This window comes from Pontibacter sp. HSC-36F09, from assembly GCF_024171605.1.
In the GTDB taxonomy this organism is placed as follows: domain Bacteria; phylum Bacteroidota; class Bacteroidia; order Cytophagales; family Hymenobacteraceae; genus Pontibacter.
The window spans coordinates 1,151,742-1,209,412 of sequence record NZ_JALKAA010000001.1 but is presented as its reverse complement, the minus strand read 5'-3'; the positions used below and the strand labels follow the sequence as shown (position 1 = coordinate 1,209,412).

Here is a 57,671-nt window from a genome sequence, read left to right as displayed (position 1 = left end):
GGTAACGGCTGTGGACAAAGCAAGTGGTAAGTTCAGAACCCGTGAGGCCCTGAGCGCCCCGATGGGGATGGGCTGGGAGTATATGGTGCCAAAAGCAAGCGAAAAGATCAATGGGCCGCAAGGTACAGGCCTGGTAGGCTACCGCTACGCTTACGATATGCTCGAAGACGCCGCCCTGGCCGCTAAACAAGCTAAAGAAAAACTAACCGCCAAGTCAGTCGCCGCCGGTAAGTACGACCTTATCCTGGACCCGAACCACCTCGGCCTGACCATACACGAATCAGTGGGTCACCCGCTGGAGCTCGACCGTGTACTAGGCTACGAAGCCAACTACGCTGGCACTTCTTTCGCCACTCTCGACAAGTGGAAATCCAAGAACTTCAAATACGGTTCTGACAAGGTGCACATCTTCGCTGACAAGACCCAGAAGGGCTCGCTTGGCCTGGTAGGTTGGGATGATGAAGGCGTGAAAACCAAGCAGTGGGACCTGATCAAAGACGGTGTGCTGGTGAACTACCAGGCCATCCGCGACCAGGCGCACATCATCAACGAGCCGGAATCGCATGGCTGCTGCTATGCTGACAACTGGAGCTCGGTGCAGTTCCAGCGCATGCCGAACGTATCACTGTCGCCGGGCAAGCAAAAGATGAACGTGGACCAACTCATTTCAGGCGTCGACAAGGGCATCTACATCGCCGGACGTGGTTCTTATTCCATAGACCAGCAGCGCTACAACTTCCAGTTTGGCGGCACGGTGTTCTACGAGATCAGCAAAGGCAAGATTGTAGGTATGCTGGAAGATGTGGCCTACCAGAGCAACACGCAAGAGTTCTGGAACTCCTGCGCAGGCTCATGCGACGAAAGCGACTACCGCCTGTTTGGTTCGTTCTTCGACGGCAAAGGCCAGCCAAGCCAGGTAAGCGCAGTATCGCACGGCTCTGCCCACACACGCTTTAATGGCGTGAACGTGATCAATACGGCTCGTAAAATCTAAATTAGTTAAGCGTTAAAAGTTGTGAGTTAAGCGGCCATACATGTGCCCTTACTCAGCGATAAGCCTTGCTGACAGGTATAGCTGACCTATATCTTCCGCCGCTTATCAACTTTTAACTCTGAACTCATAACTCTTAACTAAAAAACACATGGCAATATATACAAGAGAACAAGCAGAAGCCTTACTCAAAAAGGCGCTGGCTTACTCAAAAGCCGATGAGTGTGAGGTCACGCTGAGCGGCAACAATGGTGGCAATATCCGCTATGCTCGTAACGAGGTGTCCACCAGTGGGGCAGACGAAAACGTGGCCTTGTCGGTAGAGTCGCGCTTCGGGAAAAAATCCGGCGTAGCTACCATCAACGAGTTTGACGATGCCTCTTTGGAGAAAGTGGTGCGCCGCGCCGAGGAGATCGCGCGCATTGCACCGGAAAGCCCCGAGTATGTGCCCATGCTGGGACCGCAGAAGTACATCACCACGAAAGCGCACTTTGACTCCACTGCCAAAATAGACGCCGCCTACCGTGCCGACGCTGCTGCCAAAAGTATAAAAGCAGCAGCCGACAAAGGTCTGACTGCCGCGGGCTTTCTGGAGCACTCGACCAGCTTTATGGCGCGACTCAACTCCAAAGGCCTTTTTGCCTATCACCCGTCCACGGTAGTCGATTTCTCGGTGACCATGCGTACTGAGGATGGCACCGGCTCTGGCTATGTGACACAGGACTTCAGCGACGTAAGCAAGCTCGACACAGGCGCTGCTTCCCAGATCGCAGCCAGCAAAGCGGTAAACTCCCGCAACGCCAAAGCCCTGGAGCCGGGCAAGTATACCGTCATCCTGGAACCGGCTGCTTCTATTGACCTGCTTCAGAACATGTTCCGCAACATGGACCAGCGCAATGCCGAAGAAGGTCGTAGCTTCCTGAGCAAGCCAGGCGGCAAGACCAAACTGGGCGAGAAGCTGGTTGACGAGCGCATCACGGTTTACTCTGACCCGACACACCCTGAAATTCCGTCTGCTCCGTTTGCCGGCGATGGCCGTCCGCGCGAGAAGACCACTTGGGTTGAGAAAGGCGTGATCAAGAACCTGTACAACTCTCGTTTCTGGGCTGAGAAAACTGGTGCCAAATCCATACCGAGCCCAGGCGGCATGGTGATGGAAGGCGGCAACCAGACACTGGAAGACATGATCAAGAGCACCAAACGCGGCATCTTGGTAACACGCCTGTGGTACATCCGTTCCGTAGACCCGCAAACGCTGCTCTACACCGGACTTACCCGCGACGGTACCTTCTACATCGAGAACGGCAAAATCCAGTATCCGGTGAAGAACTTCCGTTTCAACGAGAGTCCGATCATCATGCTCAACAACCTGGAGGCTTTAGGTCGTCCGCAGCGCATCAACGGTAACCTCGTACCGCCGATGAAGATCCGCGACTTCACCTTCACCAGCTTGTCTGACGCGGTGTAGTCACTAAAGCTTATACCTTGAATGCCGTATGCAGCGCTTTGTGTACGGCATTCATTTTAACAGCAATAATTTATGCCAACTATACTTCGGATATTTGGATACAGATTTTTCTTCTTCAGCAATGAAGGGAATGAGCCACCACACATACATGTCGAGAAGGCAGAAGCTTATGCTAAGTATTGGTTGGAACCAGTTGAGCTATCAGGTTCTTATGCTTTCAATGCGAAAGAGCTCAACGAGCTCCGTAAATTAGTGATTAGTAATAAAGCGCTCTTTGAGCACAAATGGCATGAGTATTTTAGCTAAGAAATCTACACCGCAGGCACAGAAAATTTGGTTTACAGACGCCAAAATGTATGTACTATTGACCGACGGTCGTGAATTAGGTATACCATTAGAATGGTTTCCCAGACTGCGTGATGCATCTGAAAGTGAACGTATGAACTGGCGCTTAATTGGCGGAGGGATAGGTATACACTGGGAAGACATAGACGAGGACCTATCCGTAGCAGGGCTGCTGTAAGCAACTTATAACTCTTAACCCTTACTCTTCAAGTGCAACCTTTCACCTTCGTCCGACTGCAGTATCGTTCCGGCAACTGGGATACCGACCCACGTATGCCGAGCAATCTGTTGCATTCGCTCATCGAGTATACCACGGTGAAGGTGAACGAGCAGGAGAAAATTATACCTTTAGACAGTGCCGAGCTGTTCAACTACCCCTTTAGCTACATGAGTGGCCACCGGCTGGTGCAGTTCAACCAAAAGGAGCGACAGAATTTTGAGACGTATGTGCGCAACGGCGGCTTCGTATTTGTAGACGATTGCAACCACGACATCGACGGGCTTTTTGCCAGATCGTTTGAGGAGCAGATGAAGCAGATTTTCGGGCAGGCTGCGCTGAAGAAGATACCCAACAACCACAAGCTCTACCGCAGTTTCTTCACTTTCGACGATGGTCCGCCTACTACGTCATTCGAGCTCAACGGCTGGGGCGACGACCTGGTACACGACTACCTGAAAGCGATTGAAATCAATGGTAGAATTGCAGTACTCTACAGTAACAAAGACTACGGATGCGAGTGGGATTACGACTTTCGGAACAAGCGGTGGTTAGCGGAAGACAATACCAAGTTTGGCGTCAACATCATCATGTATGCGCTGACGAGTTAAGTTGTCTGAATTAGGATTAACAGGACTGTTTTGCACGATTTAACATACCCCTGCCCCTCTCAAGAGGGGAGTTTCTGCTACTGCCAGTTTGTAGGTATAGCTTCATAGCAAATACCACTGGCAGGTATAGCAAGACTAACTTGCACCCAGACTACGAAGGTATAGCCTCAGCCAGGTGCACTCTTGACGATTTTGTGTTTGAGCGGTCAGCGAGTTTAAAAGCGTCTTGATTTTTTTGCTTACTTTTTTCATCAAGGAAAAAAGTAAGGCCCGCCCGGCCAGGGCAAGCGATAGAACAAAGCAAGTTGCTATACCAGCTACAGCCATTGCTATAACAACACAAGTCATTAACCCATTAAACAGTGACTGAACAAGACATCAACCAACTCCTCGGCAAGCTGCCACAGCTCAAGCAGGAGATACAGAAAGTAATTGTTGGGCAGGAGGAAGTGCTCGACGAGGTGCTCATTACGCTGCTGGCGGGCGGTCATGGCTTGCTCGAAGGAGTACCAGGTTTGGCGAAAACCTTGCTGGTTCGCACTTTATCCAATGCCATGGACCTGAGTTTCCGCCGCATCCAGTTCACGCCTGACTTAATGCCAACCGACATTCTCGGCACCGAGGTGCTGGAAGAGGACCACGCCACGGGCAAGCGCTTCTTCAAGTTCAACGAAGGACCAATCTTCGCTAATATTGTGTTGGCCGACGAGATCAACAGGACGCCGCCCAAAACGCAGGCAGCACTGCTGGAAGCCATGCAGGAGTACGAAGTGACTTACGCGGGCACTACCTATACCTTGCCGAAGCCTTTCTTCCTGCTGGCAACCCAAAACCCGATCGAGCAAGCCGGCACCTACCCGCTTCCTGAGGCCCAACTCGACCGTTTTCTGCTCTACATCAAAATAAAATACCCGACCGAACTGGAGGAGTTGAACATCCTCACCAGCACCACCGGCACCCGGCAGTCACAGGTATATCCGGCCATTTCGGGCGAGGAAATACTGCAACTGCGGCAACTTGTGCGGGAAGTGAGCATCAGTGATGATCTGCTAACCTACGTGAACCAACTGGTGCGTGCCACCCGTCCCGACACAACTTCGAGCGAACACATTAAAAGCTATGTGCGCTGGGGAGCGGGTCCGAGAGCGGGGCAGGCGCTTATCCTGACATCCAAAGCAAGGGCTTTGCTGCAGGGCCGCTTTGCCGTAACCGCTGCCGATGTGCAAACCATGGCCTATCCGGTGTTGCGCCACCGCATACTGGTCAACTTTACAGCCGAGGCCGAGCGCATCTCTCCAGACAAAGTGGTAGAAGAGTTGCTCCGCCACATTGAACTGCCTAAAGCGGTGCTGGTATAGGTATAGCAGTATTGAGCCTCCTGCTGCCGAAGTAGCATGAGCACTGGTTACGACAGCTCCACATGGCAAAAACTGAAAACAAATGGAAGAAATAGAAAACGTGAAACTAACAGAGTCAGGCACACAACTCCTGAAAAGGATTGTAGGAGAGCGAATCTGTTATTTCTTCACTGACAATATAAAAATACAGGCTACCGGGGGAAAGGTTACCTACTGGGCGTCTGAATTTGCCATCGGCTTAACCAAAAACAAACAGGACCACCGCTTTATCAACATCAGTGCTGACTACAAACTGACGCCCCGTTCGTCTACAACGTTTTACGAGTTTGCAATAGAGGAAAGCCGGATGCCACTCCGCTGCGAAAAACTGCTCCAATCAGGTCAGCACTCCGAGATACGCGTGTTATCAACCCCGGTATTGTTGATCGAGGTATACCAGGACTGGAACCAGGAAATGGACGAGGCCATTCACTACGACGCAGCCATTGTGCTGTATACCGACTCGCAGAAGTACATGCTGAAAGTGCGTAAAGAATTGATCGGCGGCGTGGATATTATATTGGATGAAGCCACGATAGAAGCAGAATTAGTCGATCTGAAACTACGCCAGAGTTTGGTTTAACAGCAGCATTTCATGTCACAAACAGGGCATAAGTTTATCGACCCCAAGATTTTGGCCACGATCAAGGACCTGCCACTGCTGGCTAAAACGGTAGTGGAAGGATTTCTGAGCGGCCAGAACCAGAGCATCCGGCGGGGAGCCGGACTGGAGTTCAGCCAGTACCGCAGCTACCAGCCCGGCGACGACCTGCGCCAGCTCGACTGGAAAATGTTTGCCCGCTCCGACCGCTACTACATCCGGGAAGCCGAAGTAGACACCAACATCACCGTGCGCTTTATTGTGGACGGCAGTGCTTCGATGGCGCATGAGGACGAGAACGGGCTCACCAAAATGGACTATGCCCGTTTTCTGGTGGCCTCACTCGCATACCTGGCCACTACCCAGGGCGATGCGGTGGGTTTGTATGTGTTGCATGAGCAGCAGCTGATCAACCTGACACCCCGCTCCGACAATATGCACCTGCAACGCTTCTGGCACCAGCTGGCCGAGATCAAACCCAGCGGGCGCTTCCCAAATGCTGAGACAGCCGCCAATATGTTCTCGGGTCGCCGGCAGAAGGAGCTGACTGTATTTGTGACCGACCTGTATGAGCACGAGCATGAGATAACAGACCTGCTTTACAAACTTGGTGCACAGCGGCACGAGTTATTATTATGTCACTTGATGAGCCGCAATGAGCTGGATTTTAAGTTTGAAGGCACGCTGACGTTCGAGGATCTGGAAACGGGCCAGACCATGCAGGTAGGGACTGCCGAGCAGCGCAAGACATACCTGACCAAGCTGCAGGACTGGCTCCAGCAAACCGAAAAAACCATGCGCAACCGCCAGATTACCTACGACCGCTTCGTGACCGATGAGCCGCTGGACAAGGCACTGCGGGCTTTTTTGAAGAACAGACTGATTATGAGTTAGTGATTTGGTGAATGAGTGATTGAGTGAATGTAGAAAACGATGAAAGATAACTTTTCCGGACATGCGGCAGACTACGCCAGGTATAGGCCCACATACCCGCAGGAGCTGATTGCGCATCTGGCAGGTATAGCGCCGGCCCGGCAGCTGGCTTGGGATTGTGCGACAGGCAATGGGCAGGTAGCCGGTATGTTGGCCCCGCTCTTTAACCAGGTGGTGGCTACTGATATCAGCGAGAATCAGCTGAAGAATGCTATGCAGTTGCCCAACGTTAGCTACAGAGTAGAGCAGGCCGAGCAATCCTCGCTGACTGACCAGTCTGTAGACCTGATCGTGGTGGCGCAGGCGGTGCACTGGTTCGATTTCGATCAATTTTATCAGGAAGTGAAGCGGGTACTTAAGCCCGAGGGGGTGATCGCTGTGATCGGGTATGGCCTTCTTAAAACGCATCCTGCTCTGGATAAGGTAATAGAACATTTTTACAGCGATGTACTCGACGGTTACTGGGATCCGGAGCGTAATTACCTTGACGAGGGCTACCGCACTATTCCGTTTCCTTTTGAGGAGATTGTGTTGCCAAAATTCAGCAGTAGCTATACCTGGACACCCGACGACCTGATCGGTTACCTGAACACCTGGTCGGCGGTGAAACATTACGAGAAGCAGCAAGGCCACAACCCTGTCCAGCAGGTAGAGCAGCAACTCCGTGAGGCTTTTGAAGGCGAGTCTGCCACTGTTACATTCGAGATTCTAACCAGAGTAGGCAAAATACACCATTCCTAAACTCTCAAATTCTTAAACTCCCTTGACTTTCCTCTCCCCATATTGGCTTTTGGCAGCGTCGGCGATACTGGTCCCGATCGCAATCCACCTGTGGAACAGGCGACAGGGGAAGACTGTGAAGGTGGGAAGCCTGCGCTGGTTGGAGCCATCGGCGAGCAAACGCTGGAGCAGTATTAAGTTGAACGACGTATGGCTTCTGCTGCTGCGATGCTGCATCCTTTTACTCTTGGCAGGAGCTTTGGCAAAACCGGTATGGGAAGGAAGCCCGACAACACAGCAGACCAAGAAAGCTGTGTTCATCAGCCAGGAATTGCTGTATAGCGCTGCCCTCCGCGACATTAAACCGACGGTGGATGCCCTGTTACAACGCGGCTATACCTTGCACCGCTATACCCCGAACTTTGAGGCTATACCTGCAGAAGCCTGGCCGGCGCTTAGTAGCAACCCGATAGACTCTGTTGTGAGTAGTGGCAATCACTGGGGCTTACTGCCCGCTCTGGCACAACGGTATGACCAGCAGCAGGATAGCGTCTGGCTTTTCACCTCCGACCAACAGCGGCACTTTCAGGGTTCGCCAACCACACTGCAGGAGAATATCCGCTGGGTACCGGTGGCACTGGTAAGCACCACCAACTGGGTACAGGCCGCTTATACCTTGCGCTCTGATAGTCTCTTATTGATCTCGGGCCAAAGCAATCGCGAAGGCACTAAATTTAATGCTACCAAAGTGGCTGCTATTGCTAGGGAGACGAATATCAACGGCAGTCTGGTTAGTTTGGGTATGCAGGGAGATTCTCTTACAGCACAATGGGGCAACAGCGCCTCGCAAACGGTAGCTATTCGGAATAAACCACTCCGCATAGGTATAGCCCACGACGAAGCGCAACAAAAAGAGGTGCAGTATCTTCAGGCAGCCGTGCAGGCGATCAGTCGCTATACAGGTATACCCATTGAAACGCACCTGATCACTTCCGCCGACCAACCCGACACTTCTGCCAACTGGTTATTCTGGCTGAGTAGTGGAGAAGCACCAGACTCTTGGCTAGAGCAGGTGCAGGAAAAAGGCAGCAAACTGTGGGTGCAGCCAGCTTCGGAGCCTGAGCCTATTACTGCGCAGTTGGCTTCGGCAGGTATAGAGAAGATCAGGATAAAGCAGCTCTCTGCAGGTATAGCGAACAGCAAGGCAGGTGTAAATCTAAGCGAAGCGAGTATCGTGTGGCAGACTTCCGTTGGAGAACCCCTGCTTTTTATGGAGCAGTTTGGTTTGGGAAAGGTTTATCATTTCAGAAGCGCATTTGGTCCGGCCTGGAGCCAACTGGGGCAGAGTGCGCAGCTGCCGGAACTTTTGCTGCCTTTGCTTTTGCCACAGCCAGCCGCCAGCCGGTACGATGCCCGGGCTTTGGATGAAACACAACTGAAGTCAACCGTAACCCAGCCGGTCAGCATAAAAGACAAGTCGGAAAAACAACAGTTTAGCCTGATACCTTGGCTGATATTGCTGGCTTTTCTGTTATTTATAGCAGAGCGATTGATCACCAGTAAACGAAAAACCACCTGATGCAGAACAGCCTCCATACCTTGCAGCGTATCCGCCGGGAGTACATCCGGGCGAAGGGTTGGCTGTATACCTTGCAGGCGCTGGCTGTGGCCTTGGTGGGTGCTGCCATCCTGTATAAATGGCGACTGGAGGTGCCTTTGCTGGCTGGTTTGGCTATCCTGACAATTGTAGCCGCTTTGGTATACCTGATTTGGGCATGGCGCAGCGTCCAAAAGACTACCCTGCAGCAGGTGGCCCGCCACCTTAATCGCACCTATCCGCAGCTCGAGGATAGCGCTGGACTTTTGCTTCGTCCTACTCCTGAACTCAACTTACTAGAGCGCCTGCAGCAGCAACGAGTGGCTAGCCAGATGCAGACCGCTATACCTGAAAAGCAGTCGGTTTTTCACCTGCACAAGAGGCCAACTTATGTTGCCTTAGGTATAGCCGTGCTCGTAGCAGCAGGTATAGCCGCACTGCCGGCCACCTCGGTGGCCGACGCCACAACAACCGCTCCTCTGCAACTCGACTTCCCCGACGCACCCGCAGCAGTGGCCGATACCGCTGTTACGATTGAGGAAATAAAGATCACTGTCACGCCGCCTGCCTACACCCGCCGCAAAGCCTATCAGGCCGAGCAGCCTAACCTGCGGGTGGAGCAGGGTGCCCGAGTGACGTGGCGCATCAAGACAAACCGCCCAGCCCGAAGTCTAACACTGGTGCTCAGCGAGGGAAAACCCATGGCGCTCTCCTCGCAAAATAGCGGCTATACCTTGTCGCGTACTTTTACAGAACCGGCGCTCTATCACATTGCTGTTAACGGACAAAAATCTGCTTACTATACCCTGGAGATTATACCTGACGAAGCCCCGACCATCCAGATCACGAAGCCGGAGCAGTACACGGAGATTCTGTTCGGCGACCCGCAACGTGTAACCATCCGGGCAGAATTATCAGACGACTACGGCCTGCGCGATGCGAATATGATTGCTACCGTGGCCAAAGGCTCGGGCGAGGCCGTGAAATTCAGGGAAGAGAAAATGAGCATTGGCTTTAGCGGGCAGCGTCGCAATTTCAGTGTGAACAAAACGATTGACCTGCAAAAGCTGGGCATGACCTACGGCGACGAGCTTTATTTTTATGTGCAGGCCTGGGACAATCACCGCGGATACACCCGCTCCGAGACCTATTTTGTGCAGATCGAGGACACGACCATTGTGGAGAGTATGGATGACCTGACCATGGGTGTGAATCCCGTACCAGAGTATTTCCGCAGTCAGCGCCAGATCATCATCGACACCGAAAAGCTGATCAAAGAACAAAAGACACTGAGCCGGGCTGTATTTGAAGAGCGCGGCAACAACCTGGGTGTGGACCAGAAGCTTTTGCGGCTGCGTTATGGTAAATTTCTGGGTGAGGAGTTCGAGTCAGGTATAGGTCCGGGCGGCGGTATACCCGAGAGCGAAGAAGGTCACGGAGAAGAAGAGCATTTTGCAGGCGACGGGCACGATCATCCGGAGTTTGAGGACGAGACCAGTGTAGAGGCCTTGCTCGACCCTTACCTGCACAAGCACGATCAGGAGGAGGCTGCCACTTTCTTTGAGCCTGCCGTGAAAGCGAAACTGAAAGGAGCACTGGCCCAAATGTGGGAAGCCGAGCTGCGGCTCCGCACCCATCGTCCGAAGGAAGCCTTGCCTTACGAGTACAAGGCCCTGCGCATGCTCAAGGAGGTACAGCAAAGCACCCGCGCCTACGCCGCTAAAACCGGTTTCGACGCGCCGCCGCTCAAAGAACCCGAAAAACGCCTGACAGGCGACCTGAGCAAAATAAAAGCCCCGACGGAGCGCCGAACGATAGAAGCCGAAACCAAACTTCCTGACACGCGACAGGCGCTGCAGTGGCTGGAGGAGCAAAAGCAGGGCAACAGGTATAGCCAGCAGGATGTGGCGCTACTGGAGCGGGCCGGGCAGGAACTGGCACAGGAGGCACTGACCAAACCTGGTCGCTACCTCCGCGCCATGCAAGACCTGCGCACTTTGATCGCCGACATCAACGCCAACCGTCCGCTTTGTTCTAATTGTTTGATAACGGTAGAACGGGCGTGGTACGAGCTTTTGCCACCAGCCAAGCCAGCGCCGCAGAAGCAGGGCACGACGAGGAGCAGGCTGGCAAAAAGTTATCTGGAGGAGTTGGAAGATTAATTAACCGGCAAAACTCACACTTAGCAGTAGAACCTGAAACTATAAAATGAGAAAATCTCTAATCACCATTTGCAGTGCGTTTTTCTTTATTTCTGGCTGCAATGATAACAAGCAACTCACCACAGAAAGCGTGGAACAAGCTCCTATTGTTGAAGAGAAGCAGTTATCCATATTAAATTACAAGACTGACTTTAAGTTTTCGGATTTAGACAGCTTCGCCATCGACTCTTTTAACTGGGAAAACCGAATAGGACAGTACAAGGAGCTCGACAGCACCAACTTTAAGCTAGTCTGGCAAAAGAGTGATAGGGTCTTCAATGGTACAGATTACGACCGCGACTATTTCTATTCGTGGCAGAACAGAAACCCAAATCTTATGGAGTTTACAGTTTTAACTCAGGATGAGAGCAGCTACTGTGACCTGCTACACTATCTGATTTATGATAAAAACGGAAAGGCCATTGATAGCTTTGTAGCGGCTGCCGGTTGCGGCGACGGTGGCTGGGGCCTGTACTCTTATGGTAAGTTTATTTCCGAAGACACCTACGAAGAAATAATGGTTGAAACCGAAATGGTAGAGATCGATTCAGTTACTAATACAGAAGTTGTGGAGGGCGACTCCACAGTTACACATTATCTAATCGCAACTGATGGACGAGTAACTAAAAAAGAGATTTCGAAAACTCCTATACGACGAATCTATAACTAGAGCCGCTATCCGTTCGATAGGTCACAGCCAACAATTAACCCCAACATTATCAATCCTGAAATTTTTTTAATCCTGATTCAGACAAATGACACCATACCTCCCATACCTCCTTGCAATTCCAGCTGTGTTTCTGCTCGGTTGGCTTGCGGGGCGACGGCCTGACCGCAGGCGGCTGGTATGGCGACTGTTGGCCAGCGCGGTGGCAGGCATAAGTCTGGTGCTGTTGCTTTTCCCACCAACTTACCAGCGGGCACTCGATCCGGGCACCGCTATTTTGCTGACTAATGGATATGAGGCTGATACATTGGATGCTTTGCTTGCCAGCATGGAGCCCAAGCCGCTGGTCTATACCTACAAAACCGAAGCTTCAAAATCAACCACCATACCTGACTTGTATACCTTCCGGCAAGAGCAGCCACAGGTACAAACTGTGCATGTGCTGGGTCATGGTGTCACGAAGCAGGAACTACAGGCAATGCAAAACATTACTGTGGTTCCGCATCTATCCGACATTCCCACAGGTATAACGACTGTCACATGGCCGGAAATAATTACGCTGGGAGAGCAGGTTACAGTAGCGGGCAGATATAGCCAGGCAGGCAACCAACCGACTACGCTATACCTGCAGGCAGCAGGGCAAGCGCAGGATTCTGTTACTTTAAAGGAAGCCGGTCAGCAAACTCTCCAGCTGCGCTATACCCCGAAGCAGGAAGGCCGCTATACCTATACCTTGGTTGCGAAATCAGGAGACAAAGTAGATACGCTGGGCATGATACCCGTGAAAGTAGACACTGCCGCCAAACTCGCCGTGTTGCTGGTGTCGTCATTCCCGCTGTTCGAATTTAAGTTTCTGAAAAACCACCTCGGTCAGTTACAGCACAAAGTGGCCTTGCGCAGTACGGTTAGCAAAGGGATGTACCAGAGCGAATGGTTGAACATGTCGCAAACCGACCTAAGCCGTATCACGCCCAAATTATTGCAGCAATTTGATGTGGTGATCATAGAACCGCAGGCTTTGCAGGAGATTAGTAGCGCTGAGCGGGCTACCCTGCAGCGGGCTGTTACCGAGGACGGATTGGGTGTTCTGACCGTTGCCGGTGAACAACTGGGCAACCGTACCACAGCCTTCTTTACCAATTTCCAAAGCAAACGCCTCTCGCAGCAGGACACCCGCAGTGCCCGCGCCAACTGGACAAACGGCACCACAGCCACGGCTATACCTGTGTCGCCTTATACCCTGGTGAGCAGCGAGGCCGTAACGGGGCTGATAGAAGAACAAAGTAACAACCTTTTGGCAGCGGGCAGAAAAGCAGGCTGGGGCACGGTGGCGCTGTCGGTGGTGCCGCAAACGTTCAGCTGGCAACTCGAAGGCAAGCAAAACACCTACGCCAGCTACTGGGCACATTTGCTTTCGTCGGTAGCCAGGCGCGAGGTACAGGATAAATTCTGGCAGATTACCAACCCGCAAGTGCCGCAGGTTCTCCAGCCGGTCACACTCAAACTCACTGACTATACCCTGATCGAAGCCTCTGCTATACCTGTGGCAACCGTCCGTAGTACAGCCGACACAACACAAACAGGTATAGCGCTACAACAAAGCGTTCATCAGCCAGAGGTATACGAAGGCACTTTCTGGCCGCGCCGTTTGGGCTGGCATGTGGTGGAGTCAGCAGGTATAGAGCCGTTTTATTTTCTGGTGCAGGATACTTCGGCTTGGCGACATCAGGCTGTTCAGGAAAAACGGGAAGCGACTATGCGGTTTGCCTCGCAGCAACGAGACGCGGAAGTAACAAGCGCGAAGGCCTATGCACAAGAGCAGATCCAGGCGATCTGGTTTTTCTTGCTCTTCGTGCTCAGCAGCGGGTTTTTGTGGCTGGAGGAAAAGCTGTAAACGCTCTTCTGATCTTGGGTCTTGTGTAAACTGTATTGCTGCAGGCCATATTGACTATTTATCTTTCGACAGGTAGCGCCTTCGCGGCAAAGGTATCTAGCAGCTGAATCAGGTCAGGTATACATTCCAGGTTCAAGGTATGGCCTACGTGGAGCAGAATCTCCAGCTCACCGTGGGGCAGCGACTGGTACATAGCCCGACCCATTTCCGGGGTACAAAGCATGTCTTCTTCGCCGTGCACCACCAGCACCGGCACCTGCACTTTCTTCAATTCTTCGAGGTAATTGCCGCTTTCTTCGGTGGCGCGCACCAGTTTGAGCAGTCGTTCCGGGGTAGGACTCTGGCTCGTTTTGCTGTTTTTGAGGTTCTCTATCGTGATGATCGGGTTCAGGAAATAGCTGCGGCCCAGCACAAAAGGCAGCATCACCTCGAGCATCAGCGGGTAGCCACCTGCCAGCAAAGCCTGTTTCCAGCTGGCCCCAATGGCGTCGAAGTAAGCGTCTTTGTATGGGAAAGTAGACAGCAGCACCCCCCGCTGCACCAGCTCCGGATGATTGACCAGAAAACGCTGCGCCACCGCTCCCCCGTAAGATATACCGACCAGTATCGTGTCGGCAGGCAATTGCAAGTTCCTGAGCAGATCGGCCAGGTCAGCAGAGTGTTCTTCGAAGCTGCGGTGCTCCGGCGCTTCATCCGACTGCCCCTGAAACAGCAAATCTACCAGTACCAGTCTGTATTTTTTGCCCAGCGCATGCACCAGCCCCGCCCAGGCCGCCGTCGACTGCGACAATCCGTTCAGGAAAACCATGGCCTGCGTGGCGTCAGCGTTTCCGTGCAGTTCGTAGTGTAGTTCCAGTCCGTCTGGTAGGCGATGTCGCATAGGTTATTTTGATTTTAAGGTATAGCGGGGATGGGTAAATCTAATCGAAAATTATGAAAGGCGCCGTTTGAGGTATAGCCAAATCGTATCTCTATCAGGTGCAGGCACAAATTTTCGTGGTCAACTTCTTATGAAAACCCGTTATCTATGCCCAGACTACTCGCCCTGCAGGTATAACTTGTGGGCTTTCTCTAAGCCAGTTGGCAACCGACCTATACCTCATGCTCCTTGGCCATCGCTCTTTTGAATTTCCTAATCCCCGTGCCATATAATGCGGATCATAAATCCTCGACAGTTAGATTTCGGATTGATAAATCCGAAATAGCATTTGGTGCGGCGCCAGAGCACAAATGCTAGCAGCCAAAGTCCGCCAGACAGCGCACTTTCGAGGTACACGAGAAAGGACTTAACAGATCTCGCCTTCCAACTGCAAAGACTTATCGGTTGTCTGTTCAGGTATAGCCAGCGGCACTGTAAAGTAAAAGCGACTACCCTGTCCCAATGCTGTCTCGACCTGTATTTTGCCTCCGTGCCGCTCCACAAAATCGCGGCAAAGCAACAGCCCCAGGCCTGTACCTTTTTCGTTCACGGTGCCTTTGGTCGCCATGGCGGGCGTTTCCAGCTTAAACAGCGTTGCCAGTACGTCCGGACTAACACCGGTTCCCTGGTCTGTCACGGCAATGGTCGCCATGTTGTCGGGACCTTTTTCAGCGTCTATTTTTATAAGTCCGCCCGGGTACGAGAATTTAATGGCGTTGTGCAACAGGTTGCGCACCACGAAGTCGAGCATGTGGGCATCGGCACGAACCTGCAACGTAGGCACTACCTGCACCTGCCAGGTAATCTGTTTTGTATCGGCTGTGTCATTCAGCAAAGCCACGTTGCGGTTCACCAGTTCCTCCAATGTCAGCACTTCCGGTTCAAAGCGCACATGATGCCCCGAGGCCGTTTGAGCCGTCGACCACTGCAGCAGGTTTTCGAGCAGGGCCTGCAAATTGCGCACCGATACCTGCGTATGCGTGGCCAGTTTCTGCATCTGGTCCGGCTTCATCTTGTCCGAGAAGTTGACAAGTATGTTCAAAAAAGACTCCAGGGTGGCCAGTGGCGTGCGGATGTCGTGCGAGATGATGGAGAAGAAACGGTCCTTGAAGTAGTTGAGCCGGCGCAGCTTGTGCTCCGAAGCCTTGAGTTTGCGCACCGTATCCTTGAGTTCCTGCGTACGATGTCGGAGAGCTGCCGTGCGGTTAGCCACCATCACCTCCAACTCGTTCTTCTGTTGCTCTATCAGCAGTTTTCGCTCCGTTTCTTTTTCGCGCTCGAGTCGCTCCTTTTCGAGCACCCTGGCGTTGAGCTCGCTTGTTACGGTATTCAGCCTGTAGGCCAGACCGAGCGAGAAGAGCACCACCTGCGCGACCATACCTACCTGCGCTGCATACACCGTAACGAGATTGTCCGGTACTAAATGGTTCTCTTTCAGGATGAACAGCAAGGCTCCTACCACAAAAAACACATTGGCGATCAGGAAATAAAGGGCCGGCCTATACCCTTGTCGCAGCGATTGGATACTGGTCAACACCATGGCCACCAGCACCAACCCACCAATTATCCCGATCAGACTCACGCAGGCCTGCAACAGGTCGAGCGGTGTGAGGTACGACAACAGGCCCATTCCTACCGGCAGCATGTACAGCAGCGCCAGCAACGTAAGCGCCTTGTCCCAGACAGGCATGGTGCGTTGGGTATTGAGGTAGTGGCGCGTGAACAGTACCCGGAACAAGCCGTTGAACGTGACGATAAACGGAAAACTGTGCGCATTCCAGAGCGGAGAGTTAGGCCAGAGCAGCTCAATGGCAAAACCGTGGTAGAACATAAAGTACAGTCCCGTGCCCAGCAGCGCCAGCACGTAGTACAAATAACTGCGGTCGCGCACCGAGGCAAAGAGCACGAGGTTGTAGAGCGTCATCACGAGGATAATGCCGATAAATATACCCTGCCCAAAAAGCCTGTCGCTGTTAGTGGCGCTCACCTGTTCAGGCGGCAGCAATTGCAACTGCAGCGCCTGCGGCTTATAAAGGTCAATGTCGCCTTGCAGACGCAGGTATAGTGTGGTGGTGCTCTTGGACAGCAACTCCAGCCGGATATAAGGTTTGTGAGAAGGTACGTCGCGCTCCCCGATGGGCAAAAGCTGGCCTGTGCGCTTTAAGGTATAGCCTGTTTCGTTTTGCTGATAGAGCTCCAGGTGACTCCAGTCGCCGGCATAGAGCAGGCGCGTCTGTTCGCGGTTGCCGGGGTTGCGCAATACAAGCCGCACCCAATGCACCGTTTTGCCCGACTGCAGCACAGCATCGGTCTTGTTAGGTATAAATTGGTGCGTTTGAACCTGGTCAACGGTCAGTGTCGCGCCTGGGTCGTGGTATACCTGCAGTGCATCAGCTATGTGCTGTTCCGAAGCCGACACATCTACTGTATCGGGTGCCTGCGCACGGGTTTGCAGCGCCACTAACAGGAAAGGCAGCAAGGCGAACAGCCTGAAAAGGCGACGCGAAAACCAGGTATAGCAAGGCGCAAGCATACGTCAATTTACAAAATAATCTCAGTTCAGCTATACTTCGGCATGTAAGAGATTTCGCCAATGGAAACCTTTTGCTATATTGAGCTGCTATACCTCACCGATTCTACTCATACCTATACCTATGGCCCGGCTTAAATTACTGATTGCAGAAGATGATGTGGTAATCGCCCAGAACCTGTCGCTTTCGCTGGAATCGATGGGCTATGAGGTATGCCAGGCGGTAAGTTCGGGTGAGGAATTGCTCCTGCAGGTACACCAGCACCAACCGGATCTGATCATACTCGACATTACCTTGGATGGCAAGCTCGACGGCATAGAGACCGCTGCCATGTTAGCGAAGGCGACCAAAGTCCCTTTCATTTTTATGACGGCTTTCTCGGATAAGGAGACCATTGACCGCGCCAAGCAAACCAATCCGCATGCTTACCTGGTGAAGCCTTTTGACGCCCGCACCCTGCAAAGCAGCATCGAACTGGCCATACACAATGCTGGCACACGGCAGCTGCAGGCGGCACAGGTCACGGCTATACCTGCCCAGCCCACCGATATTGTAGAGGCTGACAATTTTCTGCTGCACGACGCCCTGTTCGTGAAAGTGCGCAACCGCCTCGAAAAAGTGATGCTCGAAGATATCGTCTGGGCCGAGGCGCAGGACATCTACTGTAACATCAAGACCCGCTCGCACCTGCACCTGGTCAGCCAAAGCCTGAAAAACCTGGAGCAGCGCCTCCCCGCCGGCCAGTTCATGCGCGTGCACCGCTCCTACATCGTGCAGCTCACCGCCATCGAGGCCATCGAAGATAACAACATCCTCATCGGCGGCAAACAAATCCCGATTGGCAACACCCACCGCGATGCTTTGCTGAAGCGACTGCAGATACTGTAGCGTTTAGTTAGCAGCAATTTTTAATTAATGAATAAGCTTGCTAAGCAAAAAAGGGAAAGCATCACTAGAAGAACTTCTTGGGTCGTTCTGTTTAGCTATTTGATTGGGGGCATATCAGCTTTATATGCGGGTATTCAATACAACAAGACACTAATTGACTACAAGTTACCCATGCTTATTGCGGCCATGGCGGGCACTATTTTCAGCTTGCTTACAAGCAAATACTTGAGAGAGTATAGCGGTAAAAAGTTTAGGTACTACGGGCATCTATTCTGGTCAATCCTGACTTTCGGCGGTTTTATTACCGGACTTCTATTTTTGATTAACTCCGTCTTTGGAAGGGAACAGACAGAGACATTGAAAAAGCCAATCGTGGGCGTTAGTCATGCAAGGAGGAGCGGATCTGTATATGCTGAAATTAACTTGGTTGACTATTCAAAGGACATTAGGTTTGACAGTGGTGAAAGACAACAAGTTGAAGCTGCGAACTACGTAGTTCTTACCACTCGGAAAGGGTTCTTCGGGTACAGCATCATTAAGGAAATTAGATTAACAAAAGAATAAAAGCTCCTAACAAGGTTCAATCTTAACTCTTGCTATGCGTTGAGCTTCGGCTGCACGAGCACGTTGAGGAGTTTAAGAGTCCCGGGTTCTGAGCCCAGGATGGAGGTCATGCAGGAACAGGGCGCGGGTCGTGCACCGAATAAACAATTCAACAATCAACCATTTAACCATCCCGGTGATTCACCACTCACTCATTCGAAATTTACCTCACCTCCTCCCTTACCGATTTCACCTCTAAATATTCCTGTTTGGCAAGTATAGGCTTCTGTCAATGTTTATTATTAGCTAAATTAATTCAATATTTCCTTAGTAATAATACCATCAAGCATGAATAGTATGGCATCATCGGAGCTTGTTACGGCTGGTTGGGTACTCGTACTCGCCTACGCAGGCATTATCCTGTTTTTTGTGATCCGGGGCGCTCTGCGCATCCGCTCCATCTCTGACTATGCCCTCGGCAGTGTGACTTTCTCTCCGGTTGCTGTAGGTCTGGCACTGGCTGCCTCCATGACGAGTGCCGCCACGTTCATCATCAATCCGGGTTTTGTGGCACTGTATGGCATCAGCGGCGTTATTTCCATGGCTATTGCCCTGCCTGTAGCGGCCCTGGTGTCGCTGGTGGTGCTGACCAAGGGTTTCCGCAAAATGGGTACCGCCGTGAAAGCCCAAACTATGGCCCAGTGGATGGGGCTGACCTACAAGAGTCGCGGCTATGCCATGTTCTTTGCGTTCCTGTCGCTGCTACTCATCACATTCATCGTGCTTATTTGCGTAGGACTCACCAAAGTGTTGGCCAGTGTGCTCAACCTCAACGAACTGCACGTGTGCGTCGGCATCGTGGTGTTTGTGTTCGGCTACATGATGTTCGGGGGCGCCAACTCCATGGTGTATACCAACATGATTCAGGCGGTGCTGATGCTGATTGTGGCGTTCATCCTGCTGGGCTCCGGCTACCAGCATTTCAGCGATGGCGTGCACGGCTTCCTGGACAAGCTGGCGGCTATCGACCCTTTGCTGGTATCTGCCACCAACCCGGAAAGCTTTCTCTTCCGCGATAATTTTGAGATCATCTTCTGCCAGTTCATCATCGGGGTAGCCATCGTTTGCCAGCCGCACATCATCACCAAATCGCTTTTGCTCAAGAATGAAAAGGATGTGAACCTATACCTGCTGACGGGCTTGCTGGCGCAGGGCCTTTTCTTCCTGGTGGTGTTCGCAGGCCTCTACGCCCGCCTTTCTTTCCCTGATCTGACCGTGAACGGACAACCGCTGCCAGTGGACGGCATCATGTCGGCTTATGTAGTGAAGGAGTTTCCGGTATACATGGGCTTGCTGGTTGTTATTGGACTAATCTCGGCGGGACTCTCTACTTTAGAAGGTCTCATCCAATCAATGTCCATCACCATTACCTCCGACATCCTGGCCCCGATCGTAGGCGAAAACATCACCAAAAGAGGCGTACTAGTGAATCGACTCGTGATTGTGGCGCTGGCGGCTGTCACCATCTGGCTGACATTTGACCAGTTGCAGAACCCGAACCTGAGCGTGGGCATTTTTGCGCAGAACGGGGTATACGCTTACTTCTCGGCCGCTTTCGTGCCGGTGCTCTTTGGCATGTTCCTGCGCCGTGTACCGCTGATTGCACCGGTGGCGGCGTCCATCACTTCGGTGATCGTGCATTTTGGCGTGTACTACGGTGGCCTGACTACTTACATGCAGGCACCGGTGCGCAACCCAGGTATAGCCGCCGCCCTGGCCATACTGGCCTCCGTGGCAGTAGGACTTATCTTTTACTATGCCTTCCGAAAGCCAGCTACTGAGTGGGCAACAGAAGATCCTTCACTTTTAACAGAACCGACTTATGAAAGTGAGCTCAAAAACTAAACTTATACTAGCCTCACTTGGCTTGCTATACCTGCAGACAGCCTGCCAGTCGGCTCAGCCTGCCGCCACCTCTACAGGTATAGACAAGACGACCAATACGGCAACAGCCAGCACCGAAGCGACAGCCGCTACGCCAGCTGCCGACCCCGTGTTCGAAGGGCTGAGCTACAGGTATGCAGTCAAAAAAGCGACGCTACCCAACGGCACCAAGGTAGCTTATACTGACGAAGGCAAGGGATCTGAAACGCTGATCTTCATCCACGGACTAGGCAGCTACCTACCCGCCTGGGATAAGAATGTGGCCGAACTAAGCCAGCACTACCGCTGCATCGCCATCGACCTGCCCGGCTACGGCAAGTCCGACAAAACAGGTATAACGGCAGGTATGGCTACTTATGCAGATGATGTGCTGGCCCTGATGGATACGCTGAAAATTAAACAAGCTACCTTAGTTGGACACTCCATGGGCGGGCAGATCGCCATCACGGCCGCACTGAAACAACCCCAGCGCATCAAGCATCTGATTTTGGCCGCTCCAGCAGGTATAGAAACCTTCACCGAGCAGCAAAAACAGCTCTTCAAAATGACAGTGACGCCGGAAAGTGTGCAGAAAACCACCCCGGAGCAAGTAGTAGCCAACTTTAAAGTGAACTTCCACCAGATGCCTGCCGATGCGCAATACATGATTGATGATCGGCTCAAAATGTCGCAGTCGGCTGAGTTCGGGGCATACAGCAAAGCCGTTGCTGGTAGTGTGGCCGCTATGGTCGACGAGCCGGTGTATGAGCAACTGCAGCAGGTACAGGTACCGACGTTAATCATTTTCGGCGCGCAGGATGCCCTTATACCTAACCGTTACCTCAACCCAAACCTGACCACCCAGGCCGTAGCCGAAACCGCACGCGACCGCATACCTAACAGCCAACTGGTTGTGCTGCCTGAGGCAGGGCATTTTTTGCAGTACGAACAGGCCGGGGCCTTTAACAAAGCGATCCGGGACTTTCTGAAATAGCATCTAAAACTTAACCTTACATATCTAACCTACATTGTCATGAAAAAAATTTACTCTCTCCTGTTCGCACTCCTTGCAGTGACACAGGTGGCACTGGCCCAAAGCGGCAGTGTGCGAGGCCGCGTGCTCGGGGCCGATACCAGGGAGCCCCTGACGGGCGCCACGGTTTTACTCGAAGGAACTACCAAAGGCGCCTCTACCGATGCAGCCGGCGAGTTCAGTATTATGGATGTGCCAGCCGGCACCTACAACATGCGTATTTCTTATGTAGGCTATACCTTCCCAAGACAATCCATTACGGTTACCTCTGGTGGCACAACCGACATCGGCACCGTGTCCATGAATACCACCAATGTGGTTGGCGAAGAGATTGTGGTAACAGCTTCCCGTCGTCCTGAAAAGCTGACCGAGGCACCTGCCGCCATCAGCGTAATCTCCACGCGCGACCTGGCTGAGCTGCCTTCTTTCAACGTGGGCGAGTTGCTTAACAAGGTGCAGGGCGTGGAAGTGGTGCGCTCCGGGGTGGCCGGTATCGGTATAAACGCCCGTGGCTTCAACAACGCCTTCAACGTGAAGATGTTCCAGCTCACCGACGGCCGTAACTCCATGCTGCCGGGCGGTACCGGCCTTCCGGCCGGTGTTTACAATACCGTGATCAAAGAAGACATTGAGCGTGTGGAAGTGATTCTGGGTCCGTCTTCGGCACTTTATGGTCCGAATGCGCACAACGGTATCATCAACACGATCACCAAAGATCCACGTCGCCATCCAGGTACTACTGTGACGATAGGTGCCGGAAACCAAAGCGTTCTCTCGGCCCGTGCCCGCCACGCCGGGGTGATCAACAGCAAGTTTGCCTACAAAGTGAATGCAGAATACACGCAGGGCAAAGACTTCGAATTCATCGACACCGTTTACAATGCCACACTGGGTGCTCTGCCTGAGTATGATGTGGATTTCAACTTCAATTTTAAGCGTGCCAGCGCTGCCGTGTACTACAGCCCAACCCAAAACATGGATGTGATCCTGGACTATGGTATCGGACAGGGCTCGAACATCGGCGTAACCAACAACGGCCGCAACCAGATCGACGGCTGGACCTTTCAGTACTTGCACGGCCGCATCGTAACACCACGCATCTTCGCGCAGGTATACAACACCTGGAACGATGCCGGCGACACCTACCAGATCAACGCCCGCACCAACAACTACTATACCTTGCGTGCCCTGGGTCAGTCGCAGGAAGTGGCGCACGAAAAGTCCAAAACAGGTGCCGCTAAAGGTGAGCTATACACCAATTCCCCGGCCATCGCTTTCCCGGGCTTCATCGACAAGAGCCACCGCCTGAACGGCGAAGTGCAGTATAACAACAGCTACGGTGGTTTTGACGTGATCACAGGTCTGAGCTTCCAGCGCGATGTGGCTTACAGCCGCCTGACCTACCTCGACGACCGCAACGGCAACATCATCCTGAACCAGTACGGTGCTGTTGCCCAGATCGAGCGTGGCCTGGGTGACCGTGTTCGCGCTGTGGTTGGTGGCCGTATCGACCGCCACGACAACTACGGCACGCAGTTCAGCCCGAAAGCTGCCCTGACGCTGAACGCGCTGGCCGGTACTTTCAGAGCCACCTACGGACGTGCCTATGCTGCTCCTTCTATTCAGTTCCAGGAGTTTTACCTCAACAACGGCTCGCTGGCCATCCTAGGTAGCGGCGCCGGCCTGACCATACAGAACACCGAGACAGGCGCCACCCGCGAGATAGCGAAACTGGAGCCAGAGCGTGTGCAGACCTTCGAGCTGGGTTACAAAGGCACCCCGACCGATAAGTTTTATGTGGACCTGAGCACCTGGTATTCGATGTCTGAGGACTTTATCTCCCCACTTACTGGTATCACCCCGATTATGGGCAAAGAGAAAGTAATTCGCAAAGGCACTGAAGATGTGACAGAAGCTGCTTCTAACGCACTGAATTACTACCTCACCTACCTGAACTATGGCAACGTGAACTCGTGGGGTACCGACCTTGGCCTGAACTATTACCTGAACAACAACTTCAGCATCGGCGCCAAGTACTCCTACTTCAACTCCGATATTACAGAGCGCGACAACCTGGACAACGACGCGAACGGCGACGGCAAAGTGGTTCCTGCCGAAAGCAGCCTGAATGCACCGAAGCACCGCTACAATTTCAACTTCACAGCCCGCGACCTGTTTAGCAACAAGTTTTTTGGCTCTGTGAATGTGCGCATCCTGCCTGAGTATGATTTCTACTCTGGTTCGCAAGTAGCAGCTAAAGAAAACGCAAACAAGCGCGTGGCACCGCTGCTTTACAACTACGGACCGCTGGGTGGCTTTACTTCGGTGGATGTTAGCGCCGGCTACCGTTTCACGCAGATGATCACACTGGGTGCCAGCGTATCCAACCTGTTCGATACCGAGCAGCGTGAGTTTGTGGGTTCACCGGTTATTGGCCGCCTGTACTCCGCTGAACTGCGCTTCGACTTCGGTGGCAAAAAGGACAAAAACGACGTTAGGTAGATTAGATTAAGGTGAAGGCAGGGCGCCCCGCAAGGGCGCTCTGTTTTTTTGGGTTAAATATTCAAATCATAGGTTTTCACACATGAAGAATGCAATCATTACGGGTGGCACAAGTGGTATAGGCTTAGGTATAGCCCGCCTTTTTGCCGCGCAAGGATATAATTTGCTCTTAAACGGGCTGGAGAAAAACGGCCAGCAGATTACCGATGAACTGGCGCGGGAGCATAACGTAAAGGTCACGTTCTCGTCGGCCAACATGCTGCAGCCGGAGCAGATCCGGGAGATGGTGCAGCAGGCAGAACGAGAGCTTGGGCAAGTGGATGTGCTCATCAACAATGCAGGTATACAGTATGTAGCGCCGGTCGATGAGTTTCCGGAGGATCGCTGGGATGCCATCATCGCCATCAACATGTCGGCCACTTTCCATGCTTCCAAAGCGGTTTGGCCAGGTATGAAAGCCCGCGGGTTCGGACGCATTATCAATATTGCGTCGGCCCATGCGTTGCGGGCTTCCGAGTACAAAGTAGCCTATGTAGCCGCTAAACACGGGGTGGCAGGTATAACGAAGGTGCTGGCTTTGGAGGGAGCCCCGAACGGCATTACGTGCAACGCCATTTGCCCGGGCTATGTACGAACCCCGCTGGTTGAGGCCCAGATCGCTGACCAGGCGCGCGCCCACCAGATGTCGGAAACAGAAGTGATTGAGAAGGTCATGCTCAAAAAGCAACCCATTAAGCAGTTTGTGGAAGTCGAGGCGCTCGGCAACCTGGCGCTATACCTAGCCTCCGAGTCAGCAAGCCAACTGACAGGCGCCATGCTTCCGGTAGATGGTGGCTGGTCTGCGCAGTAACTTCCTCAGAGAACACTTTACCTGCTATTGCAGTCAGGTATAGCGCATCTTAACAGTATGGCTATACCTAACTACAACGGGCAGGTATCCCGATAATAGGTGCCTTTGATAGGCGAAGCAGCTGGAATCAGCAAACTCTCTGCATCAGCATGATTTTGTTTACTTCACTTAATTCTGTCTGGCTGCCATCCGGCATTCCTATACCTTGTCCGAGGGTTTTATACCTGAGCAAACTTCAGTTGACTGCAAAGCAAAAGCCCCGGCTCTCTCAGGAGGGCCGGGGCTTTTAGTTTAACCTTGATTTATTACTTGCTGATGATCTTGAACTCAGTACGGCGGTTCACCTGGTGATCTTCCTCCGAACATTCTACGAAGTCAGCGCACTTGTTACGCAGCCTGGTTTCGCCGTAGCCTTTCGCTACTAGTCGACTGCGTTCTATACCTCTCGATACAATGTAGTCCACAGCAGCCCGGGCTCTGCGCTCCGACAGATCCTGGTTATACTTGCGGGTCTGGCGGCTGTCGGTATGCGAGCTCAACTCGATGCGGATAGTCGGGTTGGCTTTCAGGATACGCACCAGTTTGTCGAGTTCGATGGCCGCATCCGGACGGATATCATGCTTGTCGAGGTCGTAGAAGATGTTTTCCAACACGATTGGCACGTTCGGTGTATCGCGGTACATGATCATTTCCACCAGCAGCGAGTCTATACTAAACCGGCAATCTGGTGTAAATAGGATCGTTTGTGTCAGATAACCTTTTTTGCTACCACGGATAGTGTACTGCATGCCCGCCTCCACTTTGTAGTTAAAGTTACCGGTAGAGTCGGAGTGCGTTTCCACCATTGAGCCTACGTTTTCTTCAAACAGCTGCAGCAACACGTTGTCCACCATCACGCGTTTTTTGATGTGCGTTCCCGGCTGGTCCACCATTTCGTATGTCTGGCCCACCAGCGTACACTCCACGTTCACCTCTCTGAATTTATAGATGTTATCGTAGCCCGATTCGCTCGTTCTGCCGGATGACAACCATCCTTTGGTACCTGAGCTGTCTACTACTATACCTAAGTCGTCGCGTGAGGTGTTGAGCGGGTACATCAGGTTCTGTACGCGTGTCCAGCTGCCGAGCTCTCCTTCCGCTCTGAAAATGTCGAGGCCGCCCAGGCCCACGTGCCCGTCAGATGAGAAATAAAGTTTGCCATCGCCTCCGATGCTCGGGAAGCTTTCGCGGCCACTTGTGTTGATCACTTCGCCTGCGTTCACGGGCTCACCCCAGTTGCCGTCCGGCTGTCGCTCGCTGTAGTAGATGTCTGTTTCTCCTTGCCCTCCCGGCATATCCGAGGCGAAGTAGAGGCGCTTGCCATCTGGCGTAATGGCCGGGTGACCAACCGAGTACTCCTGTGGCTTGTTATACTTGAAGGGCTTTATATCGACCCACTCTTCGCCATTGCGACGCGCTGTAAAGATCTCATGGCGGTTAATGTTACCACCTCCTTTGCCATCGCCTCTATTTACCCAACTGGTAGGGTCTGTGTTCACTTTGCTTTGGCTACGCTTCACACTGTTGGTTCTGGTAAAGTAGAGCGTATTTTCTTTTGGTAGGAAGGCTGCCGGTCCATTGTGAAAGTCTGTGTTGATCTCTTTACTCAGTGGGCTCGGCTCAGTCCAGGTAGAGTCTTCTTTCATGCTGGCATAGTAGAGCTGCACAAAACCATTGCCTGTCCAGTTAAAACGCTCTTTTTTCTTGCTCTCGTCTGTCGGGAGTCTGTCTGAAGAGAAAACCATGTCGCCGTTCGGTAGCTGGATAGGGCTAAAGTCAACACCGGAAGAGTTCAGTTTTTCCTCAACAGCAATTTCGTAAGAGAGCGGCCTGTTCGTCCAGAAGTTGGCTGTGTCGCAGGATGCGGCCTTCTCCATGGCCATGGTGGCCTGCTCCGGTACACGGCGGGCATAACTGGCATACATTTCTTTCGCCTTCTCGTAGTTACCGTTGCGCTTGGCTGCTTCGGCATAGTAATAGATGCTCGCTGGCGTTACATTCTCAAAACCAGCCGCCTGGGCATACCAGAACTCAGCCTCCTTGCTGTTGTTCATCAGGCGGTAGCTGTCCGCAATGCGCTCTAGCAGGTATGCGTCCGGCTCTTTGCGCTCCATTAACTTTTTGTAGGCATCAAGTGCCAGGGCGTACTCAAAGCTGTTGAAGTACTTATCAGCCTCCTTCATCTCTTTTTTCTGCGCCGCAAGGGGCTGCGCGCATAGTGTTGCCAGAAGAATCAGTAGGTATAGGAATCGTAATCTCATGTCTGCTTTCTGGGTGAAATTAGAAGTATCGTGGGGTCAGCATTCGGTTGTCCTGCTTTTTGAAGAAGGAGTAGCCCAATGAAATTTCGTGGCTGGCGTGCTGGCGCAGGGCGTTCAGACTCACATCGTAAGAGTAGCCCAGTCGCAGCTTCGGCGTTACATACAGCTGCGCGATGGCAGCCCATGCGTTGCGTCGGTCCAGCTCGTATTCATCAGAGTAATTGCTGTGCACCTTTACAGCCGTGCGGTACGAGCCACCTAGCCAAATGCGCTCCCCCAGCAGGAAAAAGGCATTCAGGTCCAGGCTAGTCGGGCTGTTGAAATCCTCTTTCACCAGAAAACTCGGTTTGAAAATAAGCGTTGATGAAAGGTCCAACACATAGCCCGCCGAAAGAAAGTAATGTCGGTTCGGCATAGTGACCTCCAGGTCGTCCCCTCCCGTGTTGATCAGGTTGGCTACTGAAAGTCCCGTATAAAAACGTTCTGTGTTAAAGAAGGCGCCAATACGAAAGTCAGGCATCAGCTCCGAAACTTTACCTTGGTTAAGCGCCTGGTCTGGTCTGGTGTTGCCTGTGTTGAGCTTGGTACCGTCGAGGGTATACTGTGCCACACCTGCTGCAAAGCCAAGAGCCAGTTTCGCGGTTTCGCTCATCCGCAGGCGCACAGCCAGGTTGCCGTGCAGCCCCATCTGGCGCTGAGCCCCGAGTTCGTCGTTCATGGCATTGAGACCGAAGCCTAGTAGCCCGCTGCGCGAGGAACCGTCCACACTGAAAGTCTGTGTGGTAGGCGCCCCCTCTATACCTACCCACTGGCTGCGGTGGGTGAGGTTAGCGTTGATAATCTCTTTGCTCCCCGCGTACGCCGGGTTGATGATCAGCTCGTTGAAGATGTACTGTGTATATTGTGGTGCCTGCTGCGCATAGCCCTTCCAGGACAGCAGCAATAACACCAGAAGTACCCCTAATTTTCGCATGGTAATCACTTAATTCGTTTGTTTTCTTATCGGACTATCATCACATAACCCTTGTAGGTCTTCTCAGAGCCATCGCACAGCGTGAGGCGAATCAGGTAATAGTAAGTACCCTCCGCTAATTTATCTCCGTTCCAGTTGTTCTGATAAGCTTTGCTCTTGTACACTTCATTGCCCCAGCGGTTCACTACCACTACCTCGTTGTCCGGGTAGTTTGCCAGGTTTCCGATTGTCCAGGTATCGTTTTCACCGTCGTTGTTCGGCGTGAACACGTTTGGCACAATCAGGTTGGCTTCACGCATACTCGGGTCTGAGATCATCGTTACCGGGTCGCTCTTACACTCGCCGTTGTCTGCTATTACTGTAATCTCTCCTCTGTTATTACCCTGCATCACTGTGATGACGCTGGTACCCTGACCTGAAAGGATCTCCCATCCGGTTGGTACTTCCCAGGTAAACAGGGCGCCTGGGCTGTCCGATTCAAGCTCGAAAGTGGCTATATCAGAACAAGCCAGCGTGCGGTCTACTATGCGGCTGATCACAGGAAGTGGCCTTGCTGAGACAGCTAGTTTTGTTGCAGCACTCTTGTCGCAGTCGTTTACGGCTTCTACACTTACCTCTCCTGAGCCAGTGCCTATCTGTACTGTGATTTGCGTAGTGCCATGACCAGCAGTAATGGTCCAGCCGGCCGGCACTTTCCAGGAATAAGAAGCTGCATTTGCCACCGCGTCAATGGAGTAGGTCGTGATGCGGGATGCGCAAGTCAGTGTTTCTCCCCTGATGACAGTAGGTGCCAGAGGCGGCGATGTAACAACTTCAACGGTCAATGTCGCTTCGGCCGTGGTGCCACAGGCGTTCTCGGCTTTTACTTTCACATCACCTCTGCCTGCTACTTTTACTTTTATGCTGTTGGTACCTTTTCCCTCTAGTATCTCCCAGCCAGTCGGCAGTGTCCAAATGTATGTTTCGGCACCGCTGATGGCAGGTATAGAGTAAACCGCATCGGTTCTGCCCACACATGCCAGCTCCGGCCCCTTGATAGCTTCCGGATTCGTAAGCGCACGCTGAGGCTCAGTCAACAGTTTAACGCTCTGGCTCTTTCCGCATGAGTTCACAGCGACTACTGTTACTTCGCCGCCAGCCGTTCCGGCTGTTGCTTTTATCTGTGTAGTGCCTTGTCCTGATGTGATCGTCCAGCCTTGCGGCACTACCCACTCATAGCTAACCGCAGTTGGAACAGCAGCGATGCGGAAAGTAAGACCAGTTGCATTGCCGCAGTAGGTCTTGTTGTCGCTTACGATGGCGGATGGTGTGGGAGGTACTGTACCTACTGACTGCACGGTCAAACCGGTGGCGGTGCTTCTGGTTCCGCAATTGTTAACAGTAGCCACGCTCACTTTACCCTGTGTTGTTCCGGCTTTCACGGTAACGCTTGTCGTGCCCTGGCCTTCCACGATCACCCAGTCTGCGCCCGGGAAGGTCCAGAAGTAAGATTTTGCACCCTGCACAGGGGCTATCGAGTAGGTTTGGTTAAGACCGGCGCAGTACTGCGCATTTCCGGTTATTGGTCCTGCCTGTGGGGCTGGTACGTCAGCCACAGGTGCCACGCGCAGTTTAGCAGGTATACTATTGCCGCATGGGTTGGAAGCCGTTACAGTAATATCGCCAGCCAATGTGCCTACTTTCACCACGACTTCTGTGGTGCCCTGGCCGGACAGGATGGTCCAGCCGGATGGCACTGCCCAGATATACTCCAGGGTGTGATCTACTGGCGCCAGGGTATACACCACCTGGCTCTGTCCTATACATACCTCGTCCGGACCATTGATGGCGAATGGCGTGGCTGGCACTGTTGGGAATGGCCTTACAGCCTTTGTTGCCGGGCTGCTCTCACCGCACGAGTTTGTCGCAATCACGCTTACATTGCCCGATTGGCTTCCAATCGTAACTGTGATGCGGGTTGTGCCCTGTCCACTGTTGATAACCCAGGTTGGAGGCAGTGTCCATGTATAGCCCTGCGCACCTGCGATCGGATCTATTTCATAAACCGTTGTTTTGGCAGAACAGCCAAACTCTTCTCCTTTTATCGCGACAGGAGCAGTAGGGGCTCCAGTTGTGGTCGTCACGTCTTTGCGTGTGATGCCACTTGCACCACAATTGTTCACCGCCTGCACACGTAACTGACCTCCGCTGGCATTCTCGCTAAGCGACACGGTGATTTCATTCGTGCCCTGGCCTGCGGTAATGGTCCAGCCGTCTGGCACATACCAGGTATAGCTCGTAGCTCCCGGCACTGGCGCTACAGAGTATTTTGTACCTATACTGCCTTGACAAACCGGAAACGCTCCCGAGATATCACCCGGGTTAACAGGTGGGCCTGGGATAGGCACGACATTGAAAGTTCGTGATGGGCTGGTTCCACAGGCATTTAAGCCTTTCACTGTTACGGTACCACCCACGCCGTTCGGGTTGAACGTAACGGTGTTTGTTCCCTGCCCTTCGATTAATGTCCACTCAGCCGGGTACTCCCATACATATTCTGTCACATCGCCGATGGCTGTCACGCTGAATGTCACACGCTCGGTAGATACGCAGAAAGGCAATGTGCCTGATCCGGAAATATTGGAGGGCTGGCTAGGTGCCTGCAGGAATGGCTTCACCTCGAGTTCAGCTGCATTCGGGCTCTCACCGCAGACGTTCTTCGCTTTTACTGTTACTTTGCCAGCTGTCGTTCCTACGCTCACAGAGATTTGCGTGGTACCTTGTCCGGACAAGATCTTCCAGCCCGCAGGTACCGCCCATACATAGGAGGTAGCATCCTGAACAGGCGCAATTGAGTAGGTGGCGCCTTCACCGGCGCACACGCCTTCATTTGCCGTAATAGGCCCAGGTGTGGCAGGTGGGTCGGGGTAGTTGTTTACTTTCAGACGGCTGGGAGGGCTGGCGCCGCAGCTGTTGTTCACCGAAACCTGTATAAAGGCCTCGTCGTTACGGCCGGTTGCCTCCACCGTGATTTTTGTAGTTCCCTGACCACTCGTGATTTTCCAACCGCTTGGCACGTTCCAGGTATAGCCGGTGGCTCCTACTACCGGCTCGATGCTGTACTCCCCGACAGTGCCCACGCAGAGCTCAACAGCCCCTGTGATAACACCGGCATCCGGAAGCACGGCACAAAAATTAATGTCAACGGTGTTGTTCTGCTGAATTTCGTCTTCGGCCGCTCCTGAAATTGTACCGCGCACAAAACCGGGGCCTGTTTCATTGATGGTGGCCGTAAGCGTAAGCGTGTAGGTTTGTCCTACTTTCAGGCTCCCGATGTTCCATACCCAGTTGCCGTTCACAAACGAAAAGGTAGAGTTAGGGGCGTCTGTTGCAAAGGTATGGTTGACGCCAGAAAAGAGAACAGGGGTTACGCGTACGTTTTCGTCATCTACCGGACCTTTGTTGGTGACTGTGAAGGTATAGGTGATCGTCTGGCCTACAATGTAGCGGTCAACACCGGCGTCGCCTTCTGTCTTTTGTATTTTGATCTCCAGGTCAGTTGGCAGGAAGAAGTTGTTGTTGTTCAGCCTAACCTCGCTTAGCAAGGAAGCCACGCGTCCGCGAACAATCGAGCCGTCTCCTATTGTAACAGCTTGCTTTGCCAGGTATTGGCCCTTAATCTCTGCACCATTACCTACCGTTATCGCATCTTCTGCTACCCAGAATACGTTGCCGATTTTAGCATCACGGATGAGCTCAATGTCTACACCGGCTCCTATGTTGAGGCTGCCTTTGACGATAAAGATAAAAACCGCATTGGGATTGTTGTTTCCATCCAGTGTAATATCGTTGGAGACAGTAGCATTGCCATTAAACAGGTATACACCTGCAGTATAGGTACGGCCGCCAAGTTCTGGATTGGTTAATGTTGAAGTGGGAGTTGCAGCAGCGGCTGTATTATATACTGATGTGGCTGCGGCAAGGGCATCGTTAGCGGCGGCATTCATGTTCTCGATGCCGCGCCAGACTGCGCCTGTGTTAAAGTTCTGAGCTAGTTTGCTGACCGAGGCTACTTTTGCGCGAACAATTGTGTTCGTGTTAGGTTGATTGACAACCCTATCGCCGCCTACAACGTTATAGTCGTAAAAGGCCCCCAGTGTGGGCGCTTGTTGCGCATGTACGCCAAATGCAACCAGCCATAAGCCTAGCACTAAGAGCAGGGCTCTACTTAAGAAGCTTGTCATGAAGTCAATGAGTATAAGTTTGTTATAGAACCTGGCGTTTAATATTCAACAATTTGCAGCTACGGAAAGCCATTCCCGAAGCTCTTTTCTTTTCATCCCACTTAGCCAATTAACCTGCAAGTATATACTTTAAAAAGTACATTCAGAAGCTTCGAAAGTATATTGCATATATTTAGGGCTATATTAAGCTCTAAAATTTAACAAAATTTGTTAAGTACCAAATTTTAAGTTAAAGTTTAAACTTAATTGCGGCAAAGTCCTATCCGACACACTTCTCTTCTGCACATTCGTCACCCAACCCTGATCATAAGCCTGTCTCGCTTATTCAGGCAATCCTGAAATAGTATTTTTCAGACTTGCCTGCAAAAGTAGACACAATCGGGCACACTCTGTATCAGTAACATAAAAAAAATATTCCTGTACCAGCTCTCTCTAAATTGTACTAAATTAAAAAATGCGTTTTTAGCTTACCATACCCATTGCGGACAGATAATACGGCGGTCGTTGAGCAGTTTAAAACCTACTACTACCTCGTGGGTTCCGGCGCTTACCCGGTTGAGGCCTGATGTGGTGGCATCGTAAGAGTATGAGATGTCAATAAGCGGGCTGACGTAAACGCCTACCATACCTACAATGGCATCGTTGTGGCGGTAAGAGGCACCTACCCAGAAGCGCTCATCGTAAAGTGCACGCAGGTTCACATCCACCGAGAGCGGACTTGGTGCGGCCAGCTTGAACATGACAGATGGAATGATGTCGATAGAGCCTCCGGGCGCAATGCGGTAACTGCCCGTCAGGAAGTAATGCCGCTGCAGGTCAAGTGCCACGTTGCTTTCCTCGGAGGAGCGAAAAGTGCCGGCGTTCTCAAGCAGTTGCGCCCCGGCAAGGCCCACCGAGAAGTTACGGGAGTACACCCACAGCCCCAGCGAAAGATCCAGCACATTCTGATTCACGCGGCCACCGCCTATCAACGGCTCCGCCGGGTTAGTAAACTCCAGTTCTGAACTGTTAATGGTATTGCGGATAAGGCCAGCCGCCACACCAGCCGACACGTTGATGGTGCGCGTAACAGGCAGGTGGTATGCATACGTACCCGAAAGTCCTGTTCTGCGCAACGGGCCCGTCTTATCGGTGTGTAAGATGATACCTGCCCCATGGTGCGCCAGCGCCTTAGCATACTTGGTACTGGCCGTGCCTTTGTTCAACGGCATGTGGGCAGAGACATAGTATGTAACAGGTGCTCCATCGAGCCCCACCCACTGCTGTCGGTTGCTGATGCGTATGTCAGCGTAATCTTCTATACCTGACAGGGCGGGGTTGAGCAGAAAGTTATTGACCATGTACTGGCTGTACTGCGGACGCTGCTGTGCAAAAGCCTGCGTAACAACACCTACCAATACAACCAACAGGAGAGACAGCTTTTTCATAGTCATTATCTAATAATGGTCACATGCCCTGAAATTGGTTTTTCGGAGCTGTTGAGATAAATGATGTAGTAATAGGTGGCCACCGGAAGCGATTCGCCATTGTAGGTGCCGTCCCACGGGGTTGCATAGCCAGTTGAACTGAAAATCTGGTTACCCCAGCGGTTAAAGATCTCAATGCGGGCATCCGGGTAGTTCTGTATGTTCCCGATTTCCCACACATCGTTCACACGGTCGCCGTTTGGCGAGAAGGCGTTCGGCGCCGTGATGGCAGGTATAACCGTCACAGTCACTTCGTCGGTAGCTGTACAGCCTTCTTCAGTGGTGATGGTCACGGTATAGGTGGTTGTCACATCAGGCCTGGCCACCGGATTGGCGACATTGGCATTACTCAGGCTTTCTGCAGGCTCCCACGCATACGACACCCCACCGGTGGCACGTAGCTCTGCCGGACGCCCCTGAATGATCTCTACATCCGGACCGGCATCTGCTACTGGTGTTACGATGGTTACATTAACTGACGTGCGGGTTGCATTGGCGCAATTGTTACTGTTTCTGGCCTGCACATAGAAAGTGGAATTCTGAGTTAGTTCTGGCGTGACAAAGGTTGTCCCTACAAAGAGCGGTGACCCGCCAGTCGGAGCGTCATACCACTCTGTCGTATTGCCGTTGGCATTGGCTACAGTTAGTGTTGCAGGTTCACCCACGCAGGCGCGGGCATCCTGCACTGTCAGAATAGGGGCATTCGGCAATGGCAGCATCGAAATCAGTACTGCTTCTGAAGGATTCTCGCAACCTGCCGAAATAGCCACCCGTCGGAACCAGGTGTCGCGGGTGAGCACAGGAGGGGTATAGCCTGCACCCGTATTCTGACCTGCTGCAGGATTGAAGCCCGCAGTTGGTCCGCTAATACTACTTTCCCAACGATAGGTGAATCCACCGCTACCACCAGAAGGCGTAGTGCCCGTCAGAGGCGCCGGCTGTGTACCTGAGCAAATCTCCTGCGCTGCGGAAATCGCGTTACCTGTAATGGCCGGACGTATACGGATTTCCACCACATTGCTTTCGCTAGGTGTACATTGTCCGGACCGCACCACGCGCTGGAAGAAGGTAGTTTGTGTGATAGCGCCTGGGGTATAGCTCTGCTGATTGTTGGTGCCCGGTGCCGGCACGAAACTGCCGGCCGTACCTGTACCACTAGTAAGCCACTCATAGGTATAGTTGCCGCTGCCACCTGATGGGGCTGTACCCGTAATGGAGCCTGGCGCGGCACCAGAACATTCGTCCTGGGTTGACGCTGTGATGGTGTTATTGGCAAGGGCTGGGAAAACAGTGATGCGAACAGCCTCTGAAGGAGAATCGCAGGCCCCTGAAGTCACAACACGCCTGAACCATGAGTCACCCGATAAATTGGTAGGGGGCTCGTAATTTTCACCGTTATTAGCTCCTGAGGCTGCCACAAATCCTGTATTTGGCCCGAGCGTGCTTACTTCCCAGCGGTAGGTATAAGGACCACCTGTTCCGCCGCTTGGCGGTGAGCCAACCAACTGCGCTGGTGAATCTCCCGCACAGATCTCCTGCAGCGCTGGTGTAACAACGTTCGCGCTAGGAGGTACTGGCTCCACTGCCACTACCTCGACCACGTTACTGGAGTCAGGGGAGCAGCTAGCAGAACGGACGACACGCCTGAACCAGGTAGTGGCGTTAATTGGCTGAGTTGGGGTATAGTTCTGGTTGTTATTTACGCCGGGAGCTGCCGCAAAACCCCGGTCTGGCCCTGCTGTACTTATTAGCCAGGTATAGCTGTAAGGTGTGGTTTCATCGCCGCCGGATGGCCTGCTGCCCGTCAGCTCCGCTGACACGCCGCCTACGCACACACTGCCTGTTTGCTGCCCTCCAATATCAATCAGGTTGTTGGTCACGCGTGGGTTAACCGTAACGGTCACCTGCCTGCGTGGGCCTGTGCAAAGTATACCTTGTGCTGAGTCACGGGCGGCGACATAAAAGTTGTTACTGCCACCAGGCAGAGGAGGCGTCACAAAGGTGTTACCGATAAAAATAGGGGTTGCATTCGGATCATCGGTATCGAACCAGGCAAAAGACGGTGCCGTCGAGGTTGGGGTCAGTTCCACAGAATCGCCCTCGCAGACGATGCCCGGGCTGGTTATGGTCGGCAATCCAGGCTGCTGCAGGATGACTACCTGCACCGGCGGCTGTGGTTGCCCCTGGAAAATGGCATTGGAGCTGCCGCACTCATTCACTGCCTCCACGGCAATGGTATAGGTGCCGGGTCGGTCAAAATCATACGCGTAACTGAAAGTCTCCGAGTTAAAGGTTCTGGTCGTCGGCCCCTTCGGTCCGTTGATGGAGATGGTCACGGTGATTTCCTCGCCGAGGTTCTTATCGATAAACAGACCTCCGCCACCACCTCCACCCGGAGCGCCTCCTGGCCCGCTCGCACTCAAGTCGATCCGGGTCGGGCCGCAAAATACGCCACCGGCAGGCGGCTGTACCTGGGGCCACCCCACTACGATACCTTGCGAAGCTGTGTCTGCATCGCAACCGTTGGTTACGATCTGCTCAATGGTATACACCCCGGACTCTGTGAACCGGAAAACAGGATTGGCTTCCGTTAGGCTACCTGATTCTAAGACATAGCCCTGATCTGGTGTTACGGACCAGACATAGGTTAGCCCTCCACCAGTAGCAGAGTCTTCAGGCGTCACAATGACGGGCACACAAGGGGGTTGCTGATTTTCATCCGCTCGCTTTTTGCCCAGCGAGAACCCGGCCTTTGGCTCTTTGCTCACACTGTATACCTGCGTGAATGGTTCCGTACAGCCATTGCCAGCCACGGCCGAGATTATAATAGTATAGTCCCCGACTGCGGTAAATGGGTTTGGGTTGGAGATCGGAAAATCAGATGGGCGGTACTGCACCGGAGCACTGCCATCGCCCCAATCTACAAAGTAGCTGCGAATGTCACTTAGGGCGGGCTCCTGGGTCGTATTGGTGATTGTGGCTGTCACGCTGATATCAGCATCTGCCACAGTGTCGGGCAGACAGGTGAGGAAGTTATTCTCTTCTGTAAAGGAAATTTCAGGTAATCGGCGAATCTGCACCGGCTTTGTAACAGGTGCTGGGGCAGGGCAGCTGGTGATTGTGCTTGTAGCTAGTACTGTCACATCGAAAGTTGCAATGCCTGTGCCCCGCTCGTTATAAACATGTCTTACCCTAGGACCACGACCATTAGAACCGTCCCCTAGTGTCCACGTGTAAGTTTCGTCTGGAGATGCATTGATTATTTCAAAAGTAACGGTATCTCCTGAACAGGGGGCAGTTGACGGATCAATTGTAAAGTCAGGTAGTGCCGGGCGACTATTAACTGTTATGGGCACTTCAGAGGAAGTGTTTGTATCGCAGGCGCTACCTGAAACCTGTACCTTATACCTGCCTGTTTCGGTAACCTGCAACTCTCTGCCTGTGGCTCCTGTCTGAACACCATCTTTGAACCACAGATAAGAAAGGCCAGCTCCCTCTGGGGCTCTTAAAGTTGTTGTTTCACCTTCACATAAAACGGTACGCCCATCCACCTGCACGGTAGTGGGACAAGGCGCTGACCAGGCAGGACCACTTAATAGCAATAAAGAAGCAAGCAAACTAAAGAACAGATGCCTGGGTAGCAGTTGGCGCATCGGATCAGGTTTAAAGGGTGAAATTTGGCTGTACTGAAACTATAACGATATAACCTTTCATTATGATTTATCAGAGCATGACTTTAAAGCTAATATTGCTTAAATATAAGTAAAACAATCAAATACCAGTATATATACTCTAACCACCGATTGATAAAGTCACTCCTCAGAATTGGCTTACAAACTAAACACTTTTATGTTTAGGCTTTGCCTCGTTATTTCTCTATAGCAGGAGCCCCTTGTTTACGTCAAGAGGTATAGTTCTGTTTAAATATAGCAGCAATAATATTTATGGAGGAATTGAGTGGCGAGCTAGTACCTATTTGAATTGGGAAGAAGGGATAAAAAAAGTAAAAGCCTTGAACCGTTTCCGATTCAAGGCTTTCTTGGGTAGCGGGAACAGGACTCGAACCTGTGACCTTTGGGTTATGAGCCCAACGAGCTACCAACTGCTCCATCCCGCACTGTTATTGTGTTACAAAAGTAGTATAAACATACTTACTACGCAAGCTTTGGTTGCTAAAAACCTCAAAAAAATTGTAAGAAGCTAGAATTTACTGGTGATTCCGAAGTGTATCTTCGAGGCTCTCAGCGACATAGGCTGCTGTTCTGATTTTCCGACAGAATACACTAATTGAAAAATTCCTGCGCCGGTACTGAAGCTGATGCCTCCGCCCACCCCGAGCGGCAGGCCTTCGGCTTTCGATTGCTCCAGGTCGCTGCGGTAATAGCCCTGATCGTAGAAAAGCAGCACATAGGAATCTTCGGCTGTGAACAAGCGATATTCCAGCGTACCGATACCATAGGTGGAGGCAAAGAAGAAGTACTCATCAAAACCTCTTAAAGAAGCCAGCCCCCCGATGCGGTACATGTCGTTGAGGAAGATTTGATCATTGAGTAGCGCTTCACCCCGAACCCTGGCCAGCAGGGCGCTGTTTTTTCCTACCCGAAAGAAGTTCTCAAGTCGTACACCCAGACTGAGCTGGGTCGTGTTTACCTCCAGGGTATCGTAAAACTCCTTTTCCAGATTTGGGTTGCGCAGCAGCTTCTTGCGGCCTGCCGCCAACTGCAGTTCCACCAAGCGACCTTTGCGGGGAAAATAGAAGTCATCCAGATTGTTCCAAAGGTAGTTCAGTCCGTAGGTGTTCGTGCGGGCGTCAGCCAGATCGAGTGCCCGGAGGCTTTGCGGACTGGCCGTAGAAAGAATGCGGGAGTTGCGCCACTCCGTAAATACACTGAAGCGCCCGTACCGGATGGTGTTATAAGCCAGCTGTACCCGCGGTTGTATGGTAATGAAACTGGAATCCTGCTTGAGCAGCCCGAAGCGCGTGCCCAACTCGAAAGGTGTACCGAACAGATTAGGATGCAGGTACTCGCCGTTCAGGATGACAGAGCCTTTATTAACCCGACGCCACTGCAGCCCCAGCTGCTTGCCGCTGCCTTTGATGTTGCGGATGTTCATGTTAGCCTCGCCCGTAATAAGCAGTTTGTTGCCGGAGCGACTCGGGTCAGGCAGGAAACCGACTACACCGTCTATCTGGTTTGTCTGTCGGTCTTCTAAAAAGTAAACTACTTTTGCCTTGTCCCGGAAAAACTGTACCTGCGGAGGGCGCACCACCTTTAGGTATGGCAGCGTGGTGACCATCCGCTGCGAGGCCTCCACCTGATCCTGATTATAAGGCTGGCCTGGGTAAAGCTGCAGGTAGCGCATCAGGAATTTAGGCTGCGTTTTACTGCCACCCATCACTTGCAGCGTATCGTAGGTTACCACAAAGGCTTTTTCAACCATCAGAGCGGCCGATATTTTGTTGTCTTTTATCTGAATGGAATCGAGCCAGACGGAGGCGAAGGGATAGCCATTGCGCTCGGCGTAGTCGAGGATGCGCTGCTGCAGCCGGGCATATTCGGCTGGTTTAAAAGGTACGTTGCGGTAAAACTTCTCCCGAAAACCGGACACTACCAGTATACCTTCGCTCAGGTTGCCGTTGCGCAGCTCAGCCCAATCAAAGCGCTTGCCGATGTGCAGTTTCACGTGGAGCGTATCATTGCGCTTGTAGGAGCTGTCGGCAGAGGCCAGCAGGTAGGCGTCCTGATGCAAACGATGCACCAATGCTGTTACTTCTTTGCGCGCCTCTACGGTGTCGGCCAGCTGCGTGCGGTAGTTGTACTGCCGGAGCACCTGTTGGTCGGAGCCGGTAGTGTATACCCTGAGCGCTGTCTTTGGCTGGTTAACCAGCTTTGGGGCCGGTGGCTGTACCTGCTGCGGTGGCACGGGCGGCTTGTCCTGCGCCTGCAGCAGGGGCAGGCACATGAATAAGCACCACACTAAGACAGCGATTTTGTACATTTGTACACTAAATGGTTGAATTGTTTACTGGTTAAATTGTTTCTCTATTAACATTGAGGCCTGCGCTCGAATTATGCTCGCAAAGGTATAACTGCCCGAACGGATTCCTGCATCATACCTTCGCATAATAATCAGGCGAAACAACAATTTAGCCATCAGCAATTTAACAATTAAAGATTTGTCCGGCATATACCTTCATATTCCCTTCTGCAAACAGGCCTGCCACTACTGCGACTTCCACTTCAGCACCTCCATGGGGCACAAAGAGGCTACCATACAGGCCATTGCCCGGGAACTGGAACTGCGCCGCGATTACCTGCAGGGACAGGAGGTGCGCACCATTTATTTCGGTGGCGGCACTCCTTCGCTGCTCACCCAGTCGGAGCTATACCTTCTCCTGCAAACCATCAAAGCGCTGTTTATAGTTTCGGAGGAGGCAGAAATAACACTGGAGGCCAACCCGGATGACCTGTCGCCGGAGAAGCTGCAGGAACTGAAAGCGGCAGGTATAAACCGGCTGAGCATTGGGCTGCAATCCTTCCACGAGCCGCACCTGCGCATGATGAACCGCGCCCACAATGCAACGGAAAGCCTGCAGTGTGTGAAAGACGCTCAAGCTGCTGGCTTCGACAACATCACTGTGGATCTGATCTATGGTATACCTGCGCCGGACCACAGCATCTGGCTGGAGGACCTGAAAACCCTTTTCTCCCTGAATGTGCAGCATGTTTCCTGTTACGCACTCACCATTGAACCCGACACTGCCCTTGGCCGCTGGAGCAAAAAAGGCACTTTCAAGCCTTCGGAAGACGAGTTTACGGCACAGCAGTTTGAGATCTTGCTGGAGCAGATGAAGGCACAAGGGTATGTGCAGTACGAGGTATCCAACTTCAGCAAGCCGGGCTACGAATCGAAACACAACAGCAATTACTGGCGTGGCGTGCATTACCTGGGAGTTGGTCCGAGCGCGCATTCCTTTAACGGCCACAGCCGGCAGTACAATGTGGCTAACAACCGCAAGTATACCGCCGCCATGGCCGAAGCCATTATACCTGCCGAGGTAGAAGAACTCACGCTGGCCGACCAGGCTAACGACTACCTGCTCACCACGCTCCGCACCATCTGGGGTTGCGACCTGAACCTGATGCGCGACAGGTATAGCTACGACGTGCAGTCACAGCATCAGCTATACCTGCAACAGCTTAGTGAGAAAGGATTGGCGCGTGTTGAGGCGAACGTGCTATACCTGACCGACCCGGGCAAGCTGCTTGCCGACCAAATAACCCTGGACCTGATGATAGAATAGCACGTGCTGATTATATCAGATTTATTTGTAGATTTGATTTCAGCCGGAAAAAAGCCTCGCGCTACACCACCATGCAGCTATTGGAAACACTTTATCAAAACGACATCAGCCGAATCGCCGCAGACCGCCAGCACGGTATAGTGGCAAACACCTGGCTGCGCCCCGTGGAGCACAGCGAGATGCTCCAGACTTCTGAAAAGTTAGGCCAGCTACTGGAGGAATCTAAGGCTGACAAGCTGCTGCTGAACGCACTGGTCATTGGCAAACTGCTTCCCCATACCAAAGAGTGGCTGTCTACTACCTTTTACAAATCGCTTTCGGAACAGGGCGTGAAAAAACTGGCCCGCGTGCTGCCCGAAAATGTGTTTAACAGGCTCTCATTTGAGTCTGTGATGACAAGGGCAGAGGCACTGGGGGGAGTAGACTTTGAAGCAAGGAACTTTACAAATGATGCTGACGCCCTGCGCTGGCTGCGGGATTATGAGAGTTAAGTGATGCAGGCCTCCATTACATACCGCGACCAACCCTATACCTTCGACCCGACACAGCCGCTGGACATCTCCATGCCGCTGCACGATAAACAGTTGCAGCCTGAGTGCTTCTGGGCAGAGCCGGTTCAGTTCGATGTGATCCGGGTAGGAGATTTTGTCGGAAGTGTGGCCCAGGGAGGAAGCACTAATTACAAGCGCGTCCACCTGACGCCGCACGGCAACGGCACTCACACCGAATGCTACGGCCACATTTCGGCCGACGAGCACGCCACCATCCACAACTGCCTGAAACGCTTCTTGTTTGTAGCACAGCTCATCACGGTTACTCCGCAAAAGCAGGAAAACGGCGACGAAGTGGTGCTACTCGAGGATGTAAAAGCCGGACTGCAAGGTATAAAATGCGAAGCGCTCATCATCCGCACCCTGCCGAACTCCGACGAGAAACTCACCCGCCACTATTCCGGCACCAACCCGCCCTACCTGGAGCATACCATTGGGCAGTATCTGGCTGAGAAAGGTATACAGCACCTGCTACTCGACCTGCCCTCCGTAGACCGTGAGCTGGACGAAGGCAAACTGCTCTGCCACCACGCTTTCTGGCAATACCCCAAAAACACCCGCTGCGGCGCCACCATCACCGAACTGATCTATGTACCGGACCAGGTAGAAGATGGGCTATACCTGCTCAACATCCAGATCGCTAGTCTGCAACTCGATGCCAGCCCGAGCAAGCCGGTACTTTATAAGCTAACCCCTGTTTTCGCGGCTTTATAAGGTATAGCTATACCTTGCCAGACCTCCCGGTGTGCGCAGCTCCCGCTAGTGTCTAAATCAATGGCCGCAGCTATACCAATTTATCGAAGGCCGATCTGTTAGACGCTCGCGGGTCTGAAGACGTCGTGAGGTCATGCGGCAGGTATAGCAACTCCCGGAAAAAGAAAAGCCGGAGCCAATGGCCCCAGCCTTAAGGTTAGGTTTAGTTAGTTGAGGTTTCTTTAAAACAGCTGCTCTGCCACTTTCCGCACCGATTCCGACTTGCCCATGGAGTAGAAATGCAGGCAAGGTACACCAAACTCCATCAGCTCTTTGGACTGCTGTATCGCCCACTCCACACCTACCTGTGCGGCCGCTTTGTTATCGGTACAAGACTCGATGGCATCGGCCAGCGCGCACGGAATTTCGACATGAAACAAGCTGGGCAACAGGGTGAGCTGCGTTTTGGTGGTCATCGGTTTCAGGCCCGGAATGATCGGCACATTTATACCTTCGGCGCGGCAGCGATTCACGAAATCAAAATATTTCTGGTTATCGAAAAACATCTGCGTGACGATGTACTCTGCACCCATTTCTATCTTCTTTTTCAGCCAGCGGAGGTCAGAGGTCAGGTTGGGTGCTTCGAAGTGCTTCTCCGGATAGCCGGCTACGCCAATGCAAAAGTCGGTACCGTTGTGGTATACCTGCTCCTCGTCCAGGTAACAGCCCTTGTTCATATTCACGACCTGACCGATAAGCTCTGTTGCATAGGTATGGCCGTCGGGCTCCGGCACGAAGCGCTGCTCGCTCTTCACGCAATCACCGCGCAATACCAGCACATTGTCTATACCCAGGAAATGCAGGTCAATCAGGGCATTTTCAGTTTCCTCTTTGCTGAAGCCGCCGCAGATTAGGTGCGGCACTGTGTCTACCTTGTAGTGGTTCTGGATGGCCGCACAGATGCCCACCGTACCCGGACGCTTGCGCGTGCTGCGCTTCTCCAGCAAACCGTTTTCCCGTGATTTGTAGATATACTCTTCGCGGTGGTAGGTCACGTCGATGAAAGGCGGCTTGAATTCCATCAGCGGATCGATGTGGCTGAACAGGGTTTTCATGTTCTCGCCTTTGAGCGGCGGCAGGATCTCGAAGGTGAACAAGGTCTTGCCATTGGCGTTCCGGAAGTGCTCGGTTACTTTCAATTTTATCTGAATTGTTAAATTGCTGTATTGTTGAATAGTTGGTTTGCTATACCTGCTGCGCTACCGGCTTCGGCTCATAGTTCAGGTTCGGCGACAACCATCGCTCCAGTTCCTCTTTAGCCATACCTTTGCGCTGCGCAACGTCTGCTACCTGGTCTTCGCCTATTTTACCGAGGCCGAAGTAGCGGGAGTCCGGGTGAGAGAAGTACAGGCCACTTACCGAGGATGCCGGATGCATGGCCAGGTTCTCGGTCAGGATAACACCGGCTTCTTCTGCATTTAGGAGGTTAAAAAGCGTGATCTTTTCGGTGTGATCTGGACAGCCGGGGTAGCCAGGAGCCGGGCGTATACCTTTGTATTGCTCCTTGATCAGGCCCTCGTTATCCAGCTGCTCGTCCGGTGCGTAGCCCCACAGTTCCTTTCGCACTTTCAGGTGCATCAGCTCAGCAAAGGCTTCGGCTAGTCTATCCGCCAGCGCTTTCACCATGATGCTGCGATAATCGTCATGCTCGGCTTCGTACTGCTCCAACAGTTTCTCGATGCCAAAACCTGCCGACACCACAAAGCCGCCGATGTAGTCGGCTATACCTGTTTCTTTCGGAGCCAGAAAATCGGAGAAGGCAAGGTTTGGCACATTAGCTCCTTTCTTGCCCTGCTGCCGCAAGGTATGGAACTCGGTCAGCACGTTTTCACGTGAATTGTCGGTGTATACCTCAATTGTATCATCGGTGTATACGTTGGCGGGATAGAAACCCACTACAGCGCGCGCTTCGAGCAATTGCTTGTCCACAATCTCCTGCAGCATGGCCTGTGCGTCGGCAAATAGTTTGGTAGCTTCCACTCCCAGTTCCGGATCGTTCAGAATTTTCGGGTACTGCCGCTTGAGCTCCCAGGTATGGAAAAAAGGCGTCCAGTCGATGTAAGGCACAATTTCAGCCAATGGGTAGTTGGTGTATACTTTGTTGCCGATGAAGCCTGGCTTGGTCACCTCCGTTTCAGCCCAGTTCACCTGATACTTATTGGCACGCGCCTCTTCTATGGTTGCAAAAGCACGGTCTTTGGTGCGGTTCAGGTGGTCTGCGCGCAGCTTTTCGTACTCGGCTCTGATCTCTGCAATATAGCTGTCGCGCTCGCTGCCAAGCAGGCTGCTTACCACCGTTACGCTACGCGAGGCATCGTGCACGTGTATCACCGGACCACTGTACTGCGGTGCGATCTTCACGGCTGTATGTACCCGGGAAGTAGTGGCGCCGCCGATCAGGAGCGGAATTTTCAGGCCGCGACGCTCCATCTCCTGCGCCACGTATACCATCTCATCCAGCGAAGGGGTAATCAAGCCGCTCAGACCGATAATATCTACCTGATGTGCTTCAGCCTCGGCCAGAATCTTGTCCAGCCGCACCATCACGCCCAGGTCTATTACTTCGTAGTTGTTACAGGCCAGCACCACACCCACAATGTTTTTGCCGATGTCGTGCACGTCGCCTTTCACCGTCGCCATCAGGATCGTGCCCGCCGTTGACTTGGAGGTATCGGAGGCCAGCTTTTCCTTCTCCATAAAAGGCAGCAGGTATGCCACGGACTTTTTCATCACGCGCGCACTCTTCACCACCTGCGGCAGGAACATTTTGCCGGCACCGAACAGATCACCTACCACCGACATACCTGCCATTAACGGCCCTTCGATCACATCCAGAGTTTTAGCTGCCTGCTGCCGCGCCTCTTCGGTGTCTTCGTCGATAAAATCTACTATACCTTTTACCAGCGCATGCTTCAGGCGCTCCTCCACCGGTGCCTCGCGCCAGGAATTATCAGCAGCGATGGCTGTTTTGCCTTTGCCTTTGATGGTTTCAGCGTAAGTAACCAGCTTTTCGGTAGCGTCCGGGTGGCGGTTGAAGATCACGTCCTCGATCAGGTCACGCAGTTCAGTCGGAATTTCGCTATATACACCCAGCATACCTGCGTTCACGATGCCCATGTCCATACCTGCCTGCACGGCGTGGTACAGGAACACGGTATGCATCGCCTCCCGCACCACGTCATTGCCCCTGAAAGAGAAGGATAAATTGCTCACGCCACCGCTCACCTGCGCATGCGGCAGATTGGCCTTGATCCACTTCACTGCCTCAATGTAATCTACCGCGTAGTTGTTGTGCTCTTCTATACCTGTGGCGATGGCCAGGATGTTCGGGTCGAAAATAATGTCTTGTGGTGGGAAACCCACTTTATCAACCAGGATGCGGTAGGAGCGCCCGCAGATCTCTTTTCTACGTTCCAGCGTATCGGCCTGGCCAGTTTCGTCAAAAGCCATGACCACCACGGCGGCACCGTACTGACGCACCTTGCGGCCGAGTCTGATAAATTCTTCTTCGCCTTCTTTTAAAGAGATAGAGTTGACGATCGATTTGCCTTGCGTGCGTTTCAAGCCGGACTCAATTACACTCCATTTAGAAGAATCGATCATGATCGGCAGTTTAGCAACGTCAGGCTCGGAGGCGATCAGGTTAAGAAAATCGGCCATGGCCTGCTCCGAATCGAGCATACCTTCGTCCATGTTCACATCGATGATCTGGGCACCGCCTTCTACCTGCTGACGGGCCACCGAGAGGGCTTCTTCGAACTTACCGTCGACGATGAGGCGGGAGAATTTCTTGGAGCCGGTCACGTTTGTGCGTTCGCCGACATTCACGAAAAGGGTATCAGAAGTGATCGTGAGAGGCTCGAGACCGCTGTAGCGGGGGAGCGGGGCTACGGGAGTGGGAACGTGCGGCTTATACCTGCGCACCAGGTCTGCAATTACTTTGGTGTGGATTGGCGTCGTGCCACAACAACCACCGAGTACGTTCACCAGCCCTTCTTTCAGGTACTCTTCCACGATAGCGCCCATCTGCTGGGCCGTTTCATCATAACCGCCAAAGGCGTTGGGCAGACCGGCATTCGGATAAGCGCTAATAAAACAGTCCGAAATACGCGACAGCTCCTGAATGTGTGTTTTGAGCTGACGAGCACCGAGCGCACAGTTAAAGCCCACGCTCAGGATCGGCGCATGCGAGATTGAGTTCCAGAAAGCTTCTACTGTTTGCCCGGACAAGGTACGACCGCTAGCATCGGTAATAGTGCCGGATACCATGATGGGGAGTTCTTTGCCGCCGTTATTTACGTGCTCTTGTATAGCGAAAAGTGCCGCTTTGCAATTCAGGGTGTCAAATACGGTTTCTACCAACAGTAAATCAGCACCGCCGTCCACTAGTCCGCGTACTTGCTCGTAGTAAGCTTCTACCAACTGGTCGAAGGTGATGGCGCGGAAACCGGGGTTGTTGACATCCGGGGAAAGGGAGGCCGTGCGGTTAGTCGGGCCGATGGCGCCTGCCACGAAGCGCTTGTGCGCCGGATCTTTGGTTTCCACCTCATTGGCCGCCTCGCGGGCTATCTTTGCCGACTCGTAGTTCATCTCGTACACCACATGCTCCAATCCGTAATCGGCCATCGCGATGCTGGTACCACTGAAGGTATTGGTCTCGATAATATCGGCACCGGCCTCGAGGTACTCGGTATGAATAGCCCTAATAATATCCGGACGTGTGATGGAGAGTAGGTCGTTGTTGCCCTTCAGGTCAGACGGATGATCCTTAAAACGCTCGCCCCGGAAATCGGCTTCGGAGAGCTGGTAACGCTGGATCATGGTGCCCATGGCGCCGTCGAGCACGAGTACGCGCTCCTGCAGCAAGGTATAGATCAGATGTGATTTAGTCATGTTGGTGTTCCCCCTCTTGGTTAAGTCTACAAATGCGCTTATCAAGAAGGACACCCAAAGGCAGGTATACTCTCTTATCTTTTCCCAGCCAAGGTATGGCTGAGAAGGGAATTAGCACCAGGCTGGTACAAGGTTGCTAAGACGTCATAGGGCCCTATCCCTCGGTCTTTCTTGATAAGAAGCTGTAAAGATACATACTTATCCGCAAAAGGCGAATTTTTGTTGCCAAAGAATAGGAAGATAGTGGGAAGGAGTGTGTAAACGGGGCGAAGGAGTGCGGAAAAAAGGTATAAAAACAGAAAGGGATACCATAAGTATCCCTTTCCTAAAAGAGTTTAATTGTTTTCACTCTATAACTCTTTCTGTTTAGGTATACGGAGGTAGTTTAGGTATGTTGCCCTTTTCTGAATAAAACTTTGGTCTTTAGTGATTTGCTCCGGGAGGCCGCATTACTTCTAATTTAGGTATAGCGCGATCGTCTAGATAATTATCCGGTTGGTATAATTCTTCGTGATGATTTTATAAAAGGCTATACCTTAATAGCTTAGAACGTCATGGCAGGTATAAACATGAACTACAGAACATTCACGCTCAACGGCATCAGCATTTTCCTGGGGCTTATCTTCTTCACGGCAGGTATGGCGAAGGTCTTCTACGAGCACCGGTTCCCGGGCCTGATCGGGCCGGTCTGGCTGGAGGAGAAACTGGCGGAGTTCGGCCTGGGGCTCTTCGCCCGCTTCATCGCCTACTCCCAGATCGTGGTTGGATTTATGCTGCTGACGCTCCGCTACCGAACGCTGGGGGCTATTGCCCTGCTTCCCATGCTGCTGAACATCCTGCTGGTTACCGTATCGCAGAACTGGAAAGGCACGCCCTATGTGCTTGCCTTCTTCCTGCTGCTAAACCTGGTGCTGCTGGCAGCGGAGGCTCCCAAACTCCTGCACCTGCTCGGGTTCCGGACGAATTACGCACCGTCCGGGCACGCGCCCGTGCGCTATGGATTGCTTTGGCTGGCCGGCCTTGGTTTGGTGCTGGGCAGCGTCCCGCTTTCCTTCCAAAACCTGACCGCCGCTTATGTACTTTGCGTGACAGGTATAGCGGTCGGGCTCTATACCTACTGGAAGGGTGGCCGGGCAGGAAAGGAGGAGAAAGTCTCCCCGGCTATACCTGAAGCCATACCTGCCCCGAAGCAAAAAGCCTAGAAAACAAAAAAGGGATGCGATGGCATCCCTTTTTTGTTTTGCCACTCTAAAGTGGCGGCATAGGCCGTAAAGCTTACGCTTCTGCTTCTACCTTAGGAATTACAGAAACGTATGAACGGTTCTTAACGCCTTTTTTGAATTGAACTACACCGTCAGTCATAGCGAACAGTGTGTGGTCTTTGCCCATACCCACGTTGTTACCTGGGTGGTGTGCAGTGCCTCTTTGTCTTACAATGATGTTGCCAGCGATGATGTCCTGACCACCGTAAATCTTAACACCAAGTCGTTTTGAGTGAGACTCGCGGCCGTTATTAGAACTACCAGCTCCTTTTTTGTGTGCCATTTTCTTTTACTATTTAGTTCAGGCGGACGAACCATGCCTGAAAGATTTTACGATTAATTTCCTCTTACTGCTTATCCAATGCTCTCGATCAGGACTTTCGTATAGTGTTGGCGGTGACCATTTTTCTTACGATAGCCTTTTCTTCTCTTCTTTTTGAAAACGATCACTTTGTCGCCTTTCACGTTGCCAAGGATTTTACCAACCACTTTAACACCGCTAACGAAAGGAGCACCTAAAGTAATAGTGCCATTATCATCAGTAAGAAGAACATTGGCGAACTCAACGGCGTCACCATCATTGCCGGAAAGCTTGTTAGCGTAGATGAACTTACCGCTCTCTACTTTGGTCTGTTGACCTGCGATTTCTACAATTGCGTACATCAGCTTCAATGTATGATTTAAAAAAATTTAAGTCTGCAAAATTAGCGGACTTAAAGTTAATATGCAAATCATTGTTTTCTAATTCTTTCTGTTTTTCCAGATCCTCTCCACAACTATGTGGATAACGCTGTTGAAATCTCTGTTTCATAATTTTGCACCTCTCAAAAACGAGCATAACACGCTAGTCCGCAGCACCTTGATAGCTTCCTTCGGAAATCGTGTTTTCCACAGAGCCCGAAGAGATGCTACAGGAATTCATATTCCGGGAAACACTCCAAAGGGCAGTCTTTTGGATTTTATCCCTTCAAAAACATCTTTTACACCTAACCAAGCACTATGAGGTTGTACTTTTATTCACTTAACAATGAATTAATATTTTATTTACTATATTTTAACAATTACATATGTTAACAATATCATGTTAACAAGACTGTTGATTTCGACCCAATTTTCAGACAATCAATCACTTAACAAAGTGTTAATAAATTGAACAACTTTAGCCCGCCAATTCAAGTTCTTATCCCTATATTTGAAATCCTGTTATCTCAAGTGCATGCACCACATGGTGTACCGTCTGTTGAGTTTGACATTTGATAAAGCAGCAACGAAGTGTTGCTGTTAGTTTAAAAAACATTAAAGTTTACGAGCATGGAGCCAATACTACAAGAAAACCCAAATCGCTTTGTTTTATTCCCGATACAGCACGACGAGGTGTGGCAGATGTATAAAAAGGCAGAAGCCAGCTTCTGGACTGCCGAGGAGATCGACCTGTCGCAGGACCAGAAGGACTGGGAGAACCTGAACGACGGCGAGCGCCATTTCATCAGCCACGTACTGGCATTCTTCGCCGCCTCCGACGGCATCGTAAACGAAAACCTGGCTATTAACTTCATGCAGGAAGTGCAGTTGCCGGAGGCCCGCTGCTTCTATGGTTTCCAGATCATGATGGAGAACATCCACGCGGAAACCTACTCCCTGCTGATTGACACCTATATAAAGAAGCAGTCCGAGAAGGATTACTTGTTCAATGCATTGGAGACGGTGCCATGCGTAAAGAAAAAAGGTGAGTGGGCCCTGAAGTGGATCAACAGCGAGAATTTCACGGAGCGCCTGATTGCTTTTGCGGCTGTGGAAGGTATTTTCTTCTCCGGTTCTTTCTGCTCTATCTTCTGGCTTAAGAAGCGTGGCCTGATGCCGGGTCTTACCTTCTCAAACGAATTGATCTCCCGCGACGAGGGCCTGCATTGCGACTTCGCCTGCCTGCTCTATTCTATGCTGAACGAAAAGCTGCCTGAGAGCCGTGTGCACGAGATCATCCGCGATGCCGTGGAATTTGAGAAGGAGTTTGTGACGGACGCACTACCGGTTGACCTGATCGGGATGAACGCTAAGCTGATGAGCCAGTACATTGAGTTTGTGGCCGACCGCCTGCTCGTGTCGCTGGGTTGCAACAAGATCTACAACGCTACCAACCCGTTCGACTTCATGGAAATGATCTCGCTGCAGGGCAAGACCAACTTCTTCGAGAAGCGCGTGGGCGAGTACCAGAAAGCCGGCGTGATGGGCGACAAAGACAAAAACGTTTTTTCGCTCGACGAAGACTTTTAAGACAACCATTTTACAATCATCAAACTCCTATTAAAATCAATTGCCTATGAACACTTTAAGGAGCATTTTAGAGGTGACGTCAATTCTTGAAAAGAAAATAGGACAAAAAATAAACGGTATGAAGGTTCAAAAGATTCAAATCCTTCCTTACCCTATAGGTACATATGATTGTTATAATGATGTTAGTCCTGCATTGCTCCAAAAGTGTTTAGACATAAAAATTCCTTTAAAACATTTTTATGTCTTAAGGAATGCAAATGAGGAGAATTTCTGGCATCCCGTTGACTAATTATCTAATGAAGCCTCTTTTACTGATTTCTCTGCTCTGCACTGTACTTATTTATCCGTCATTAGGTCAAATTAATAAGTATAGGTCTGACCGTGTTGCCATTACAAGTAAAGTAGAAGGTACAAACAATTGGAAAGACTGGAGCCCATACTTAGTATCAGATGCATTAATAGTCATCGACCAAGAAAATAAAAAAATCATAATTTACAATCCCCATGGAGAGGTCTCCTATGATATCATTAGAACTCCAAAGATAACCCAGAGCTCTAATGATAATAAAGTCACTACCTTGGAAAGTGTAAATGATAAAGGTCAGAAATGTATATTTGCTTTAGTAGGAAAAACATTATCTGATGTTAATGAGATCTACATACAGGAAGGAGAAATTAGGTGTGTATACAACATTTCAAAAAACTTAAATTAACATTAACTAAAATCTTAAGCGGTTAGCACAGTTTAAGATCTCCAGACTTGTGAAAGCAATTGGCTTTAGCTTTTAAACTATAGTATTTCAACGGATTGCGTATATATACACGTATTTCCCTATGAAAATATTAGCATGTTTCAATCCGCTGCATCGGTAGCGGATCTCTTATACCTACACCTTATAAATAACCCGGGCTTTTAACACCCGCTAAATGTATACGCTATGTTAGTAGTTAAACGAGACGGCCGACGCGAATCCGTCAAATTCGACAAGATTACCGCACGCATCGAGAAGCTGTGCTATGGTCTGAACATGGACTATGTGTCGCCGATAGAGGTGGCCAAGAAAGTGATCGACGGCATTTACGACGGCGTGAGCACGATAGAGCTGGACAACCTGGCGGCAGAAACGGCTGCGTCGCTGACGACCAAACACCCCGACTATGCAGTGCTGGCTGCCCGTGTGGCCATCTCGAGCCTGCACAAGGTGACGAGCAAGTCGTTCTCCAACACCATGAAGCGCCTCTATACCTATGAGGACCCGAAAACGGGTGAGAACGCTTCCCTGCTGGCCAAAGATGTGTACGAGATCATCCGCAAGCACGCCGCTACGCTGGACTCGACCATCATCTACGACCGGGACTACAACTACGACTATTTTGGATACAAAACGCTGGAGCGCTCATACCTGCTTCGCCTTGATGGCAAGATTGTGGAGCGCCCGCAGCATATGTTGATGCGTGTGGCCGTGGGTATCCACAAGGAGGACATCGAATCTGCCATCGAGACTTATAATCTCATGTCTGAGAAGTGGTTTACGCACGCCACACCAACATTATTCAATGCAGGCACGCCAAAGCCGCAGCTGTCCTCGTGCTTCCTGCTCACCATGCAGGACGACAGCATACCAGGCATCTACGACACCCTGAAGCAATGCGCGCAAATCTCGCAGAGCGCCGGTGGTATCGGTCTGAGCATCCACAACGTGCGTGCAACGGGCTCTTACATCAAGGGCACCAACGGCACGAGCAACGGCATCATTCCGATGCTGAAGGTGTTTAACGACACAGCCCGCTACGTGGATCAGGGTGGTGGCAAGCGCAAAGGCGCTTTCGCCATATACTTGGAGCCATGGCATGCCGACATCTTCGAGTTCCTGGACCTGAAGAAGAACCACGGTAAGGAAGAAAACCGCGCCCGCGACCTGTTCTATGCTCTGTGGACGCCAGACTTGTTCATGAAGCGCGTAGAGCAGAACGGCGACTGGAGTCTGTTCTGTCCGAACGAAGCACCTGGCCTGGGCGACACCTGGGGACAGGACTTTGAACGCCTGTACGAGAAGTACGAGCGCGAAGGCCGTGCCCGCAAGACGGTAAAAGCACAGGACCTTTGGTTTGCCGTACTGGAGTCTCAGATAGAGACAGGTACGCCGTACATGCTTTATAAGGATGCTGCCAACAGCAAGAGTAACCAACAGAACCTGGGTACAATCAAGAGCTCTAACCTCTGTACCGAGATTATGGAGTATACCAGTCAGGATGAAGTGGCAGTATGTAACCTGGCTTCGCTTGCACTGCCCCGCTACGTGAAGGAAGAGAATGGCCACAAGGTGTTCGACCACCAGAAGCTGTTTGACGTGACGTACCACGTGACGCTGAACCTGAACAAGGTAATCGATATCAACTATTACCCGGTACCTGAAGCCCGCAATTCCAACATGCGCCACCGTCCGATCGGTCTGGGTGTGCAGGGACTTGCCGATACCTTCATCGCGCTGCGTATGCCATTTGAAAGTGACGAGGCCAAAGGCCTGAACAGAGACATCTTCGAGACGATCTACTTTGCGGCTATGACAGCTTCTAAAGATCTGGCGAAGAAGAACGGTGCTTACGAAACGTTCAAAGGTTCTCCACTTTCAGAGGGTAAATTCCAGTTTGATATGTGGGGCGTAACACCAGACAGCGGTCGCTGGGATTGGGAAGAACTGCGTCAGGAAGTAGTGAAGCACGGCGTGCGTAACTCTCTGCTATTGGCTCCAATGCCGACTGCCTCTACTGCGCAGATTCTGGGCAACAACGAGTCGTTTGAGCCTTATACTTCTAACATCTACGTGCGTCGCGTGCTTTCAGGCGAGTTTATGGTCGTGAACAAGCACCTGCTCAAAGACCTGATCGGCCTGGGCCTGTGGAATGACAAGATGAAGAACGCCATCATCGCAGCCAACGGCTCGGTGCAGGACATCCCGAACATCCCTCAGAACATCAAAGACCTGTATAAGACGGTATGGGAGATCAGCCAGCGAACAGTGATCGACATGAGTGCTGACCGCGGTGCTTACATTTGTCAGAGCCAGTCGCTGAACCTACACGTGATGAACGTGAACTTCGGCAAGCTGACCTCGATGCACTTCCATGCCTGGAAGAGAGGCCTGAAGACAGGTATGTACTACCTGCGCACCAAAGCCGCTGTAGACGCTATCAAGTTCACAGTGGAAAAACAAGCCGCCGAGACGCTGGAGCCAGTTTACAACCAGGACCAGAATCGCAGCGACATGGCCTGCAGCTTGGATGACCCGGACTCTTGCGAAGCTTGCGGATCGTAACATAACTGAAGAAGGAGGGTTTTGTGTCCTCCTTCTTTTTTACCCCAAGCAAGTACACCCTGTGTTACCAATGACTCCCCGTCAGTGGGTGGAATATTGTTGTCTGAACAGTCAGTCTGCTTACCATGTCTTTCTTACAATAGCAGACACTCTAATAAATTAATAGAAAAAGGAAAATGACCCTTAATTCTCCTCGACTTGCAGAAAGAAAGCAAGGACGGAACACACTATCATACTTGCTACATTAGCGCACTAAGGTCCGCATAATACACTACGCTTGTGAATCTTTCATAAACCCCTTTAATAGGGCACCGAGAATTACTTCGATATCAATTTATGATTTTGAGACAAAATAGGTTGAATCATTTTCAATACACCTTTCTGCACAAGAGATGGGTTTTATAGATCAGAATCTGAATGAACATGAGTTAGACATAGCAGAAAAAGACTTACTTAGTAAATTCTATAAATACGTAAGAGCCAACAAATCTTGTAAGTGGGTGCATTGGAAAATGAAAGACCTAACCTATGGGTTTCAAGTCTTAGAATTAAGATTTAAATCCATGAAAGGAAAACCCGCGAGAATTCAACATGAATGCAAGTATGATCTTTCAGAAATTCTTAAGCAGGTTTATTCAAACAATTATGAAAATAACGGTGATATAGGAAAGTTATTAGCACTTGCTAAAAGGAATGGTTTTAAACCAGTGAGAGCGCTTACAGGAAGTCAGGAGGCTGAAGCATTTAATAGAAAGGAATATCAGTTGCTACATCACTCTACTCAGAAGAAAGTTGAAGGCTTAGCATTCATTTTACAAGAAGCGGCCCGTGATAACTTAAAGGTTGCTGCACGTTTTTATCACGTTTATGGTAATAACTTTTCGGGCTTTGTACGGCTGGTTATGGAGCACCCAACTTATTCTATACTGAGTATGATAGCTACCTTATACCCTTTTTACTCTAGCTTTTTCCCGTCAAAGCAAGCAATAATTATGGGTATAACACCTATTTTAGGGATCATTAAAGAACTTTATGGTTCTATGACAACTTAATCATTTATTGTTATTTTAAACCTACACGTTCGTGGAGTCTTTACAACCTGCGAGCGTCTTACGCCTCCTGATCCCGCTCTAAGAATCAACTACCTTTCCACCAGACGCTCGCGGGACCTCCGGACACCGCGAGGTCTTTTTGGGTTAACTTTTCTACTGACTTATAAAGCTATACCTTTTAATCAAAGCTTAGTAGTTATCTTGTATCCACAATCAGACCCTATCGCCAATCACATGCTACCTCTGCAGTTCTACAGTTTGATAGCATGCCATATAACTCAACATTAGCAAACAAAAAGCCCCTGACAAAGATCAGCGGCTTCATGATGCATTGAGAGCTTATAGGATTAGTGAGAACTGGCAGCAGCAGCTGACACCTGAGAAGTCTCCAGCAACCACTTCATCGCTTCTTTTTCGTCTTCGAAATCCCGGAGTTCTAAGGATAAATTAAGCGTGTATCCTTTGTTAATCATAACCCCGACAGCTTCCCGATTCTTTTCGAACTTCGAAGGTAGACGGGCAAATCGCTTTAAAGAGCTTTTTGCCATGTTTGGGACATGCACTTCCAGACTCCATTTTAGGTCTGCAGGCGAGATGGAGCCCATCAAGCGGTCATCCGCCAGCCAACTTATTAGCGAAAAACGGTTAATCATTTCGTGGCAAAGCAGGTACGCTTCTCTGAGCTCGGCACCATGCAGTCGGCCGCACCACTCGGCCTTACCGAGTCTCAAGAGTTTGTCATAGGAAAGCTTAACAAAGCTGTTTTGAAAGTAAAGTTGCATCAAAAGAATTCCCTCTGAGGTTGTTAGTGTTGTAGATAAGGCTTAGAGCGGCTGGTGTTATAGATAATAGCAGAGGGAGCTTTGCCAAAACTAAGCTTGCCTTAGCAGAGGCGGCATGTCTTACAGCAAAGCAATGGCAACTCCAGTACGATCCTAATCTCTCAGCATCCTGTTTACAAGGATTACTAAGCTGTTCTGAAACTGGGTGGTCATCATTAAGCCGTCCCTCCAACTGCATCTGTGTTGCAAATATACTTAGTTCCTAAATAGAAGCAATACCTGAAATTGCACTTTAGCTTTAGGATGAACCCTCATACCTATACAATCACTGGCGCTATTAACTCAGTAAGTCGATAAAACATGCTTTTGCATGACACTTAAAGATGGCTCACTCCCACAAAAACAGGCTCCCCGCGAAAGAATTCGTTTGTGTAAAGATACTGGGCTCTTACACGGGACTAATTCCTAGTAAAAGCGCTATAGAACTATACCTATATATTTTTCAACTTATCACGTGATCTCGCGCTTAATTTAACACCACACATAGATTGTTTAGCGCCCACTCAATACCTCAACTACTTCAAAAAAATGTTGCCCATAACAGCATGGGGCATAAAAAAGGCTAGCCTTACGGACTAGCCTCTTCCTTATCTTGCAATAGATTTTTGATTAGCGCTTTACAAAGCGGAATACTTCTTTTTGTGTGCCGGAGATCACCGTGACAAAGTAAACACCTTGCTGCAGCTGCTGCACGGGCAATATTACTTGGCGCTCTGTCGGATTCTGAACTGTCAACAACTGCTTTCCTGCCATATCCGCCACCGCAATTGTCACCTGTTCGTGAGAAGAAGTCAGGCTCACGGTAATATCACTTGTAGCCAGAGTAGGATACACAGCTGAGGAAGACGCCTGCGTCATGTTCACAGCTACGATTTTAGAATACTCAAATGCCCCGTCAAAGTCAACTTGCTTTAGACGGTAGTAGTTTGTGCCGGCAGCTGCTCTCGTATCAAGGAAGCTGTAGGTCTGCGTGAGTGAAGTAGTGCCTACCTTGCTTTCCACAAAAGCTACCTTTCTGAAGTTCTTGCCATCAGCAGATACCTCTACTTCAAAGCCTTTGTTATCCCTCTCAGAAGCCGTCTTCCAGCTAAGCTGCACGCCATCTTTAGCAGCTTGTGCCTTGAAAGAAACCAGTTCTACGGGGAGAGATATGATGCCCTGCGTACTTGCTGTGAGCAAATAGTCATCGTAGCAAACTCCACCTACTATCTCAATAAAGGCCTCATAATATGTATTGCTTTCAACAGAAGCAATTGAGAAAAGTGCTGCCGAACCCTTAGGCGCTACTGTAGTACCAAGATCTTTCCTTACTCTAGTAACATAGTCGTAGGCTTCCCAACGAACAGTAACTCCATGACTGTTTTGAAAGACCACTGAGTTAAGTTGAATAATTGCAGGTTTGCCAACAGTAAGCTCTTGCTGAGCAAACTCAGTTAATCCCGTATATTTAGGAACTATAGTTGCTGATACTGGTGTACGTTCACTCTCACAGCCATCCGCATTTACAGCGCTTACATAATAGGTAGTGGTAGCAGTTAAGTTAGGATTAGTATAAGTTGCAGTAGATGACAGCAAGCTTCCCCCGGTTGGCGCACTATACCATTTGTAACTGCCTCCTACAGGTGCTCCCG

At 51.4% G+C, this 57,671-nt stretch carries 42 protein-coding genes, 1 tRNA gene and 1 riboswitch (2 of these 44 cut by a window edge); of the genes, 28 read left to right on the top strand and 15 right to left on the bottom strand.

Annotation, left to right across the window (positions count from 1 at the left end):
- The 13 genes from L1278_RS05525 to L1278_RS05465 form a co-directional block, all read left to right on the top strand.
- Positions 1-994, top strand: partial view of a TldD/PmbA family protein gene (locus L1278_RS05525; protein WP_253401707.1) — the 3' portion only. 653 nt of this gene lie to the left of the window's left edge; 994 of the gene's 1,647 nt are visible here — the last part of the coding sequence; the start codon falls outside the window, past its left edge; it ends in the stop codon at positions 992-994.
- Positions 995-1,142: 148 nt separating this feature from the next.
- On the top strand, positions 1,143-2,459 hold the full coding sequence (locus L1278_RS05520) for a TldD/PmbA family protein (RefSeq protein ID WP_253401705.1): 1,317 nt from the start codon (positions 1,143-1,145) through the stop codon (positions 2,457-2,459).
- Positions 2,460-2,531: 72 nt separating this feature from the next.
- Positions 2,532-2,765 (top strand): DUF4160 domain-containing protein, encoded by a 234-nt coding sequence (locus L1278_RS05515; protein WP_253401703.1) that lies wholly within the window; start codon positions 2,532-2,534, stop codon positions 2,763-2,765.
- Positions 2,749-2,982 carry a DUF2442 domain-containing protein gene (locus L1278_RS05510; RefSeq protein ID WP_253401701.1) on the top strand — a complete coding sequence of 78 codons (234 nt, stop codon included), beginning with the start codon at positions 2,749-2,751 and terminating at the stop codon, positions 2,980-2,982. Before L1278_RS05515 ends, L1278_RS05510 begins: the two co-directional genes overlap by 17 nt.
- A 32-nt stretch (positions 2,983-3,014) precedes the next feature.
- Positions 3,015-3,632: a DUF4159 domain-containing protein gene (locus L1278_RS05505; RefSeq protein WP_220626879.1), complete on the top strand. Its 618-nt coding sequence runs from the start codon at positions 3,015-3,017 to the stop codon at positions 3,630-3,632.
- Between the two features lie 362 nt (positions 3,633-3,994).
- On the top strand, positions 3,995-4,990 hold the full coding sequence (locus L1278_RS05500) for an AAA family ATPase (protein WP_253401699.1): 996 nt from the start codon (positions 3,995-3,997) through the stop codon (positions 4,988-4,990).
- 82 nt (positions 4,991-5,072) lie between these two features.
- Entirely contained in the window at positions 5,073-5,612 is a 540-nt protein-coding gene (locus tag L1278_RS05495; RefSeq protein WP_253401697.1) for a hypothetical protein, read from the top strand.
- Between the two features lie 12 nt (positions 5,613-5,624).
- Positions 5,625-6,524 carry a DUF58 domain-containing protein gene (locus tag L1278_RS05490; RefSeq protein ID WP_253401695.1) on the top strand — a complete coding sequence of 300 codons (900 nt, stop codon included), beginning with the start codon at positions 5,625-5,627 and terminating at the stop codon, positions 6,522-6,524.
- A 39-nt stretch (positions 6,525-6,563) separates the two neighbouring features.
- Positions 6,564-7,304: a class I SAM-dependent methyltransferase gene (locus tag L1278_RS05485; protein ID WP_253401693.1), complete on the top strand. Its 741-nt coding sequence runs from the start codon at positions 6,564-6,566 to the stop codon at positions 7,302-7,304.
- Positions 7,305-7,326: 22 nt separating this feature from the next.
- Entirely contained in the window at positions 7,327-8,862 is a 1,536-nt protein-coding gene (locus L1278_RS05480) for a BatA domain-containing protein (protein WP_253401691.1), read from the top strand.
- On the top strand, positions 8,862-11,042 hold the full coding sequence (locus L1278_RS05475) for a DUF4175 domain-containing protein (protein WP_253401689.1): 2,181 nt from the start codon (positions 8,862-8,864) through the stop codon (positions 11,040-11,042). The genes L1278_RS05480 and L1278_RS05475 overlap by 1 nt, the downstream gene beginning before the upstream one ends.
- Positions 11,043-11,088: 46 nt before the next feature.
- Entirely contained in the window at positions 11,089-11,751 is a 663-nt protein-coding gene (locus L1278_RS05470; protein WP_253401687.1) for a hypothetical protein, read from the top strand.
- Positions 11,752-11,836: 85 nt separating this feature from the next.
- A complete protein-coding gene (locus L1278_RS05465; protein WP_253401685.1) occupies positions 11,837-13,642 on the top strand; it encodes a hypothetical protein in 1,806 nt (601 codons plus the stop codon).
- Positions 13,643-13,700: 58 nt separating this feature from the next.
- Here L1278_RS05465 and L1278_RS05460 read toward each other — a convergent pair whose 3' ends face one another.
- Positions 13,701-14,522: an alpha/beta fold hydrolase gene (locus L1278_RS05460; RefSeq protein ID WP_253401683.1), complete on the bottom strand. Its 822-nt coding sequence runs from the start codon at positions 14,520-14,522 to the stop codon at positions 13,701-13,703.
- A gap of 406 nt (positions 14,523-14,928) precedes the next feature.
- Positions 14,929-17,094 carry a sensor histidine kinase gene (locus L1278_RS05455; RefSeq protein ID WP_253401681.1) on the bottom strand — a complete coding sequence of 722 codons (2,166 nt, stop codon included), beginning with the start codon at positions 17,092-17,094 and terminating at the stop codon, positions 14,929-14,931.
- 121 nt (positions 17,095-17,215) lie between these two features.
- On the opposite strand from L1278_RS05455, the gene L1278_RS05450 reads away from it, so the two are divergent.
- The 6 genes from L1278_RS05450 to L1278_RS05425 all read left to right on the top strand — a co-directional run bounded on the left by L1278_RS05450 (position 17,216) and on the right by L1278_RS05425 (position 24,831).
- Positions 17,216-17,980 (top strand): LytTR family DNA-binding domain-containing protein, encoded by a 765-nt coding sequence (locus tag L1278_RS05450; protein WP_253401679.1) that lies wholly within the window; start codon positions 17,216-17,218, stop codon positions 17,978-17,980.
- Positions 17,981-18,007: 27 nt separating this feature from the next.
- Positions 18,008-18,544, top strand: coding sequence for a hypothetical protein (locus tag L1278_RS05445; RefSeq protein WP_253401677.1), 537 nt, complete (start codon positions 18,008-18,010; stop codon positions 18,542-18,544).
- Positions 18,545-18,871: 327 nt separating this feature from the next.
- A complete protein-coding gene (locus tag L1278_RS05440) occupies positions 18,872-20,428 on the top strand; it encodes a sodium/pantothenate symporter (RefSeq protein WP_253401675.1) in 1,557 nt (518 codons plus the stop codon).
- Positions 20,406-21,440 carry an alpha/beta fold hydrolase gene (locus L1278_RS05435; RefSeq protein WP_253401673.1) on the top strand — a complete coding sequence of 345 codons (1,035 nt, stop codon included), beginning with the start codon at positions 20,406-20,408 and terminating at the stop codon, positions 21,438-21,440. Before L1278_RS05440 ends, L1278_RS05435 begins: the two co-directional genes overlap by 23 nt.
- Positions 21,441-21,479: 39 nt before the next feature.
- Positions 21,480-23,981, top strand: coding sequence for a TonB-dependent receptor (locus L1278_RS05430; protein ID WP_253401671.1), 2,502 nt, complete (start codon positions 21,480-21,482; stop codon positions 23,979-23,981).
- A gap of 82 nt (positions 23,982-24,063) precedes the next feature.
- On the top strand, positions 24,064-24,831 hold the full coding sequence (locus tag L1278_RS05425) for a 3-hydroxybutyrate dehydrogenase (RefSeq protein WP_253401669.1): 768 nt from the start codon (positions 24,064-24,066) through the stop codon (positions 24,829-24,831).
- A 305-nt stretch (positions 24,832-25,136) separates the two neighbouring features.
- On the opposite strand, the gene L1278_RS05420 is transcribed toward L1278_RS05425, so the two are convergent.
- The 7 genes from L1278_RS05420 to L1278_RS05390 form a co-directional block, all read right to left on the bottom strand.
- On the bottom strand, positions 25,137-27,131 hold the full coding sequence (locus tag L1278_RS05420; RefSeq protein ID WP_253401667.1) for an OmpA family protein: 1,995 nt from the start codon (positions 27,129-27,131) through the stop codon (positions 25,137-25,139).
- Between the two features lie 19 nt (positions 27,132-27,150).
- The gene (locus L1278_RS05415) at positions 27,151-28,104 is read right to left on the bottom strand and encodes a type IX secretion system membrane protein PorP/SprF (RefSeq protein WP_253401665.1); all 954 of its coding nucleotides are present in this window, start codon (positions 28,102-28,104) and stop codon (positions 27,151-27,153) included.
- Between the two features lie 26 nt (positions 28,105-28,130).
- Complete coding sequence (locus L1278_RS05410; RefSeq protein ID WP_253401664.1) at positions 28,131-32,327, bottom strand: ice-binding family protein; 4,197 nt, start codon at positions 32,325-32,327, stop codon at positions 28,131-28,133.
- A 467-nt stretch (positions 32,328-32,794) separates the two neighbouring features.
- The gene (locus L1278_RS05405; protein ID WP_253401662.1) at positions 32,795-33,754 is read right to left on the bottom strand and encodes a type IX secretion system membrane protein PorP/SprF; all 960 of its coding nucleotides are present in this window, start codon (positions 33,752-33,754) and stop codon (positions 32,795-32,797) included.
- A 5-nt stretch (positions 33,755-33,759) separates the two neighbouring features.
- The gene (locus L1278_RS05400; RefSeq protein ID WP_253401660.1) at positions 33,760-37,446 is read right to left on the bottom strand and encodes a gliding motility-associated C-terminal domain-containing protein; all 3,687 of its coding nucleotides are present in this window, start codon (positions 37,444-37,446) and stop codon (positions 33,760-33,762) included.
- Positions 37,447-37,833: 387 nt separating this feature from the next.
- Positions 37,834-37,910 (bottom strand) — tRNA-Met (locus L1278_RS05395).
- Between the two features lie 83 nt (positions 37,911-37,993).
- Entirely contained in the window at positions 37,994-39,793 is a 1,800-nt protein-coding gene (locus tag L1278_RS05390) for a BamA/TamA family outer membrane protein (protein WP_253401658.1), read from the bottom strand.
- Between the two features lie 178 nt (positions 39,794-39,971).
- On the opposite strand from L1278_RS05390, the gene hemW reads away from it, so the two are divergent.
- From hemW to L1278_RS05375, 3 genes are all read left to right on the top strand, one after another.
- Positions 39,972-41,099 carry a radical SAM family heme chaperone HemW gene (gene hemW / locus L1278_RS05385; RefSeq protein ID WP_253401656.1) on the top strand — a complete coding sequence of 376 codons (1,128 nt, stop codon included), beginning with the start codon at positions 39,972-39,974 and terminating at the stop codon, positions 41,097-41,099.
- Between the two features lie 71 nt (positions 41,100-41,170).
- Entirely contained in the window at positions 41,171-41,590 is a 420-nt protein-coding gene (locus L1278_RS05380) for a hypothetical protein (RefSeq protein ID WP_253401654.1), read from the top strand.
- Between the two features lie 3 nt (positions 41,591-41,593).
- Positions 41,594-42,364: a cyclase family protein gene (locus L1278_RS05375; protein ID WP_253401652.1), complete on the top strand. Its 771-nt coding sequence runs from the start codon at positions 41,594-41,596 to the stop codon at positions 42,362-42,364.
- Positions 42,365-42,585: 221 nt separating this feature from the next.
- Here the strand turns inward: L1278_RS05375 and metF are convergent, their stop codons facing one another.
- Positions 42,586-43,542: a methylenetetrahydrofolate reductase [NAD(P)H] gene (metF, locus tag L1278_RS05370; RefSeq protein ID WP_253401650.1), complete on the bottom strand. Its 957-nt coding sequence runs from the start codon at positions 43,540-43,542 to the stop codon at positions 42,586-42,588.
- Positions 43,543-43,588: 46 nt separating this feature from the next.
- On the bottom strand, positions 43,589-47,296 hold the full coding sequence (gene metH, locus L1278_RS05365) for a methionine synthase (RefSeq protein WP_253401648.1): 3,708 nt from the start codon (positions 47,294-47,296) through the stop codon (positions 43,589-43,591).
- A gap of 71 nt (positions 47,297-47,367) precedes the next feature.
- Positions 47,368-47,477: riboswitch (SAM riboswitch) on the bottom strand.
- 388 nt (positions 47,478-47,865) lie between these two features.
- Here metH and L1278_RS05360 point away from each other — a divergent pair.
- Positions 47,866-48,498 (top strand): hypothetical protein, encoded by a 633-nt coding sequence (locus tag L1278_RS05360; protein ID WP_253401646.1) that lies wholly within the window; start codon positions 47,866-47,868, stop codon positions 48,496-48,498.
- A 73-nt stretch (positions 48,499-48,571) separates the two neighbouring features.
- On the opposite strand, the gene rpmA is transcribed toward L1278_RS05360, so the two are convergent.
- On the bottom strand, positions 48,572-48,841 hold the full coding sequence (gene rpmA / locus L1278_RS05355; RefSeq protein WP_220626820.1) for a 50S ribosomal protein L27: 270 nt from the start codon (positions 48,839-48,841) through the stop codon (positions 48,572-48,574).
- A gap of 71 nt (positions 48,842-48,912) precedes the next feature.
- A complete protein-coding gene (gene rplU, locus L1278_RS05350; RefSeq protein WP_116543707.1) occupies positions 48,913-49,221 on the bottom strand; it encodes a 50S ribosomal protein L21 in 309 nt (102 codons plus the stop codon).
- 648 nt (positions 49,222-49,869) lie between these two features.
- Between rplU and L1278_RS05345 the strand changes: the two genes are divergently transcribed.
- From L1278_RS05345 to L1278_RS05325, 5 genes are all read left to right on the top strand, one after another.
- Positions 49,870-50,829, top strand: coding sequence for a ribonucleoside-diphosphate reductase small subunit (locus L1278_RS05345; protein ID WP_253401644.1), 960 nt, complete (start codon positions 49,870-49,872; stop codon positions 50,827-50,829).
- Positions 50,830-50,875: 46 nt separating this feature from the next.
- Complete coding sequence (locus L1278_RS05340; RefSeq protein WP_253401642.1) at positions 50,876-51,118, top strand: hypothetical protein; 243 nt, start codon at positions 50,876-50,878, stop codon at positions 51,116-51,118.
- A 7-nt stretch (positions 51,119-51,125) separates the two neighbouring features.
- Positions 51,126-51,542 (top strand): hypothetical protein, encoded by a 417-nt coding sequence (locus tag L1278_RS05335; RefSeq protein ID WP_253401640.1) that lies wholly within the window; start codon positions 51,126-51,128, stop codon positions 51,540-51,542.
- 225 nt (positions 51,543-51,767) lie between these two features.
- Complete coding sequence (locus L1278_RS05330) at positions 51,768-54,146, top strand: ribonucleoside-diphosphate reductase subunit alpha (RefSeq protein ID WP_253401638.1); 2,379 nt, start codon at positions 51,768-51,770, stop codon at positions 54,144-54,146.
- Positions 54,147-54,538: 392 nt separating this feature from the next.
- Positions 54,539-55,198 (top strand): hypothetical protein, encoded by a 660-nt coding sequence (locus tag L1278_RS05325; RefSeq protein WP_253401636.1) that lies wholly within the window; start codon positions 54,539-54,541, stop codon positions 55,196-55,198.
- 347 nt (positions 55,199-55,545) lie between these two features.
- Here L1278_RS05325 and L1278_RS05320 read toward each other — a convergent pair whose 3' ends face one another.
- Positions 55,546-55,929, bottom strand: coding sequence for a hypothetical protein (locus L1278_RS05320; RefSeq protein WP_253401634.1), 384 nt, complete (start codon positions 55,927-55,929; stop codon positions 55,546-55,548).
- 720 nt (positions 55,930-56,649) lie between these two features.
- Positions 56,650-57,671, bottom strand: partial view of a T9SS type A sorting domain-containing protein gene (locus L1278_RS05315; protein ID WP_253401631.1) — the 3' portion only. 631 nt of this gene lie beyond the right edge of the window; 1,022 of the gene's 1,653 nt are visible here — the last part of the coding sequence; the start codon falls outside the window, past its right edge; it ends in the stop codon at positions 56,650-56,652.

Coding starts and splice junctions, on each gene's coding strand:
- L1278_RS05340 (WP_253401642.1), top strand. CDS start 50,876: ATGAACACTTTAAGGAGCATTTTAGAGGTGACGTCAATTCTTGAAAAG.
- L1278_RS05345 (WP_253401644.1), top strand. CDS start 49,870: ATGGAGCCAATACTACAAGAAAACCCAAATCGCTTTGTTTTATTCCCG.
- L1278_RS05435 (WP_253401673.1), top strand. CDS start 20,406: ATGAAAGTGAGCTCAAAAACTAAACTTATACTAGCCTCACTTGGCTTG.
- L1278_RS05515 (WP_253401703.1), top strand. CDS start 2,532: ATGCCAACTATACTTCGGATATTTGGATACAGATTTTTCTTCTTCAGC.
- L1278_RS05490 (WP_253401695.1), top strand. CDS start 5,625: ATGTCACAAACAGGGCATAAGTTTATCGACCCCAAGATTTTGGCCACG.
- L1278_RS05325 (WP_253401636.1), top strand. CDS start 54,539: ATGGGTTTTATAGATCAGAATCTGAATGAACATGAGTTAGACATAGCA.
- L1278_RS05415 (WP_253401665.1), bottom strand. CDS start 28,104: ATGCGAAAATTAGGGGTACTTCTGGTGTTATTGCTGCTGTCCTGGAAG.
- rpmA (WP_220626820.1), bottom strand. CDS start 48,841: ATGGCACACAAAAAAGGAGCTGGTAGTTCTAATAACGGCCGCGAGTCT.
- L1278_RS05360 (WP_253401646.1), top strand. CDS start 47,866: ATGAACTACAGAACATTCACGCTCAACGGCATCAGCATTTTCCTGGGG.
- L1278_RS05425 (WP_253401669.1), top strand. CDS start 24,064: ATGAAGAATGCAATCATTACGGGTGGCACAAGTGGTATAGGCTTAGGT.
- L1278_RS05510 (WP_253401701.1), top strand. CDS start 2,749: ATGAGTATTTTAGCTAAGAAATCTACACCGCAGGCACAGAAAATTTGG.
- L1278_RS05420 (WP_253401667.1), bottom strand. CDS start 27,131: ATGAGATTACGATTCCTATACCTACTGATTCTTCTGGCAACACTATGC.
- L1278_RS05405 (WP_253401662.1), bottom strand. CDS start 33,754: ATGAAAAAGCTGTCTCTCCTGTTGGTTGTATTGGTAGGTGTTGTTACG.
- L1278_RS05440 (WP_253401675.1), top strand. CDS start 18,872: ATGAATAGTATGGCATCATCGGAGCTTGTTACGGCTGGTTGGGTACTC.
- rplU (WP_116543707.1), bottom strand. CDS start 49,221: ATGTACGCAATTGTAGAAATCGCAGGTCAACAGACCAAAGTAGAGAGC.
- L1278_RS05465 (WP_253401685.1), top strand. CDS start 11,837: ATGACACCATACCTCCCATACCTCCTTGCAATTCCAGCTGTGTTTCTG.
- L1278_RS05475 (WP_253401689.1), top strand. CDS start 8,862: ATGCAGAACAGCCTCCATACCTTGCAGCGTATCCGCCGGGAGTACATC.
- L1278_RS05450 (WP_253401679.1), top strand. CDS start 17,216: ATGGCCCGGCTTAAATTACTGATTGCAGAAGATGATGTGGTAATCGCC.
- L1278_RS05410 (WP_253401664.1), bottom strand. CDS start 32,327: ATGACAAGCTTCTTAAGTAGAGCCCTGCTCTTAGTGCTAGGCTTATGG.
- L1278_RS05330 (WP_253401638.1), top strand. CDS start 51,768: ATGTTAGTAGTTAAACGAGACGGCCGACGCGAATCCGTCAAATTCGAC.
- L1278_RS05470 (WP_253401687.1), top strand. CDS start 11,089: ATGAGAAAATCTCTAATCACCATTTGCAGTGCGTTTTTCTTTATTTCT.
- L1278_RS05445 (WP_253401677.1), top strand. CDS start 18,008: ATGAATAAGCTTGCTAAGCAAAAAAGGGAAAGCATCACTAGAAGAACT.
- L1278_RS05495 (WP_253401697.1), top strand. CDS start 5,073: ATGGAAGAAATAGAAAACGTGAAACTAACAGAGTCAGGCACACAACTC.
- L1278_RS05455 (WP_253401681.1), bottom strand. CDS start 17,094: ATGCTTGCGCCTTGCTATACCTGGTTTTCGCGTCGCCTTTTCAGGCTG.
- L1278_RS05390 (WP_253401658.1), bottom strand. CDS start 39,793: ATGTACAAAATCGCTGTCTTAGTGTGGTGCTTATTCATGTGCCTGCCC.
- metH (WP_253401648.1), bottom strand. CDS start 47,296: ATGACTAAATCACATCTGATCTATACCTTGCTGCAGGAGCGCGTACTC.
- L1278_RS05400 (WP_253401660.1), bottom strand. CDS start 37,446: ATGCGCCAACTGCTACCCAGGCATCTGTTCTTTAGTTTGCTTGCTTCT.
- L1278_RS05430 (WP_253401671.1), top strand. CDS start 21,480: ATGAAAAAAATTTACTCTCTCCTGTTCGCACTCCTTGCAGTGACACAG.
- L1278_RS05460 (WP_253401683.1), bottom strand. CDS start 14,522: ATGCGACATCGCCTACCAGACGGACTGGAACTACACTACGAACTGCAC.
- L1278_RS05380 (WP_253401654.1), top strand. CDS start 41,171: ATGCAGCTATTGGAAACACTTTATCAAAACGACATCAGCCGAATCGCC.
- L1278_RS05335 (WP_253401640.1), top strand. CDS start 51,126: ATGAAGCCTCTTTTACTGATTTCTCTGCTCTGCACTGTACTTATTTAT.
- L1278_RS05375 (WP_253401652.1), top strand. CDS start 41,594: ATGCAGGCCTCCATTACATACCGCGACCAACCCTATACCTTCGACCCG.
- L1278_RS05520 (WP_253401705.1), top strand. CDS start 1,143: ATGGCAATATATACAAGAGAACAAGCAGAAGCCTTACTCAAAAAGGCG.
- L1278_RS05485 (WP_253401693.1), top strand. CDS start 6,564: ATGAAAGATAACTTTTCCGGACATGCGGCAGACTACGCCAGGTATAGG.